This is a genomic window from Streptomyces sp. NPDC001068 (genome assembly GCF_042897315.1).
Taxonomy (GTDB): Bacteria; Actinomycetota; Actinomycetes; order Streptomycetales; family Streptomycetaceae; genus Streptomyces.
The window spans coordinates 159242-214708 of the sequence record NZ_JBIAYD010000011.1 but is presented as its reverse complement, the minus strand read 5'-3'; the positions used below and the strand labels follow the sequence as shown (position 1 = coordinate 214708).

Genomic DNA, 55467 nt, shown 5'->3' with positions numbered 1-55467 from the left:
CGAGACCGCCGTACGGGTCCGTACGGGCGAGCGCGGACCGGACGCCCTGTAGAACAGAAGCATCCGAGTACAGGCAGGAGTCGCTGGGTGACGGGTACGGACGTGCGGAACGACGCAGAGGACACGGGACCCAGCGGCTACGCGGCGGCCCGGCTGCGCCTCCTCACCGAGGAGGCGCGGTCCGGGCCGCCGCGCCGTACCGCCCTCGCGGAACTCACCGACGACTGGCTGACCGGCCTGTTCGCCGCGGCCACCGAGGGCGTCGCCGGGGGAGTCTCCCTGGTGGCCGTCGGCGGCTACGGCCGCGGTGAACTCTCCCCGCGCAGCGACCTCGACCTCCTGCTGCTGCACGACGGCGCCGACTCCGGCACCGTGGCCGCCGTCGCCGACCGCCTCTGGTACCCCGTCTGGGACCTCGGGCTGGCCCTCGACCACTCCGTGCGCACCTCCGCCGAGGCCCGCAAGACCGCGGGCGACGACCTCAAGGTCCAGCTCGGCCTGCTGGACGCCCGCCACATCGCCGGCGACCTGGGCCTGACCAGCGGCCTGCGCACCGCGATCCTCGCCGACTGGCGCAACCAGGCACCCAAACGCCTCCCCGAACTCCAGGAACTCTGCGTCGAGCGCGCCGAACGCCAGGGCGAGCTGCAGTACCTGCTGGAACCCGACCTGAAGGAGGCCCGCGGCGGCCTGCGGGACGCCACCGCGCTGCGTGCCGTCGCCGCGTCCTGGCTGGCCGACGCCCCGCGCGAGGGCCTCGCCGACGCCCGCCGGAGCCTGCTGGACGTCCGGGACGCCCTGCACCTGGCGACGGGACGCGCCACCGACCGCCTCGCGCTCCAGGAACAGGACCAGGTCGCCGCCGAACTGGACCTCCTCGACGCCGACACGCTCCTGCGCCAGGTCTACGAGTCCGCCCGGGTCATCTCGTACGCCAGTGACGTCACCTGGCGCGAAGTGGGGCGCGTGCTGCGCTCGCGCGCCGTACGGCCCCGGCTGCGGGCCATGCTGGGCGGCGGCAAGCCGGTCGCCGAACGCTCCCCGCTCGCCGAAGGGGTGGTGGAGCAGGACGGCGAGGTGGTCCTCGCCCGGGCCGCCCGCCCCGAACGCGACCCCGTGCTGCCCCTGCGCGCCGCGGCCGCCGCCGCCCAGGCCGGCCTCCCGCTCTCCCTGCACGCCGTACGGCACCTGGCCGCCACCACCCGCCCCCTGCTCACCCCCTGGCCCGCCGAGGCGCGCGAACAGCTGGTCACCCTCCTCGGCTCCGGCCGCCCCACCGTGGACGTCTGGGAGGCGCTGGAGGCGGAAGGCCTGATCAGCCGCCTGCTGCCCGACTGGGAGCGGGTGCGCTGCCGCCCCCAGCGCAACGCCGTGCACATCTGGACCGTGGACCGCCACCTCATCGAGACCGCCGTCCGCGCCTCCGAGTTCACCCGCCGCGTCCACCGCCCCGACCTGCTCCTGGTCGCCGCGCTGCTGCACGACATCGGCAAGGGCTGGCCCGGCGACCACTCGGTGGCCGGCGAGATCATCGCCAAGGACGTGGCGGCCAGGATCGGATTCGACCACGCCGACGCGGCGGTCCTGTCCACGCTCGTACGGCACCACCTGCTGCTCATCGAGACCGCCACCCGGCGCGACCTGGACGACCCGGCCACCGTCAGGCTGGTCGCCGACGCGGTCGGCGGCCAGGGCACCCTGGAACTCCTGCACGCCCTCACCGAGGCCGACGCACTGGCCACCGGCCCGGCCGCCTGGTCCTCCTGGCGCGGCTCGCTCGTCGCCGACCTGGTCAAGCGGGTCTCCGCGGTCCTCGCCGGGGACACCGCGGACGAGCCCGAGCCGGGCGCGCCCACCGCCGAGCAGGAGCGGCTGGCCATCGAGGCCTTCCGCACCCGCGGCCCGGTGCTGGCCCTGCGCGCCCAGACCGAACCGGCGGCCGGCGACGAGGAGCCGTCCGGCGCCCCCGAACCACTCGGCGTGGAACTGCTCATCGCCGTCCCCGACCAGCCGGGCGTCCTCCCGGCCGTGTCCGGCGTGCTCGCCATGCACCGCCTCACCGTCCGCACCGCCGAGCTGCGCTCCCTGCGGCTCCCGGACGACGTCGACGACGACGGCACCGTCCTGCTCCTGAACTGGCGCGTCGCCGCCGAATACGGCTCCCTGCCGCAGGCGGCCCGGCTCCGCGCCGACCTGGTCCGGGCCCTGGACGGCTCCCTGGACATCGCCGGACGCCTCGCCGAGCGGGACGCCGCCTACCCGAGGCGCCGGGGCTGGGTGGCCCCGCCGCCGCGCGTGACGGTGGCCTCGGCGGCCTCCCGGCACGCCACGGTGATCGAGGTGAGGACCCAGGACGCACCCGGACTGCTGTTCCGGATCGGGCGGGCGCTCGAGGAGGCCGCGGTGCGGGTGCGCAGCGCGCATGTCAGCACCCTCGGCTCGAATGCCGTCGACGCCTTCTACGTGACCGGCGCCGACCACGCGCCGCTGCCCGCCGCGGAGGCCGCCGCCGTGGTGCGCAAGCTGGAGGAGGCGCTGAGGGCCTGACCGGACGGTTGCGCAAGGCGGGGACCACTTCCTTGCGCGGCCGGATATCCTGGAAGACGCTCACCGCCCCCGACTCCGAGGACCGACGCCGCCGTGTTCGACACTCTCTCCGACCGCCTTTCAGCGACCTTCAAGAACCTGCGCGGCAAAGGACGTCTGAGCGAAGCGGACATCGACGCCACGGCGCGGGAGATCCGCATCGCGCTCCTCGAAGCCGACGTGGCCCTTCCGGTCGTCCGCACGTTCATCAAGAACGTCAAGGAACGGGCCCTCGGCTCCGAGGTCTCCAAGGCCCTGAACCCGGCCCAGCAGGTCCTCAAGATCGTCAACGACGAGCTGGTCACCATCCTCGGCGGCGAGACCCGGCGGCTGCGGTTCGCCAAGCAGCCGCCCACCGTGATCATGCTCGCCGGTCTCCAGGGTGCCGGTAAGACCACCCTCGCCGGAAAGCTCGGCCACTGGCTCAAGGGGCAGGGCCACTCCCCGCTCCTGGTCGCCGCCGACCTCCAGCGGCCCAACGCCGTCAACCAGCTCAGCGTCGTCGCCGAGCGCGCCGGTGTGGCCGTCTACGCGCCCGAGCCGGGCAACGGCGTCGGCGACCCGGTCAAGGTCGCCAAGGACTCCATCGAGTTCGCCAAGCAGAAGGTCCACGACATCGTGATCGTGGACACCGCCGGCCGCCTGGGCATCGACCAGGAGCTGATGCGGCAGGCCGCGGACATCCGGGACGCGGTCAGCCCCGACGAGATCCTCTTCGTCGTCGACGCGATGATCGGCCAGGACGCCGTCACCACCGCCGAGGCCTTCCGCGACGGCGTCGGCTTCGACGGCGTGGTCCTGTCCAAGCTCGACGGTGACGCCCGCGGTGGTGCCGCGCTCTCCATCCGCCAGGTCACCGGCAAGCCGATCATGTTCGCCTCGAACGGCGAGAAGCTCGACGACTTCGACGCCTTCCACCCGGACCGGATGGCTTCCCGCATCCTCGACATGGGTGACCTGCTCACCCTGATCGAGCAGGCGGAGAAGACGTTCAGCCAGGAAGAGGCCGAGAAGATGGCCTCCAAGCTGGCGTCCAAGAAGGGCCAGGACTTCACCCTGGACGACTTCCTGGCCCAGATGGAGCAGGTCAGGAAGATGGGCAGCATCAGCAAGCTGCTCGGCATGCTGCCCGGCATGGGCCAGATCAAGGACCAGATCAACAACCTGGACGAGCGGGACGTCGACCGCACCGCCGCGATCATCAAGTCGATGACCCCGGGCGAGCGCCAGGACCCCACCATCATCAACGGCTCCCGCCGCGCCCGCATCGCCAAGGGCTCCGGTGTCGAGGTCAGCGCGGTCAAGGGACTGGTCGAGCGGTTCTTCGAGGCCCGCAAGATGATGTCCCGCATGGCCCAGGGCGGCGGCATGCCCGGCATGCCGGGGATCCCGGGCATGGGCGGCGGCCCCGGCCGTACCAAGAAGCAGCCGAAGCAGGCCAAGGGCAAGCAGCGCTCCGGCAACCCGATGAAGCGCAAGCAGCAGGAGCTCGAGGAGGCCCAGCGCCGCGAGGCGGCCGCCCAGGGCGGCAACGCCTTCGGAGTGCCGCAGCAGGGCGCGCAGGACTTCGAGCTGCCGGACGAGTTCAAGAAGTTCATGGGCTGACGGCCATGAGCCGGAGTTCCTGAGCCGAAGTCCACGGGCGGAAGTCCACGCTGAGGTTCATGGGCTGATTTCACCTGTGCGCGTGCCAGGGGTTGGTCGGTGTCGTACCTTCCGCATATGACCAACCCCGCGCCGCCGCGCAAGTCGCCCGACCAGCCCTGGCGTACCGAGGGTGCTCCCGAGGAGCCGCAGCAGTCGCCGGGCGGCCGGCGGATGCGCGGCGGCTGGTGGCGGCTGATCATGACCGCCCTGGTGGTCTACCTGCTCGCCAACCTGGTGCTGTCCTACTTCGACGAGGCCGACGAGCCGACGATCTCGTACACCGAGTTCAGCAAACAGGTGAACGACGGCAACGTCGCCAAGATCTACGCCAAGGGCGACTCGATCCAGGGGCAGCTCAAGAAGGAGCGGAAGAACCCGGAGGGCGGCGGGAACTACACCAAGTTCAACACCGAGCGGCCCTCCTTCGCCGACGACGGTCTGTGGGCGAACCTGACCAAGCACGACGTCACGGTCACCGCCGAACCGGTCGTCCAGCACCGCAGCTTCCTCGCCAACCTGCTGATCTCACTCGCGCCGATCATCATCCTCGTGGCGGTGTGGGTCTTCATCGCGCGCCGGATGAGCGCGGGGCTCGGCGGTCCGGGCGGCATGCTGGGCCGCAAGGCGCCGCCCAAGCCGGTCGAACTGGAGCCCGGGCAGCAGCGGACCACCTTCGAGGACGTGGCCGGCATCGACGAGGTCGAGGGCGAGCTGAACGACGTCGTCGACTTCCTGAAGAACCCCGACGCCTACCGCAGGATGGGCGCAAAGATGCCGCGCGGTGTGCTGCTGGCGGGCCCGCCCGGCACCGGCAAGACACTGCTCGCGCGGGCCGTCGCCGGTGAGGCGGGGGTGCCGTTCTTCTCGGCCTCGGCCTCGGAGTTCATCGAGATGATCGTCGGCGTCGGCGCCTCCCGGGTCCGTGAACTGTTCGCCGAGGCCCGCAAGGTCGCCCCCTCCATCATCTTCATCGACGAGATCGACACCATCGGCCGGGCCCGCGGCGGCGGTGCCTCGGTGGGCGGCCACGACGAGCGCGAGCAGACCCTCAACCAGATCCTCACCGAGATGGACGGCTTCTCCGGCTCCGAGGGCGTCATCGTCATCGCGGCCACCAACCGCGCCGACATCCTCGACCCGGCGCTCACCCGGCCGGGCCGCTTCGACCGGGTGGTCCAGGTGTCACCTCCCGACCGCACCGGCCGCGAGGCCATCCTGCGGATCCACACCCGCGAGATCCCGCTCGCCCCGGGCGTCGACCTCGCCCAGGTCGCCCGCACCACCCCGGGCATGACCGGCGCAGAACTGGCCAACCTCGCCAACGAGGCCGCCCTGCTCGCCGTCAAGCGCCAGCAGGACAACGTGACCCAGTCCGACCTCTCGGAGGCGCTGGAGAAGGTCCAGCTGGGTGCCGAACGGCCGCTGGTGATGCCCGAGGAGGAGCGCAGGCGCACCGCCTACCACGAGAGCGGGCACGCCCTGCTCGGCATGCTCCAGCCCGGCGCCGACCCGGTCCGCAAGATCACCATCGTGCCGCGCGGCCGCGCCCTCGGCGTCACCCTGTCCACCCCGGACGCGGACAAGTACGCGTACACCGAGGAGTACCTGCGCGGCCGGATCATCGGCGCGCTCGGCGGAATGGCCGCCGAGCAGGTCGTCTACGACGTGATCACCACCGGTTCGGAGAGCGACCTGGAGCAGGTCACCAACATCGCGCGCGGGATGGTCTCCCGCTGGGGCATGAGCGAGGAGGTCGGCCGCCTCTCCGCGCTCCCGAACGACGCCCAGCAGGCCTACGGGCTCGCCGCCGCGCCCCAGACCCTCGACGCGATCGACACCGAGATGCGCCGGATCGTCGACGAGTGCTACGAGGAGGCCCGCCGCAAACTCCGCGACCACCGCGACCAGCTGGACGCGCTGGCCGCGGCCCTGCTGGAACGCGAGACACTGGAGGAGGCGGACGCATACCGCATCGCCGGCATCACCCGCCTCACCAAGAACCCCGAGGAGACCTGACCGCCTCGGTCTTGAGCGCCCCGGTTCGCGCGCCCCGGTCTTGAGCGCCCCGTAGGAGCGCTGGGGGTGCCCCCGGCCGGAGGCTGGGGGAGGAACTGCGCGACCAGCCCCCACGGCGCCGCGGACGGGTCACAGCCGATGACGGCGCACCCAGCGGAGCGAACCGGCGTCAGCGCACGCGAGCGATCAGGTACCGGAAGACGTTCGGCATCCACACCGTCCCGTCCGGACGCCGGTGCGGATGCAGCGCCTCGGTCATCTCCTTCTCGACCTGCTCCAGGTCGCTCGCCGCGATCGCCGCGTCGAACAGTCCGGTCGCCAGCAGTCCGCGTACGGCACTGTCCACGTCGGCGTACCCGAACGGGCAGGAGACCCGGCCGGATCCGTCGATCCGCAGTCCGGCCCGCTGGGCGACCTCCTCCAGGTCGTCGCGGCAGGCCGGCCGCCAGCCTCCCGCGCCGTGCAGCGGCTCCGCCAGCTTCGCGGCCACCCGCAGCACGGACGAGGTCGCGCAGCGCTCCGGCGGACCCCAGCCGACCAGCACCACCGCCGCCCCGTGCGCCGCCAGGGGCGTCGCCTCGGTGAGCAGTCCGCCGAGCCCTCCGGCGTCGCCGGCCAGGCAGCCGATCGGGTCGAACGCGGTGATCACGTCGTACGCGGCGGCCTGCGGGTCCGCCGCGTCCGCCGGGCCGCCCATGACGATCCGGGGGCCGGCGCCCCGCGCGCGTGGCCCGCGGACCGACTCGGGCAGCAGGCGCTCGCGTGCGAGGGCGAGGCGTTCGGGGGAGGAGTCGACACCGGTCACCGAGGCGCCTCTGGCCGCCGCCAGCAGCAGGGCCAGACCCGAGCCGCAGCGCAGACCGAGCAGCCGGGTGGCGGGACCCACTTCGAGTCGCTCGTGGACGGTCTCGTAGAGCGGCACCAGCATCCGCTCCTGGATCTCGGACCAGTCACGCGCGCGTGCGCCCAGGTTCACGCGGGGTGCGGAGTCCGCGTGAGACGGGTGATGCCGCACGAGCGTAGGTGTCATAGGTAAGCGCCCCAATCCGCCGAGAGTTACGCACTGACCGATTCCGTGGCCCCCGTGCCGTGCGCTCGCACTTCCCACGTATGCCAGGTAACTCCGGGCTCGCGGTGGCGTCCAGAGGGTGCGGGTCACCGCTTGTGCATGGACTATGACAGTGGCGAGATTTCACATCCCGGCAACGTGTGGCTCTACCATCGGACCTCTGGACGGCGGTTTTGGCCATGGTCGCCCGGCTCGGTGCCGCACGGTGCCCGGCCGCCGGAGCGGGGCCGGTGCGGGGTGACGGCGGGCGCCGGGTAACGTCTGGGCCGCCCCGGGCGCTGACCAGGATGACGACCTCGGCCACCAGAGCGGCCGAAAGGTCTCTTGCGCATCCGCCGGGCACGGCCGCCCCGGCCCCTACGCCGGGGATACGCGTCGGGTCGTACGTCAGGCTACGCACCGGCTTGGTATGAGCTGTGCGGCTTCTCCGCAGATCAGCGCACCCGTACTCGTCTCCACGCATCAGTGCCAACTGACGGGTACGTGCAAATTATTTGGGATGGCCCGGAATAGGAACACAGGGGCACTCCCGCTCGTTCTCATTACGTGAGCACGACACAGACACCACCTGTTCTCGCCGCGGAGCTGGCAGAGGCGTGGGCCGACATTCAGCGGTACCACCCCGAGCTGCCGGATCTCGCCGCGCCGGAGTCCCTGATCGGAGAGTCGTCGTCCGCGTGCGGTCACGAACTCTCCTTCGAACGACTGCTCCATGAGGCAGTCCACGGCATCGCCGCATCCCGTGGGGTGCGCGACACCTCCCGGGCCGGCCGCTACCACAACCGCAGATTCCTCGCGATCGCCGAGGAGCTGGGCCTGGACCACCCCGACGAGCCGCACCCCAGCAGCGGCTTCTCGCTGGTCACGCTCAACCCCGAGGCCAAGCGCCGCTACCGGCCGACCATCGAGAGGCTGCAGCGGGCCCTCAAGGCCCACACGGTGGCGACCTCCGCCGACACCTCCCGCACCTTCCGCGGTCCGGCCGCCCGTCACGGCTCGTCCGGCGGCGGAGTCCGGGTCAAGGCGGTGTGCGACTGCGGCCGCAACGTCCGCGTGGTGCCGTCGGTCCTGGCCCAGGCGCCCATCGTGTGCGGCGGCTGCGGCAAGCCGTTCCGCATCCCGGAGGTCGTGGGAGCGGCGGCGAGCTGAGCACACGGCTGCTCGTGGCAGTCGTAGCCGCCCTCGTCACCGCACCCCGCTCTCCCGCCGGCAGCGCACCCGACGCATCACACCTCCGCGCCGGGTGCGCCCGAGGCGTGCCCAGAGCCCCTCACCCCGCCGTCGGCAGGAGCGCCCTCCAGGGTGTGGCACAATGGCTAGCTGTACTCGACAGCCGCACAGGACCCCTCTCTCCTCCGGCTGACGCGTCCATCGGGCACTCGGGTACCGCAACCCCACGCGGCAGTCTCGCCGTGCCCAAACACGTCAAATCCAGGAGAATCCACTCCCGTGGCAGTCAAGATCAAGCTGAAGCGTCTGGGCAAGATCCGTTCGCCTCACTACCGCATCGTCGTCGCCGACTCCCGCACCCGCCGTGACGGCCGTGCGATCGAGGAGATCGGCAAGTACCACCCGACCTACAACCCGTCGGTCATGGAGGTCGACGCCGACCGCGTCGCCTACTGGCTCGGCGTCGGCGCCCAGCCGACCGAGCCCGTGCTCGCCATCCTGAAGAAGACCGGCGACTGGCAGAAGTTCAAGGGCGAGCCCGCCCCGGCGCCGCTGCTCGTCGCCGCTCCGAAGGCCGCGCGTCCGACGTTCGAGGCGCTCGGCGGTGACGACGAGGGCAAGGGTGAGGCGATCACCCAGAAGAAGAAGGCTGAGAAGAAGGACGAGGCCGCGGCTGAGTCCGAGTCGACCGAGGCCTGAGCAGCATGCTCGAAGAGGCGCTTGAGCACCTCGTGAAGGGCATCGTCGACAACCCCGACGATGTGCAGGTCGCCTCGCGCAACCTGCGCCGCGGGCGCGTGCTGGAGGTCCGGGTGCACCCCGACGACCTCGGCAAGGTGATCGGTCGCAACGGCCGTACCGCTCGCGCCCTGCGTACCGTCGTGGGCGCCATCGGCGGTCGCGGAGTCCGCGTCGACCTCGTCGACGTGGACCACGTCCGCTGACGCTTCATCGCAACCGGCTCGGGCCGGGGAGGGCCACTGGGCCGTCCCCGGCCCGTAGTCGTATGACAGGAGAACAGGCACAGTGCAGCTGGTAGTCGCGCGGATCGGCCGCGCCCACGGCATCAAGGGCGAGGTCACCGTCGAGGTACGTACCGACGAGCCGGAGCTCAGGCTCGCGCCCGGCGCCGTACTCGCCACCGATCCCGCCGGCGTGGGACCGCTCACCATCGGCACGGGCCGGGTGCACAGCGGCCGTCTCCTGCTGCGCTTCGAGGGCGTCGAGGACCGCACCGGCGCCGAGGCCCTGCGCAACACCCTCCTGATCGCCGAGATCGATCCGGAGGAGCTGCCCGAGGACGAGGACGAGTACTACGACCACCAGCTCATCGACCTGGACGTGGTCACCGCGGACGGCACCGAGGTCGGCCGGATCACCGAGATCTCGCACCTGCCCTCCCAGGACCTGTTCATCGTGGAGCGGCCCGACGGCAGCGAGGTGATGATCCCGTTCGTCGAGGAGATCGTCGCCGAGATCGACCTGGCGGAGCAGAAGGCGGTCATCACGCCTCCGCCCGGCCTGATCGACGACCGGGCCGAGACCGCCTCCTCGCGGGAGGAGTCGTAAAGCGATGCGCCTCGACGTGGTCACGATCTTTCCCGAGTACCTCGAACCCCTGAACGTCTCGCTCGTCGGCAAGGCACGCGCGCGCGGACAGCTCGACGTGCGTGTGCACGACCTGCGCAGCTGGACGTACGACCGGCACAACACGGTCGACGACACCCCGTACGGCGGCGGGCCCGGCATGGTCATGAAGACCGAGCCCTGGGGCGACGCCCTCGACACCGTCCTCGCCGACGGCTACGAGACCGGCGCGCACCGCCCCGTCCTGATCGTGCCCACCCCCAGCGGCCGCCCCTTCACCCAGGACCTGGCGGTCGAACTCTCCGAGCAGCCCTGGCTGATCTTCACGCCGGCCCGCTACGAGGGCATCGACCGCCGGGTGATCGACGAGTACGCCACCCGGATGCCGGTCCACGAGGTGTCCATCGGCGACTACGTGCTCGCCGGCGGCGAGGCCGCCGTCCTCGTCGTCACGGAGGCCGTGGCCAGACTGCTGCCCGGCGTCCTCGGCAACGCCGAGTCGCACCGGGACGACTCCTTCGCGCCCGGCGCCATGGCCAACCTCCTGGAAGGCCCCGTCTACACCAAGCCGCCCGAGTGGCGGGGGCGCGACATCCCGGAGGTGCTGCTCAGCGGCCACCACGGGAAGATCGCCCGCTGGCGCCGCGACGAGGCGCTGAAGCGCACGACCGCGCACCGGCCCGACCTGATCGAGCGCTGCGACCCCAAGGCGTTCGACAAGAAGGACCGCGAGATGCTCTCCATCCTGGGCTGGGCACCCGACCCGGACGGGGCGTCCCACGGCCGATTTTGGCGCCGGGCCGCCGGCGTGGAAGAATAGGCGGCTGTTGTGCCGTGAACCGTCCGGTGTGCGCCCCTGCCACAGGGGGAGACGACGCCCATCCCGACGGCCCGGCCCATCTCCGAGAACCTCTAGTTCCCGTCGATGACCTGTGGCATCGGCGAAGAAAGCAGAAGAACAATGGCTCACCTCCTCGACACCGTCGACTCCGCGTCGCTGCGCAGCGACGTCCCGGCCTTCCGCCCGGGTGACACCGTCAACGTCCACGTCCGCGTCATCGAGGGCAACCGCTCCCGTGTGCAGCAGTTCAAGGGCGTTGTGATCCGCCGCCAGGGCAGCGGTGTCCGCGAGACCTTCACGGTCCGCAAGGTCTCCTTCTCCGTCGGCGTCGAGCGCACCTTCCCGGTGCACACCCCGATCGTCGAGAAGATCGAGCTCGTCACCCGCGGTGACGTGCGTCGCGCCAAGCTGTACTACCTGCGCGACCTGCGCGGCAAGGCCGCGAAGATCAAGGAGAAGCGCGACAACTGATCGCGCGTCTCGTCGCTCGCGAGCCGTGGGCGAGCGAGCCGACAAGAAGGTGTCTTACCGGGGCCGGATAGCATCTGGCTGCGATGGACACCGAAGCACAGCCGACGGAGCGCGACCGCTCCTCCAGCCCCGAACCGGAGGCCACGGAGGACCGGTCGCGTTTCGCGTTCCTGACGCGGGTCGCCGACTGGCTGCCGGGCGGCCGGATCGCCCTGACCCTCCTCACCTGCCTGGCGTTTTTGCTCGTTCTCAACGCGTTCGTGGCGCAACCGTTCCAGATTCCCAGCGGATCCATGGAACAGGGATTGAGGATCGGGGACCGGGTTCTCGTAAATAAGTTGGCGTACCGTTTCGGTGCCGAGCCGCGCCGGGGCGATGTCGTCGTGTTCGACGGCACCGGATACTTCGGGGACGCCGACTACATCAAACGCGTTGTCGGTGTGGGAGGGGACCGTGTGGTCTGCTGCGACAAGGAAGGGAGGATCGAGGTGAACGGCCGGCCGGTCGACGAGACCGCGTTCCTCTATCCCGGGGACACCCCGTCCACCGTGCCCTTCTACGTCGAGGTCCCCAACGGCACGCTCTTCGTCCTCGGTGACCACCGCAGCGACTCCAGCGACTCCCGCGACCACCTGGGCTCACCGGGCGGCGGCATGATCCCGGTGGGGGACGTGATCGGCCGGGCCGACTGGATCGTCTGGCCGTACGCCCACTGGACCCGCCTCACCCGTCCCGCCGCCTACGCGCGCGTGCCGTCGAGCGCCCCGGCGGAGCCGGAGCCGAAGGGGGCGGGAGCGGCCCATGGGTAACCGCGGCAAACCGCGCGGCGTGCCCGAGGACGCCACCGCGAACCTCCTGCCCACCGGGCTCCGGCGCTCCTCCGCCCCGTCCTCGGGCCGGTCCCGCGCGGAGCGGCGCAAGCTGCAGCGCAAGGTCAAGCGCAAGCGCCGCCGCGGCGCGATGCGGGAGATACCGCTGCTGGTCGGCGTGGCCGTCCTGATAGCCCTGGTGCTGAAGACCTTCCTCGTCCAGGCCTTCGTGATCCCCTCCGGTTCGATGGAACAGACGATCCGCATCGGCGACCGGGTGCTCGTCGACAAGTTCACCCCCTGGTTCGGCTCCGAGCCGCACCGCGGTGACGTCGTCGTCTTCCACGACCCGGGCGGCTGGCTGGCCGACGAGCAGACCACCAAGGCGAACGACCCGATCGGCGTCAAGCAGGTCAAGGAAGGGCTCACCTTCATCGGCCTGCTGCCCTCCGCCAACGAGAAGGACCTCATCAAGCGGGTCATCGGCGTCGGCGGCGACCGTGTCAAGTGCTGCGACGCGCAGGGACGGGTCACCGTCAACGGCGTGCCGCTCACCGAGGGTGACTACCTGTATCCGGGGAACGCCCCGTCGGCCACCGAGTTCGACATCACCGTGCCGCAGGGGCGGCTGTGGGTGATGGGCGACCACCGCGGCAACTCGGCGGACTCTCGGGCGCACCAGGACACCGACTACGGCGGCACCGTCCCGGTGAGCCTGGTGGTGGGCCGGGCCAAGTGGATCGGCTGGCCGTTCGGGCACTGGGCCTCGCTCGACGAACCTAAAACCTTCGCAAGCGTTTCCAACTCCGTGTCGGGGTCGACCGCGGGTCCCCGGCTGTCGCATAGGGTTGCCTCCGACGGTCCGAACGGATACATCCAACTCCCGAGCCCTGCGGAACTCCCGCTCGTTATGGGAGTGGTGGGCCTGCGCCGGGTGTGGCGCGGGCGGCGGCACGGAGTAAGGAGTTGGCGTGGGGGATGTGGCGGTTGGCGCACGGTCGGGACACGACGGCGAGGAGCACAGCGGGCGCCCCGTGGAGAATGTCCCCCCCGTCGACGGTGGTTCCACCTCCGGCGATGACGGTGGTCCGACCGGGGGCGGCGGTCCGGCGGGCGGCCCGTACCCCGGCGGTGGCGGCGGGGACACGGACAGGGACGCGGGCGACTCGGCGGCGTCCGCACCGAAGAAGCCCCGCTCCTTCTGGAAGGAGCTGCCGATCCTGATCGGCATCGCGCTGGTGCTGGCGCTGCTGATCAAGACGTTCCTGGTGCAGGCGTTCTCGATCCCGTCGGACTCGATGCAGAACACCCTCCAGCAGGGTGACCGGGTCCTGGTCGACAAGCTCACCCCGTGGTTCGGCTCCGAGCCGGACCGTGGCGAGGTCGTGGTCTTCCACGACCCGGACGACTGGCTGGCCGGCGAGCCCACGCCCCAGCCGAACGCCGTCCAGACGTTCCTCAGCTGGATCGGCCTGATGCCCTCCGCCGAGGAGAAGGACCTCATCAAGCGGGTCATCGGCGTCGGCGGCGACACCGTCTCCTGCAAGAACAGCGGCCCGCTCATGGTCAACGGCCATGCGTTGAACGAGCCCTACGTGTACCCGGGCAACACCCCGTGCAGCGTCGACGACCAGGGCGGTCAGTTCACGGTGAAGGTGCCCAAGGGCTACATCTGGGTGATGGGCGACCACCGCCAGAACTCCCGCGACTCCCGGTACAACCAGTCCGACAGCCACCACGGCATGGTCCCGGTCAAGGACGTCGTCGGCCGTGCCATCGTCAAGGCCTGGCCGATCAACCGCTGGGGCACCCTGCCGATCCCGGACACCTTCGACCAGAGCGGCATCAACACCCAGTCGTCCGCCGCGGCCTCCCTCTCGGTGGCCCCGGAGGGCGTGGCCGTCGCGGCGGTCCTGCCGATCGCGGTGTGGCGCCGCCGGCGGGGAGAGCGGACCGGGTCGAAGTTCGGGCAGCGGCCGGCCGCCGCGGGCAAGCGCTGACCGGTCCGTGTGAAACCCTTGGGGAGCTTGTGACCAGGGGCGGAGAAGAAGGACTGCCCCCGCCCGGTACCGCCGGGTAGGGTGCGGCCTCATGAGTGGCGAGAGCACGATACGTACGGCCCCGCGCAGCGGAGGCACCGGTACCGGTACGGCGCAGGCCGGCAGCAGACTCGGAAACCGCCTGTCCGGGATCGCCGTCGCCCTGGGCCTCGTGCTCTTCCTCGGCGGGTTCGGCTGGGCCGCGGTGGTCTACCGGCCCTACACCGTGCCCACCAGCTCCATGACCCCGACCATCGACGTCGGGGACCGGGTCCTCGGCCGGCGCATCGACGGCAGCGAGGTGCGCCGGGGGGACGTCGTCGTCTTCCGCGACACCAGCTGGGTCTCCAACGCGGACGTCGTCAAGCGCGTGGTGGCGGTCGGCGGCGACACCGTCGCCTGCTGCACGGACGGCAAGCTGACCGTCAACGGCAAGCAGATCGACGAGCCCTACCTGCCGGCCGGCAGTCAGGCCGAGCTCCAGGGCTTCCCGAGCGTCACCGTGCCCAAGGGCAGGCTCTTCCTCCTCGGTGACGAGCGCCAGGGCTCCCTGGACTCCACCGCCCACCTCACGGACGCGGCGAAAGGCACGGTGGCCCGCAGCGCCGTGCACGCCCGCGTGGACTCCGTGGTGTGGCCCATGAAGGGCCTGCTCAAGCGCCCGACCGGATTCGAGACCCTGGGCGCCCTCTCCCAGCCGGGCCCGGTGCGCCCCATCGAGGTCATGATCGTCGCCGGTGCCGTGCTGGTGCTCGCGGGCGGCGCGTACGGCCCGATCGCCGGCCTGGTGGGCCGCTCCCGCGCCCGTGGCCGTACGGAGTCCGCCGGTGGCCGCTGAGGCGCTCGCGGAGGGTTCCCCGGGCGCCCCGCGCAAGGTGGCCCGGGTGGTCCTGCTCGACCCCGACGACCGCATCCTGCTCCTGCACGGCCACGAACCGGACGACCCGGCCGACGACTGGTGGTTCACGCCCGGCGGGGGACTGGAGGGCGACGAGACCCGTGAGCAGGCCGCGCTGCGGGAACTCGCCGAGGAGACCGGCATCACGGACGTCGAACTCGGTCCGCTGCTGTGGCGCCGGATGTGCTCCTTCCCGTTCGCCGGCCGGCGCTGGGAGCAGGACGAGTGGTACTACCTGGCCCGGACCACGCATATTTCCGAGGGGATGCCCGGGGCCACCGCCCTGACCGAGCTGGAGCGGCGCAGTGTCGTGGGAGCGCGTTGGTGGACGTGCCCGGAACTGACCCGGGCGCATGAGACGGTGTATCCGACCAGACTCGCCGAGCTGTTCCGTAGGCTGCTCGACGAAGGTCCCCCCGTCAGGCCCGTCACCCTCGACACGGAAATCGTCTAGGGGCGCGCGGTACTGGCGCACAATGGTGGGATCGCACGGCTGAAGGGGAACATGCCATGAGCGCCGAGGACCTCGAAAAGTACGAGACCGAGATGGAGCTGAAGCTCTACCGGGAGTACCGCGATGTCGTCGGTCTGTTCAAATACGTGATCGAGACCGAGCGGCGCTTCTACCTCACCAACGACTACGAGATGCAGGTGCACTCGGTCCAGGGTGAGGTGTTCTTCGAAGTGTCCATGGCGGACGCCTGGGTCTGGGACATGTACCGGCCGGCCCGCTTCGTGAAGCAGGTTCGTGTGTTGACGTTCAAGGACGTGAACATCGAGGAGCTGAACAAGACCGATCTGGAACTCCCGGGCGGCTGAGCCGGACCCGGAGCACGCCTGGCCTCACTCGTGCGGGTGACGGAGTTGTCCACAACCGCCGGGTAGTCCACCAAGATCCACTCCGGGGCCGGAGACGCGTGACGGTTGGCGCCGGAGGTGGTGCCGACATGAACACGAACCGGGCACGCGGAGCACTCGGCAGGTACGGCGAGAGGGTGGCCGCGCGGCGGCTGACGGACGCCGGTCTGAGGATCCTGGAGCGCAACTGGCGCTGCGGCAGGACGGGCGAGATCGACATCGTGGCACGGGACGGTGAGGTCCTGGTGGTCTGCGAGGTCAAGACCCGGCGGGCCGGACCCTTCGAACACCCCATGGCCGCAGTGACCCCCCGCAAGGCGGAGCGCCTGCGGGCCCTGGCCGAGCAGTGGATCCACGCGCATGGAGGAGCGCCGCCGGGCGGTGTCCGCATCGACCTGGTCGGCGTCCTCCTGCCGCGACGCGGGGCCCCCGTGGTCCAGCACGTCCGGGGGGTGGCGTGAGATGGGGTTCGCGCGGACGTGCTCGGTGGCGCTGGTGGGCGTCGAGGGCGTGGTGGTGGAGGTCCAGGCAGACCTGGAACCCGGCGTGGCGGCCTTCACACTCGTGGGGCTGCCGGACAAGAGCCTGACGGAGAGCAAGGACCGGGTCCGGGCGGCGGTGGTCAACTCGGGAGCCCCCTGGCCCTCGAAGAAGCTCACGGTGGGGCTGAGCCCGGCGTCGGTGCCGAAGAGCGGCAGCGGCTTCGACCTGGCGGTCGCCGCCGCCGTGCTCGGCGCGGCCGAACGGATCGACCCCCGGGTGCTCGCCGAGATCGTGATGATCGGCGAACTGGGTCTGGACGGGCGGGTGCGCCCCGTACGCGGCATCCTGCCGGCCGTACTGGCCGCCGCCGACGCCGGATACGAGCAGGTGGTCGTCCCCGAGAGCGCGGCACCCGAGGCCTCGCTGGTGCCCGGCGTGTCGGTGCTCGGCGTGCGCAGCCTGCGCCAGCTGATCGCGGTCCTCACCGACGAACCGGTGCCCGACGAGGAACCCGTGCCCGGCGAGATCCGCTCCGACCCCTTCCTCGCGGGGCTGGCCCTTCCCGGCATGGGGCTCGGCACCGGCACGACCACCGGCGACCACGCCCCCGACCTGGCCGATGTCGCCGGGCAGCCGGTGGCCAGGGCCGCGCTGGAGGTGGCGGCGGCCGGACGCCACCACGTCTTCTTCAAGGGTCCGCCGGGCGCGGGCAAGACCATGCTCGCCGAGCGGCTGCCGGGACTGCTGCCCGAACTGAGCCGGCAGCAGTCCCTGGAGGTGACCGCCGTCCACTCGGTCGCCGGGATGCTGCCACCGGGCCAGCCCCTCGTGGACAGGGCGCCCTACTGCGCTCCGCACCACTCGGCCACGATGGCCTCCCTGGTCGGCGGCGGCACCGGCCTGCCACGGCCCGGGGCGGTGTCCCTGGCCCACCACGGCGTGCTCTTCCTGGACGAGGCGGCCGAGTTCCACGCCAGCGTCCTGGACGCCCTGCGCCAGCCCCTGGAGTCCGGGCACGTCGTGGTCGCCCGGGCCGCCGGGATGCTGCGGATGCCGGCCAGGTTCCTGATGGTCCTGGCCGCCAATCCCTGCCCCTGCGGCCGGTACGGCAGCCCCGGCGACACCTGCGAGTGCCGGCCCTCCTCGATCAGGCGGTACCGGGCCCGGCTCTCCGGCCCCCTGCTGGACCGGGTGGACCTCAGGGTCACCGTCGAACCGGTCGCCCGCGAGGAACTGCTGCGGCTGCACACCGGCGCCGAGTCCTCCGCGACCGTGGCCGACCGGGTCCGCGCGGCCCGGGAGCGGGCGGCCCACCGCTACGACGGTCTGCCCTGGCACACCAACAGCGAGGTGCCCGGCCACGAACTACGCACCCGCTGGCAGGTACAGCCCGGCGCGCTCGCCAAGGCCGAGCTGGATCTCGACCGGGGTCTGCTCACCGCCCGCGGCCTGGACCGGGTGCTGCGGGTCGCCTGGACCCTGGCCGACCTGGCAGGCCACGACCGTCCCACGGTCAACGACGTCAACCTGGCCCTGGAACTGCGCACCGGCGTCCGGCGCGGCGCGGTCCTGGAGAGGACCGCGCCATGAGCGACGACGGGCCGCTCTCCCGGATCCTGCTCACCAGGGTCATCGAACCCGGCGACGAGACCGGCGGGCGGTGGCTTCGGGAGTACGGGGTCCGGGAGGTGGTCCGGCGGCTGCGGGCGGACGGGGCGACGGCGCTGCCCGGAGTGGGCGAGAAACGCTGGGCGGGCCTGCGCGCCAGAGCCGGGCACGCCGACCCGGAGCGGGACCTCGGGGCGGCGGCGCGGGCCGGCGTGCGTTTCGTCGCCCCGGGGGACGCCGAATGGCCCACCCAGCTCGACGACCTCGGGGACGGCCGTCCGCTCGGGCTGTGGGTGCGAGGGCGGCCCAGTCTGCGGCTGTGGGCGCTGCGGGCCGTCGCCGTGGTCGGCGCGCGGGCCTGCACCGAGTACGGCGCGCACATGGCGGCCACCCTCGCCGCGGGGCTCGCCGAACGCGGCTGGGTGGTGGTGTCCGGCGGCGCCTACGGCGTGGACGGCGCCGCCCACCGCGGTGCCCTCGGCGCCGGCGGTGCCACGGTCGCGGTGCTGGCCTGCGGGGTCGACCGGCCCTACCCGCGCGGCCACACGGAGTTGATCGGCCGGATCGCGGAACAAGGCCTGGTGGTGGGCGAGTTGCCGCCGGGCGAGCATCCGACGCAACGCAGGTTCGTACTCCGCAACCGGGTCATCGCCGCGCTGACCAGGGGGACCGTCGTCGTGGAGGCCGCCCACCGCAGTGGCTCGCTGGTCACCGCGCGAGCGGCACAGCGGCTCGGCCGGTTCACCATGGGCGTGCCCGGACCCGCCACCAGCGGCCTCTCGGCCGGGGTGCACGAGTTGCTGAGAGGGGAGGCCACCGTAGTCACCGACGCCGCGGAAGTCGTCGAACTCGTGGGCGACATGGGTGAGCTGGCACCGCTCAGACGCGGTCCCGTCCTCCCGCGTGACCTGCTGGAACCGGGTGCCCGGCGGGTCCTCGCCGCACTGCCGGGGGATCGGCCGGCATCACCCGAAGAGGTGGCACGGGGCGCTCAGACGTCCGAGGACGAAGCCGTCGCGAGGCTGTACGAACTCCGAGCACTCGGGTACGTCGAACGACACGGCGACGGCTGGAAGTTGACACGCCAGGCGATGATCTCGGTCCGCGCGGGTCGGAGTCCGCGCTGACCGAGCGTGTTCGGCCGTCCGGGGGAACACCCGACGCCCTTGGGAATTCCCGGAGTTGACACCTCCAGGCGGTCACGCAGAGCGATACGCCGAGCCGTGCGGGACGCGCCGTGCAGGGGGTTCGCGCAGGGGTGGCGCCTCAGGGTTCGCACACCGCGACTCCTCAGTCACGCTACGCTCACGAAAGCCCTGGCGCAGATCGCGCCAACCGGCACCGAACCGACACCCCGCCCATCCGCGTCCTTCACCCTCCGCTCACCCTCTTCGCGACACATCACGGCACTTCCTGGCACTTCACGGCAGAACGGCACAAGGCGACGAATGCCCCAGCACACCTCCGGGTCCGACCGGGCGGCGATCCCCCCAGCCGCCCGCGACGGTGGCAGCGTGCGGCCGCCCGCTCCCTCGACACTCGACGAGCTGTGGCGGTCGTACAAGGCGACGGGGGACGACCGGCTGCGGGAACAGCTGATCCTGCACTACTCGCCGCTGGTGAAGTACGTGGCGGGACGGGTGAGCGTCGGTCTGCCGCCCAATGTGGAACAGGCCGACTTCGTCTCCTCCGGGGTGTTCGGGCTGATCGACGCGATCGACAAGTTCGACGTCGACCGGGAGATCAAGTTCGAGACGTACGCGATCACCCGGATCCGGGGCGCGATGATCGACGAGCTGCGCGCGCTGGACTGGATCCCCCGCTCGGTACGGCAGAAGGCGCGCAACGTCGAGCGGGCGTACGCGACGCTGGAGGCCCGGTTGCGCAGGACGCCCTCGGAGGGCGAGGTGGCCGCCGAGCTGGGCATCGAGGTGGACGAACTCCACGCCGTCTTCAGCCAGTTGTCGCTGGCCAACGTGGTGGCGCTGGAGGAGCTGCTGCACGTCGGGGGTGAGGGCGGCGACGGTCTGAGCGTCATGGACACGCTGGAGGACACCGCCGCGGACAACCCGGTGGAGGTGGCCGAGGACCGCGAGCTGCGACGCTTTCTGGCGCGGGCCATCAACACGCTGCCGGAGCGCGAGAAGACCGTGGTGACCCTCTACTACTACGAGGGACTCACGCTCGCCGAGATCGGCAACGTGCTCGGGGTCACCGAGAGCCGGGTCAGCCAGATCCACACGAAGTCGGTGCTGCAGCTGCGGGCGAAACTGGCGAGTTTCGGCCGCTGAACGTGTCCTCTCGGTGTTCTCTCGCCATGTCTCCGCTCTGAACTGCTGTTTCCCGGGCGTGGCCGCCGGGAGTGACCCGTGTCCCCGTCGTGCTGACTCCCGTCCGGCGCGGTGCGTCCGTAGAGTGGTTGACGTGCCAAGGATTCGAGCGGCCTCCGTGGCCGAGCACCGGTCGATGCAGCGAGCCGCCCTGCTGGACGCGGCGCGGTCCCTCCTCTCCGAGGGCGGGACGGAGGCGCTGACGTTCCCCGCGCTCGCCGAGCGCACGGGCCTGGCCCGCTCGTCCGTGTACGAGTACTTCCGTTCCCGGGCCGCGGTGGTCGAGGAGCTGTGCGAGGTCGACTTCCCGGTGTGGGCGGCCGAGGTCGAGGCGGCCATGGAACGCGCGGTCTCGGGCGAGGACAAGGTCGAGGCCTATGTGCGGCAGCAGCTGGCGCTGGTCGGGGACCGGCGGCACCGGGCCGTGGTCGCGATCTCGGCGAGCGAGCTGGACGCGGGGGCACGGGAGAAGATCCGGGCCGCGCACGGCGGACTGGTCGCGATGATCGTGGAGGCGCTGGCGGAGCTGGGGCACGAGCAGCCCCGGCTGGCGGCGATGCTGGTACAGGGGGTCGTGGACGCGGCGGTACGGCGCATCGAGCTGGGCGCGGCGGAGGACCCGACGGTCATCACGAACGCGGCCGTGGCCATGGCGCTGCGGGGCGTACAGGGCTGAGGCGAGGGCCGCCCGCGCCCCGACCCCGACCCCGACCCGCGCCCCCGATCCGGGCCGCCCCCCCCGCACCCGTCAGCCCTCAGGGAACGGCACCCCCAGTACCGGCAGAAGTCTGGCCGGACCCCCGTTCAGCAGCCACGGGGGCAAGAGCAGGAGCGGGTTCACGTAGACGTCCCCGTCGAGCAGTCCCCAGTGCACGCACGCCCCCGCGCCGCAGTGCGACCCCGACCGCTCCACCGTTCCCACCACCTGGCCCGCCGCCACCTCCTGCCCCTTCCGCACCCGCGCCGTCACCGGTTCGTAGGTCGTGCGCAGGTCCGTCCCGGCCAGTCGCACCGCGACCACGCCCCGCCCCGCCACCCGCCCCGCGAAGGAGACCCGGCCCGCCGCCACCGCCCGGACCTCGGCATCGGGCGGGGCGCCGAGATCCACCCCGCGGTGCCCGGGGCCGTACACCGTGGCCGGCGGCTCCCAGCCCCGCAGGACCGGCGGCCGTACCCCCACCGGCCAGGCGCGGCCGATCACCGGGACCGTCGCCGGCGGGGGCCCGGGCGGGGGAGGCTCCGCCCGGGCCAGGGCGCCCGTCCCGGTCCAGGTCCAGGTCCAGTTTCCGGCCACCATGAGAAGCAGCGGCAGCCACCGCATCGTTCGTCGCATCGCGCACATGACCGAACCATCCCGCAAAGCGCCGATCATGGCCGGTACCTGTGGATTACTCACGGGTTGTGGACAGCGGCGTCACCCGGTGCCCTGCGGGTCCCGTACACTTCCCTTGGCGATCCGGGTCACCGGGTCGACTTCGCACGCCCCGACATCAGGTCAGTAACACGATCTGAGTCAGCGCTTCTCGGTCCTTCGTGGCACAGCGCAAACGGGCGTCAGGCGCGGGAACCGTCCGGTACCCGCGGCACAACCGAGAAATTCAAGGAGATACGGCCATGGCCGTCGTCACGATGCGGGAGCTGCTGGAGAGCGGCGTCCACTTCGGTCACCAGACCCGTCGCTGGAACCCGAAGATGAAGCGCTTCATCTTCACCGAGCGCAACGGCATCTACATCATCGACCTGCTCCAGTCGCTGTCGTACATCGACCGCGCCTACGAGTTCGTCAAGGAGACCGTCGCCCACGGCGGCACGGTCATGTTCGTCGGCACGAAGAAGCAGGCGCAGGAGGCCATCGCGGAGCAGGCCACCCGCGTCGGCATGCCCTACGTCAACCAGCGCTGGCTGGGCGGCATGCTCACCAACTTCTCGACCGTCTACAAGCGTCTGCAGCGCCTCAAGGAGCTCGAGCAGATCGACTTCGAGGACGTCGCCGCGTCCGGTCTGACCAAGAAGGAGCTTCTCGTGCTGTCGCGCGAGAAGGCCAAGCTGGAGAAGACCCTCGGTGGTATCCGCGAGATGTCCAAGGTGCCCAGCGCCGTCTGGATCGTGGACACCAAGAAGGAGCACATCGCGGTCGGTGAGGCCCGGAAGCTCAACATCCCGGTCGTCGCCATCCTCGACACCAACTGTGACCCCGACGAGGTCGACTACAAGATCCCGGGCAACGACGACGCGATCCGCTCCGTCACCCTGCTCACCCGCGTGATCGCCGACGCCGTCGCCGAGGGCCTCATCTCCCGCTCCGGTGTCGCCACCGAGGGCAAGGGCGACAAGGCCGCCGGCGAGCCGCTCGCGGCCTGGGAGCGCGACCTGCTCGAGGGCGAGAAGAAGGCCGACGAGCCCGAGGTCCAGACCTCCGCCGAGACCGAGAAGGTCGCCGACGCCGAGCAGGCCGAGGCTCCGGTCGCCGCCGAGGCCGCTGTCGAGGCCCCCTCGGCCGAGGCGCCGGCTGTCGAGGCCCCCGCCGCGGACGCCGAGCAGGCCTGACCCGTCAGCGTTGACGGCGGGGGCGGCGACATCCCGTACGCCCCCGCCGTTCATCCATAGATTCGCGTTCCACATCTCCGTGTGGTTCGTGGATCGGGCAGATCTCCCGACTTCGAGAAAGACTTAACGACTCATGGCGAACTACACCGCCGCTGACGTCAAGAAGCTCCGCGAGCTCACCGGCGCCGGCATGATGGACTGCAAGAAGGCCCTGGACGAGGCCGAGGGCGACGTCGACAAGGCTGTCGAGGCGCTCCGGATCAAGGGCCAGAAGGGCGTCGCCAAGCGCGAGGGCCGGTCCGCCGAGAACGGCGCCGTCGTCTCGATCATCGCCGACGACAACTCCTCCGGCGTCCTCGTCGAGCTGAAGTGCGAGACGGACTTCGTCGCCAAGGGCGAGAAGTTCCAGGCCGCCGCCAACGCCATCGCCGAGCACGTCACCAAGTCCTCCTACGCGGACCTGGACGCCCTGCTCGCCTCCGAGATCGAGCCCGGCAAGACCGTCCAGGCGTTCGTGGACGAGGCCAACGCCAACCTGGGCGAGAAGATCGTCCTGGAGCGCTTCGCGCAGTACGCCGACGGTTTCGTGCTCGCGTACATGCACCGCACGATGCCCGACCTGCCCCCGCAGATCGGTGTCCTCGTCGAGCTGGACAAGCCGAACGCCGAGGTCGCCAAGGGCATCGCCCAGCACATCGCCGCCTTCGCGCCGAAGTACCTCTCCAAGGAGGAGGTGCCGGCCGAGGTCGTCGAGTCCGAGCGCCGCATCGCCGAGGAGACCACCCGCGCCGAGGGCAAGCCCGAGGCCGCCCTGCCGAAGATCGTCGAGGGTCGCCTCAACGGCTTCTTCAAGGACGCGACGCTGCTCGGCCAGCCGTACGCGCTGGACAACAAGAAGTCGGTCCAGAAGGTCCTGGACGAGGCCGGTGTCACCCTGAAGCGCTTCACGCGCATCAAGGTCGGCATCTGAGTCCGTACCGCGATCGACGCGCGACCCGCGGGGAAATCCCGATAGGGTCGGTCGACAGCAGTCGTCCGGTACCCGGCCAGACCCAGGGTCGTGCCGGACGGCAGCAGATCTGACGAGGAGGCCATTGCCGAGCATGGGCAGCGAAAAGCGACCCCACCGGCAATGGTCTTCTTCGTATGTGCACCACGTGAAAGAGGCGGGATCTCCATGACCACCAAGGCTCAGAAGAGCGACGACGGCAAGGTACGCGGCCGGTTTCTGCTGAAGCTGTCCGGAGAGGCGTTCGCCGGTGGCGGCGGCCTGGGCGTGGACCCCGACGTGGTGCACAAGATCGCCCGTGAGATCGCGGCCGTCGTCCGTGACGGCGCGGAGATCGCCGTCGTCATCGGCGGCGGCAACTTCTTCCGTGGCGCCGAACTCCAGCAGCGCGGCATGGACCGGGCCCGCTCGGACTACATGGGCATGCTCGGCACCGTGATGAACTGCCTGGCCCTCCAGGACTTCCTGGAGAAGGAGGGCATCGACAGCCGGGTGCAGACCGCGATCACCATGGGCCAGGTCGCGGAGCCGTACATCCCGCTGCGCGCCGTGCGCCACCTGGAGAAGGGCCGCGTGGTCATCTTCGGCGCCGGTATGGGCATGCCGTACTTCTCCACCGACACCACCGCCGCCCAGCGTGCCCTGGAGATCGACGCCGAGGCGCTGCTCATGGGCAAGAACGGCGTGGACGGGGTCTACGACTCCGACCCGAAGAAGAACCCGGACGCCGTCAAGTTCGACTCCCTCGGCTACGGCGAGGTCATCACCCGTGATCTCAAGGTCGCCGACGCCACGGCGATCACGCTCTGCCGCGACAACAAGCTGCCGATCCTGGTGTTCGAGCTGCTTGTGGAGGGCAATATCGCGCGGGCCGTCAAGGGTGAGAAGATCGGCACGCTGGTGGGTGACCAGGGCGGCCGGGCCTGACCGGCACCGCCTGACGCACCCTGACCGGGGGATGGACAATGTCCTGCCGGTCGGGAACCGTGCAGGAAACAAGACGCGACGCAGCCGGCCGCCGCCCGCACAGGAACAGCAGCCGGGCCTTACTCAAGACACGCAGGAGCAAGTGGTGATCGAAGAGACCCTCCTCGAGGCCGAGGAGAAGATGGAGAAGGCCGTCGTGGTCGCCAAGGAGGACTTCGCCGCGATCCGCACCGGGCGTGCGCACCCGGCGATGTTCAACAAGATCGTGGCCGACTACTACGGCGCGCCGACGCCGATCAACCAGCTGGCCTCGTTCTCCGTGCCGGAACCGCGCATGGCGGTCGTGACCCCGTTCGACAAGAGCGCGCTGCGCAACATCGAGCAGGCGATCCGCGACTCGGACCTGGGCGTCAACCCGAGCAACGACGGCAACATCATCCGGGTGGTGTTCCCGGAGCTCACCGAGGAGCGCCGCCGCGACTACATCAAGGTCGCCAAGGGCAAGGCGGAGGACTCCCGGGTCTCCATCCGTTCCGTCCGCCGCAAGGCCAAGGACGCCATCGACAAGCTGATCAAGGACGGCGAGGTCGGCGAGGACGAGGGCCGGCGCGCCGAGAAGGAGCTCGACGACACCACCGCGAAGTACGTCGCGCAGGTGGACGAGCTCCTCAAGCACAAGGAAGCGGAGCTTCTCGAAGTCTGATGAACGACTCATCCTGGGGAGCGCCGCCGCACGCCGGTCCGCAGGCCGCGCAGGCCGGATCACCGGCCGGGTACTGGGGGCCGACGGATCAGGGCACCGGTCAGGGATACGACCGGGGCCCTGCCGAGGGGCAGGGGTACGACCGGGGTCCGGTTCCGGGCCAGGGGTACACCGACGGTTCCGGCCGCGGTCAGGGGTACCACCAGGCTCCCGGCCACGGGTACCCGCAGGCTCCGGGGCAGGCGTACGGCCATGGCCACGACCACGGTCATGGCCATGGGCATGTCCGGGGAGCCGCCCCGGCGGGTCCCGCGTACGATGCGCATGACGCGCAGCAGACTCGCCCCATGCCCATCGTGCCCGACGACGTACCCGCGTACGGCGGTGACCAGGACGACGACCGGGGGGCCGCTCGGCTGAGCGGTCCCCTGTTCCGAGACGAGACGTTCCAGGACGGTACGTCCCGCGACGGGACGTACCGCAACGACACCCCGTCGGCGCAGCCCCTGCCCTCTGCGGCGGCGCCGCAGAATCCGGAGCCCATGCCCGACGCCCCGCAGCCGGCGCCCGCGCCGCAGAAGAAGAGCGCGGGCCGGGACCTGGGCGCGGCGATAGGGGTCGGCGTCGGACTCGGCGTCGTGATCGTGGCGTCCCTGTTCGTCGTCAAGGCCGTCTTCGTCGGCGTGGTCGCGGTCGCGGTCGTGGTGGGCCTGTGGGAGCTGACCAGCCGGCTCCAGGAGCGCAAGGGCATCAAGGCGCCGCTCGTCCCGCTGGCGCTCGGCGGCGCCGCGATGGTGGTCGCCGGCTACGCCCGCGGTGCCGAGGGCGCCTGGGTGGCCCTCGCGCTCACCGGACTCGCGGTCCTGGTCTGGCGGATGACGGAACCGCCGGAGGGCTACCTCAAGGACGTCACGGCGGGTCTCTTCGCGGCGTTCTACGTCCCGTTCCTGGCGACCTTCGTCTCGATGATGCTCACCGCCGACGACGGCCCCCGCCGGGTGATCACCTTCCTGCTCCTGACGGTGGTCAGCGACACCGGCGCCTACGCGGTCGGCTGGCGGTTCGGCACCCACAAGCTCGCCCCGCGCATCAGCCCCGGCAAGACCCGTGAGGGCCTGGTCGGCGCGGTGCTGTTCGCCATGACCGCCGGCGCGCTGTGCATGCAGTTCCTGATCGACGACGGCACCTGGTGGCAGGGCCTGCTGCTGGGCCTCGCGGTCGCGGCCAGCGCCACCCTCGGCGACCTCGGCGAGTCCATGATCAAGCGGGACCTGGGCATCAAGGACATGGGCACCTTGCTCCCCGGCCACGGCGGCATCATGGACCGGCTGGACTCCCTGCTGCCGACGGCTCCGGTGGTGTGGCTGCTGATGGTGCTCTTCGTCGGCAGCGGCTGACACGACTCCGTCGCCGTCCGAGCCCCCGTCCATCCCAGGACGGGGGCTCAATTGCCGTGCCGACCCGGACGGCGGGTCGGAAAGCCCTTGGACGGGGCCCCGGAAAGTACCCCCGGACGGCGCAGCAGGAATCGCACCGTCACCCGATGGGACGCAGACTCCCAGTGAGGACGCTGTGTGTCCTCCGACGCGCAGGGAGTGTGCCCATGCCCCTCGACCCGGCTCCGGCCGGCACCCCGAACCCGCCCCCGCCGCCTCCGGTGCGGCCCTGGCCCGTCGTCGACCTGCCGGCCCTCGATCCCGACCCGTTCCTCGACGAGGTGCTCCGCGACGAGCCGGTCACCCGGATCAGACTCCCTTACGGCGAGGGCCACGCCTGGCTCGTCACCCGGTACGAGGACTGCCGCTTCGTCACCTCCGACCCCCGCTTCTCCAGGGAACGCGTCGTCGGCCGCGACATCACCAGCATGCGTCCGGAGCCGGTGGCCTCGCAGATGGCCGCGCTGCAGTACATCGACCCGCCCCGGCACAACCGGCTGCGCCGGGTCGTCGCCCGTGCGTTCACCGGACGGGCCATGCAGCGGCTGCGGCCGCTGGCCGAGCGGCGGGCCGCCGAACTGCTGGACGCGATGGCGGCCGCCGGGCCGCCGGCCGATCTCATGGAGCACCTGCACGGGCCCTTCCCGATCGCCGTGATCCGTGACTTCCTGGGCGTCGAGGAGAAGGACTGGCACCGGTGGGCGGCGACCGGTGAGGCCCTGCTGTCGGCCGGACCCGACTCCGAGGAGCGCGCAAGGGAGGCCGCCCGGGTCACCCGGGCGCGGATCACCGAGTTGCTGCGGCACCGCCGCGAGGAGCCCCGCGAGGATCTCGCCGGTGTGCTGGCCCTGGCCACCGAGTCCGGCGAGATCACCGGCGACGAGGCGATCTCGCTGGCCACCGCCATCCAGGTCAGCGGCGGTCACGCCGTCCGCAACAACAGCGGTTCGATGATGTACGCGCTGCTCACCCGGCCCCGGCAGCTGGAGCGGCTGCGCCGTGAGCCGGAGCTGCTCCCCAGGGCGGTGGACGAACTCTTCCGCTACGTCCCGCACCGCAACGGCGTCGGCATCCCGCGGGTCGCCGTCGAGGACGTCGAGGTCGGCGGCCGGCTGATCCGGGCCGGCGAGGTGGTCTACAACGCGTATGTCGCCGCCAACCGGGACCCCGCGGTCTTCCCCGACCCCGACGAGCTGGACTTCGACCGCGCCGACGGCCCCCACCTGGCCTTCGGGCACGGTCCCCACCACTGCATGGCCGCCATCATGGCCCGCCTGGAGGCCGAGATCATGATCGGCTCGGTCCTCACCCGTTTCCCCGCCATCCGGCTCGCCGTGCCCGCCGAGGAGGTCGAGTTCCAGCGCCACGGCCTGATCCGCGGGCCGCGCACCCTGCCGGTGGAGTGGTGACCGGATCAGCGCGTCACGGCCGTCAGGCCGACGATCACCAACCCGACTCCCACGGCCCCGAACTGCGTCCTCATCCAGCCGGGGCTCCTCCAGGGCGTACCCCAGCGCGTCCTGTACCGCGGCGAGAAGTACGCGTCCGCCCAGTCCCACACCCGGACGTCAACGCCGCGGAAGCCACCGGCCACCAGAAGGAGGCCGGTGCCCGCGACCAGCGCGAGCAGCCCACCCAGAAGCACGTCTTTCCTCCCCGTCTTGACCGGCGTCACCGTCGCGGACCTATCGCAGGGTCAGGACGCAGAGCGCATGGCCCTCGTCGGGATCCCCTACATAGGTCCAGAGTTTCAGTGCCCTGCCGTCCCGCAGAACCTCGTAGGTGGAGGTCACCCGACCGGCTCCGAAGGACACCGTGACGCTGCTCTGTCCCTTCAACTCGTCGGTGTCCCAGGTGCCCGACCCTGACCGGGGTTCGTTCTCCGGGCCGTAGGCGGAGATGTCGTAGTCACCGCAGACGTCGCCGGCAGTGAACGAGCCGTCCGCCCTCAGCTCCAGGGTGCCGCCCGCGCCGTCGTCCCACACGGTCGATGTCCGCGACCGGGGCAGCTCGGCCGGCTCGCCGTGCGGGACCGGCGGGACGGCGAGCCAGCCACATGCGCCGAGGGCGAACGCGACGGGAACGAGGACCAGGACCGCCCGACAGGAACGCACCTCACGCCACCCCAACCGATCGACGGGACACACGAACGACCGGGGTCCGACCCGTCGTCGAGCACTGCCCGTCATCCTGGCAGCATTATTGAACGCGTTCAACTCTGTTGTGCGGCCGAGCGGCTGTCCGTACGACGGCCCTTGACCGGGGCGTCGGTCCTCAGGCGGGACGCCCGGCCATGACGACCAGACCCGGACCGCTGAACTCGTCCGCGGGGAGCCGAAGTTCGGCGACGGGGCGCAGTCCGGCCCGCTCTATCAGCTCCACGAACCGTTCCGGCCGCCATTTGTGCGTCGTCCAGCGGACGGCCACGCCTCCGTAGGCCTCCGTGCGCAGGGCGTCCTCGTCGCCGACATGGGTTCCGGTGATGAAGTGGCCGCCGGGCTTCAGGGCCCGCGCGAACATGGCGAGGACCTGGGGAAGGACGTCGCGCGGGAGGTTGAACAGCGACCACCATCCGAGCACCCCGCCGAGAGAGGCCTCCTCGAGGCCGAGTTCGGTGGCGGAGGCGACGCTGAAGCGGCAGTGCGGATACAGGCGGCGGGCGTTCTCGATCATGCGGGGCGAGAGATCGACTCCGGACACGTCGAGTCCGCGTTCCGCGAGGTAACCGGTCACCGTCCCGGGCCCGCAGCCGACGTCGAGGACGGGACCGAGGTCGCCCACGGTGTCGGCGAAGGCGTCGATCGACGCCTTGAGCCAGGGGTGGCGGCGGATGTCGCCCATGCCCGTCGTCGCCACCATCTCGGCGTAGTTGTCGGCCACCCGGTCATAGGACTCACGGACCGCGTCGAGATCGGCCGGCCGGTCAATTTGGTGTGCACGCATCAGCCAAAGATAGGAGGACGAGCCCGCCGTCCGCGACCGTCTAACCCTCCCCGTGAGGATCCGTTCCGCGATCTTCCCTCTGCCGTCGGGATGGGCGCCCGGGTGGGTCGTGCTCAAGGGGAGCAGGTGCCCAACAGGGCTTCGGACAGGGTCAGTTGCACGTGATGCCCTGGTAAAGGGGACTGCTGTCGGCGGTGTGTCGGGTGCATGATGCTCGTATGACCTCCTGGCTGAGCGCACGGAGCACATGGGTGCTCGTACTGCTCCTGTGGGCGAGCACACTGGCAGTCGCTCTGCCCGGAATCGCGCTCGTCCGGGCCGTCCTCGAACACCCCCCTCTGAGGCCCTTCACCGCCGACCTCCCCATGACGATCGGCGGTACCTTCTGCTGCGCCGCCGCCGGAGCCGGGGGGATGCGTCGTAGACATCGGCAGCAGGAACGATGAGACCGGCGAGCGGCCGGCCACCGGCCGATGGACAGGGGGCCGGCTTCAGGCCACTGGGCCGTGGTCTGGGCCGTCAGGCTCACGCGGGCCGTTGAGCACCCGGTCCACGGTCTTTTTCGTACGCTCCTGACTCGACGGCATCAGGTGCGCGTACACCCGCGGCGTCAGTCCCGGGTCGGAGTGCCCCAGGTACCCGCTCACGGCCTTGATGCCTTGGCCGGCGTCGAGGAGCACCGAGGCGTAGAGGTGCCTCAGCGCGTGCGTCCCGCTCGTGAGGGAGGTCACACGGGGCGCGGGACCGTCGAGAGCCTACCTGGGCGTGGCAGACGGAAGGCTGAATCGTAAAGTTGGCGGCGCAGATCACCGCTGACCGGCCTTGGAGCAGTGCATGTCCTCGTTGGACGAGTTGCAGGCCCTACTGGGGGCTCCTCCTGCCCGCCGGCAATCGAACCCGACCGACTGGGACGAAGTCGAGCGGCACATGGGCTCCGCGCTGCCCAGCGACTTCAAAGGGTTCCTGGACGTCTACGGGAGCGGGGTCATCTCTGGCGAGCTCGTCGTGTTCCACCCCTCCGGATCGAGCCCGCTCCTCGAACGCATGCGCAAGACGCACCAGAGGTTCACCGGACGCCGGGACAGGGCCCTGAGCCGCGGCGACTCCGAGCACATGCCGTACCCCTTTCACCCCGCATCTGGTGGGCTGATCTCCTGGGGATACGACTACGGCGGCGACGAGCACTTCTTCCTGCCCCGCGACCCGGACCCGGACCGGTGGAAGATCGTCACGATGGTCCATGAAGAGGGCTGCGAGACCTTCGACGGCCCGTTCTCGGACTTCGCTCTCGCCTTCGTACGGCGATTGCTCGAAGTGGACCGGTACCACGGCATCGAACCGGAAGCCCTGGAGTTCCTGGAACCGCAGGACCTCGAAGAACTGGTCGCCAACGGTGAGATCGGGCCCGTTCAGCCGACCTTCGAGCCGTTCTGACACGACGCTGCGCAACTCTGTCCAGGGCCGTGAAGCGGCCGGAACGACTGTGGCTGACCGATCCACGGAGAGCTACGGATCAGAAGGTCGTCCGAAGGTCCGAATGGCAAGAGACCTGGAAAAGGTGCAGGTCAGAGCGCCTCTCTTGGCGGGGTGATCGGCTTCCCGGACTTACGTGTGCTCCAGGCCGAGGTGATCCGCTCATGAGCTGCTTCGATCGTGGAGGCTTCGCCGGCCGGGCCGTCTGCGGGTCGTCCGAGGGGGATCTGCGACGGCAGATGACGCCCGCCGGCGACAGGTGCCCAAACCGTGACCCGCAGGTCACCCAAGTGGATCTGCGACACTGGTACCACCATGCCCAAGCCCGGAGAACTCACCTTTGTCGCGCCGCGCGGAGCCCAGAAGCCGCCGCGGCATCTTGCCGACCTCACGCCTGCCGAGCGCAAGGACGCGGTGGCCGAGATCGGTGAGAAGCCGTTCCGTGCCAAGCAGCTCTCGCAGCACTACTTCGCGCGGTACGCGCACGACCCCGAGCAGTGGACGGACATCCCGGCCGGCTCCCGGGACCGGCTGCGGGACGCGCTGTTCCCGGACCTGATGACCGTCGTCCGGCATCTGTCGACCGACGAGGGGACGACGCGCAAGACGCTGTGGCGGCTGTTCGACGGCACGCTCGTGGAGTCCGTGCTGATGCGCTACCCGGACCGGGTGACCATGTGCATCAGCTCACAGGCCGGCTGCGGGATGAACTGCCCGTTCTGCGCCACCGGCCAGGCGGGCCTGGACCGGAACCTGTCCAGCGCGGAGATCGTCCACCAGATCGTGGACGGGATGCGTGCGCTCCGGGACGGGGAGGTGCCCGGCGGTCCGGCACGGCTCTCCAACATCGTCTTCATGGGCATGGGCGAGCCCCTCGCCAACTACAAGCGGGTCGTCACGGCCATCCGCGCGCTCACCGACCCGGCCCCGGACGGTCTGGGCCTGTCCCAGCGCGGGATCACCGTCTCGACGGTCGGCCTGGTGCCGGCCATCCACCGGTTCGCCGACGAGGGCCTCAAGTGCCGGCTGGCGATCTCCCTGCACGCCCCCGACGACGAGCTGCGCGACACCCTCGTCCCCGTGAACACCCGCTGGAAGGTGCGCGAGGTCCTCGACGCCGGGTTCGAGTACGTGGAGAAGAGCGGGCGGCGGCTCAGCATCGAGTACGCGCTCATCCGCGACATCAACGACCAGGCGTGGCGAGGGGACCGGCTGGGCCGGCTGCTCAAGGGCAAGCCCGTGCACGTCAACCTCATCCCGCTCAACCCGACCCCGGGCTCGAAGTGGACCGCCTCCCGGCCCGAGGACGAGAAGGCGTTCGTCGAGGCGATCGCCGCGCACGGCGTGCCCGTCACCGTCCGGGACACCCGTGGGCAGGAGATCGACGGGGCGTGCGGTCAGCTGGCGGCGACCGAGCGGTAGGATCTGGGCACATCTTCATATTCCGACAGGGGAGCGCCACAGCGCTGAGAGTGCGGCGATCGGGCCGCAGACCCTCTGAACCTCGCCCAGGTCATTCTGGGTAGGAAGTTCGGTCATCACTCAAGCTGTTGTGCCCTGCCCGGGTGGTTCCACCGGGTGGGGCCGCGTCTCTTCCTGGTCCACTCCAGGAGGAAAACACCAGTGCACACCAAGATCTTCTTGGCCGCGGCCGTCGGGCTCGGCCTCGTCACGCTGTCCGCGTGCGGGTCGTCCACGGGCGACCAGGCCGACTCGAAGACCGTCACCCTCGTCAGCCACGACTCGTGGGCCGTCTCCAAGGGCGTGCTCCAGGACTTCGAGAAGCGGTCCGGCTACAAGGTGCGCGTCCTCAAGGACGGCGACGCCGGCCAGGCCGTCAACAAGGCGATCCTCACCAAGGACAACCCCCAGGGCGACGTCTTCTTCGGCGTCGACAACACCCTGCTGTCCCGGGCCCTCGACAACGGGCTCTTCCAGCCGTACGAGGCCAAGGGGCTGGACCGGGTCGGCACCGACTACCAGCTCGACCGCGCCAAGCACCGGGTCACGCCGATCGACTACGGCGACATCTGCGTCAACTACGACAAGGCCTACTTCAGCGAGCACCGGCTGACCCCGCCCGCCTCCTTCGCCGACCTCGTCAAGCCGCAGTACAAGAACCTCCTCGTCACCGAGAACGCGGCCACCTCCTCGCCGGGCCTGGGCTTCCTGCTCGGCAGCGCCGCCCAGTACGGGGACGGCGGCTGGCAGGGGTACTGGAAGCAGCTCAAGGCCAACGGCGTGAAGGTCGTCGACGGCTGGGAGCAGGCCTACAACGAGGAGTTCTCCGGCTCGGCCGGCGGGAAGAAGGCCAAGGGCGACCGGCCGCTCGTCGTGTCGTACGCCTCCTCCCCGCCCGTCGAGGTCATCTACGGCGACCCGAAGCCGAGCACCGCGCCCACCGGCGTCGCGGCCGGCACCTGCTTCCGGCAGATCGAGTTCGCGGGGCTGCTGAGCAACGCGGGGAACACCAAGGGCGGCAAGGCGCTCATCGACTTCCTGGTCTCCAAGGAGTTCCAGGAGGACATGCCGTTGAACATGTTCGTGTACCCGGTGGTCGAGGGGGCGGCCGTGCCCGCCGAGTTCACGAAGTACGGGCCCGCCGCCCAGGACCCCGAGACCATGGCGCCCGAGAAGATCGCCGCCGACCGTGACCAGTGGGTCAAGACGTGGACCTCACTCGTACTCAAGTAGCGGGCAGGCGCCGGCGGGCGGCGGGCGGGCGCAGGGGCGCGGCGCGGGTCGGTCTGATGGCCGTACCCGTCGCGTTCTTCGCCGTCTTCTTCGCGTGGCCGGTCGCGGCGATCGTCACCCGTGGGCTGAGGGCCGACGGGGTGTGGCGGTTCGGACGGATCGCCGACGTCGTCGGCCGGTCCGACATCCGGCACGTCCTGTGGTTCACCACCTGGCAGGCGCTCGCCTCCACCGGCCTCACCCTGCTCGTCGCGCTGCCGGCCGCCTACGTCTTCGCCCGCCTGGACTTCCCGGGCAAGCAGGTGCTGCGGGCCGTGGTGACGGTGCCGTTCGTACTGCCGACGGTGGTGGTCGGTACGGCGTTCCTGGCGCTGGTCGGCCGCGGCGGACTGCTGGACGGGCTGTGGGGCGTCCGGCTGGACACCACCGTGTGGGCGATCCTGATCGCGCACGTCTTCTTCAACTACGCGGTCGTCGTACGGACCGTGGGCGGGCTGTGGGGCCAGCTGGACCCGCGGCAGGAGGAGGCCGCGCGGATGCTGGGCGTCTCGTCGTTCGGCGCCTGGCGCAGGGTCACGCTGCCCGCGCTGGCGCCCGCCGTGGCCGCCGCCGCGCTGATGGTCTTCCTGTTCACCTTCACCTCCTTCGGTGTGGTGCAGATCCTCGGCGGTCCCACCTTCTCCACCCTCGAGGTGGAGATCTACCGGCAGACCTCCGAGATCTTCGACCTGGCCACGGCCGCCGTCCTGACGATCGTGCAGTTCCTGGCCGTCGGGGCGATCCTCGCCGTGCACGCGTGGACGGTACGGCGGCGGGAGACCGCGCTGCGGCTGGTGGACCCGTCCGTGACGGCGCGCCGCCCGCGCGGCGCCGGGCAGTGGGCGCTGCTCGGCGCGGTCCTCACCACCGTCGCCGTCCTCCTCGTGCTGCCGCTGGCGGTGCTGGTGCGGCGGTCGCTGGACGGGGGGTTCGGCTACTACCGGGCGCTGGGTGACGCCGACGGGGGCACCTTCCTGGTCGCGCCCGTCCATTCGGTGGTCGCCTCGCTCGAGTACGCCGTCGTCGCCACCGCGGTCGCCGTGCTGATCGGTGGGCTCGCCGCCGCCGCGCTGGCCCGGCGGGACGCGGGGCGGCTGGTACGGGGCTTCGACGCGCTGCTGATGCTGCCGCTCGGGGTGTCCGCGGTGACGGTGGGCTTCGGCTTCCTGATCGCCCTCGACAAGCCGCCGCTGGACCTGCGCCAGTCCTGGATCCTGGTGCCGCTCGCACAGGCGCTGGTCGGGGTGCCGTTCGTCGTACGCACCATGCTGCCCGTACTGCGTGCCGTCGACGACCGGCTGCGGGAGGCGGCGGCGGTGCTGGGGGCCTCGCCGTGGCGGGTGTGGCGTGAGGTCGACCTGCCGATGGTGCGGCGGGCGCTGCTGGTCGCGGCGGGCTTCGCCTTCGCGGTGTCGCTGGGGGAGTTCGGGGCCACGGTGTTCATCGCCCGGCCGGACAACCCGACGCTTCCGGTGGCCGTGGCGCGGCTGCTGTCCCGTCCCGGTGACCTCAACTACGGCCAGGCGATGGCCCTTTCCACGATTCTGATGGTGGTGTGCGCGGTGGCCCTGCTGGTGCTGGAGCGACTGCGGACCGACCGGACGGGGGAGTTCTGATGCCGCTTCTCGAACTGGAGCAGGCCACCGTGCGGTTCGGTGGACGGCCCGTCGTCGACGCCGTGGACCTGAAGGTCGCCGAGCACGAGGTGGTGTGCGTGCTCGGACCGAGCGGCAGCGGCAAGTCGACACTGCTGCGGGTGGTGGCGGGTCTGCAACACCTGGATTCGGGGCGGGTGTCGCTCGACGGGCTGGACCAGGCGCGGGTGCCGGCGCATCGGCGCGGGGTCGGGCTGATGTTCCAGGACCATCAGTTGTTCCCGCAGCGGGACGTGGGCCGGAACGTGGCCTTCGGGCTCCGGATGAGCGGTGCGGGCAGGGACCAACAGGCGGAGCGGGTCGGTGAGTTGCTGGAGCTGGTCGGGCTGCCGGGAGCCGCCGGGCGGGCGGTGGCCGGGCTCTCGGGCGGTGAGCAGCAGCGGGTGGCGCTCGCCCGGGCGCTGGCGCCCCGGCCCCGGCTGCTGATGCTCGACGAACCGCTGGGGCAGCTGGACCGCTCGCTGCGGGAACGCCTGGTGGTCGAACTGCGGGAGCTGTTCGGCCGGTTGGGTACGACCGTGCTCGCGGTCACCCATGACCAGGGTGAGGCCTTCGCGCTGGCCGACCGGGTGGTGGTGATGCGGGACGGCCGGATCGCCCAGTCCGGCACGCCCCTTGACGTCTGGCAGCGGCCGGCCGACGAGTTCGTGGCGCGCTTCCTCGGCTTCGACAACGTGGTCCCGGCGACCGTCACCGGGACGGTCGCGGTGACGCCGTGGGGAAAGGTGCCGGTGCCCGGCGGCGCGCCTCAGGGGCCGCGCACGGTCCTGGTGCGGCCCGCCGGTGTGCGCCTGGTGGCCGTCGGCGCGGGACTGTCCTGCGCGGTGACCGCGCGCACCTTCCAGGGCACCCATGTCACCGTCCACCTCCAGCCCGAGGACGGCCCGCGCCTGGCGGCGGCCTGCGCGCTGCGGGAGGCGCCGGCGGCCGGGGACACGGTGGGCGTCGAGTTCGACGCCGCGGAGACCGTCGTACTGGGCTGAGGGGCCCCCGGAGCACGGTCGAGGCCCGTCCCCCGGGGATACGGGGACGGGCCTCGACGGTGTACGTGTACGACGGTGGGTGCGTCAGCTTCCGCTGTTCGCCCCACGACGGCGCATGCCGAACCACACGGCGCCGCCGCCGACCACGACCAGCGCGCCGGCGAGGCCCGCGATCAGGCCGGTGTTGGAGTTGGCACCGGTCTCGGCGAGGTTGGAGTCACCGACCGCCGGGGACGGGGCGTTGTCCGACGAGCCCGCGGGAGCGGTGCTGCTGCTCTCCGAGGCCGAGGGGGCCGGGGAGTCGGACTCGGCCGGGGTGGACGCGGACTCCGACGGCGACGGCGTGGCCGAGTCCGACGGGGACGGGCTGCTGCTCTCCTCGGACTTGCACGCCGTCGACGGGGTCGTCAGGTTGGGCGTGATGTCCTTGTCGATGTGGATGTTGCCACTGTCGACCTTGACGTGGACGCGGTATTCCGCGTTCGGCTTCCAGTCCTCGGAGAAGGTGACCGTGGTGCCCTCGCGGGAGCCCTTGACGGTCTGCTCGGCGCCGACCTGCTTGGCGTCGCCGCCGTTGCTCTCCAGGAACACGGAGATGGTGGCGGACGTACCGGAGGCGTCGATGTCCTTGACGTTGATGACACCGTTGGTGCCGTCGCAGGTGGCCTCGGCGGAGAAATCGTTGATGTTGCACGCGAGGGCGGAACCGGAGACGCCCAGCGTCAGCGCGGCCGACGCGGCGGCGACACCCAGGATGCGCACGGAACGACGTGCACTGCGGCGGGATATGGACACGTTTGTCCTTACTGAGTGCATAACTGCGGGGGGCTTGAAGGGGAGTTGACGCAACGTGAGGTGAGGCATCAGCAACCCCGGGAGACTCACAGGTCTATAAGTGCGCCATAAGGAGTGTCAATGCATATGCGGTCTACAGCCGTTGACTTTACCTTCTTATTAGATGCTGAGACGTTTCAGCGTCGCGGCGGCCTGCTCGATCCGGTCAACCAGGGCGATACGGGACGCCATCGGCCGGTCCTGGGCAAGCGAGGTCAGGAGCTGCCAAGCCGGCAGCCGCGCGCTCCAGTGCGCCTCGTTCACGAGCACCATCGGGGTCGGCTCGCCCCGTGACCCGTAGTAGTTGGGTGTCGCGTTGTCGAAGATCTCCTGAACTGTTCCGGCCGCGCCCGGCAGGAACACCACACCGGCGTTCGAACGGGCCAGCAGGCCGTCCTCGCGGGTGGCGTTGGCGAAGTACTTGGCGATGTGCGCGGCGAAGGCGTTCGGCGGCTCGTGGCCGTAGAACCAGGTGGGGATGCCCACCGAGGCGCCGCCGTCCGGCCAGCGTTCGCGGACCTCGAAGGCGGCCCGCGCCCAGTCGGTGACCGACGGCCGGAACGAGGGCGCCTTCGCCAGGATCCGCAGCGCCTCGTCCAGCATCCCGTTGTCGAAGGGCGCCGCGTACGCGCCGAGGTTCGCCGCCTCCATGGCACCCGGACCGCCCCCGGTCGCCACCGTCAGGCCGGCCCTCGCCAGCTCCCGGCCGAGCCGGGCGGCACCGGCGTACTCCGCCGTGCCCCGTGCCATCGCGTGCCCGCCCATCACGCCCACCACGCGGGCGCCGGTGAGGAGTTCGTCGAGGGCGTCGGAGACCGCGTCGTCGTGGATCGAGCGGAGCATCGAGGCGAATATGTCGCCGTCCGCCCGGGTCTCCTGGAACCAGGCGTAGGAACGGGCGTCCGGGGTCGCCTCGTAGCCCTCGCCGAGCGCGTCGAACAGTTCGTCCGGCGTGTAGAGGAAGGCGCGGTACGGGTCGAAGGGCAGGTCGGGGACGGGCGGGAACACCAGGGCGCCCGAGGCTCCCACCCGGGCGGCGGCGTCGGCCGTCATCGGGCAGCCGAGGAAGACCGCGCCGGCGGTGTCGGTGGTGAGCAGGGCGTCCGTACGGTCCGTCAGGTCGACGGCCTGGACGCGGTACTGGGCGAGTGTTCCGTGCGCGGCGACGACCTCGTCGAACTCGGCGAGGGACTCGATCTCGCGGTCGCGGGCGGCACGGTGGGGCTGCGGCTGGGCGGGTGTCGGATGCACCCGCCCACCCTAGGCGTCAGCCCTGCACGGCCGCCGGGTCCATCCACACGACCTCCCAGGAGTGGCCGTCGAGGTCCTCGAAGGACCGGCCGTACATGAATCCCTGGTCCTGGACGTCGTCGTTGGCCGTGCCGCCGGCCGCGACCGCCTTCTCCACCAGCTCGTCCACCTTCTCGCGGCTCTCCGCGCTCAGGCAGATCAGCACCTCGCTGGTCTTCGTCGAGTCGGCGATCTCCTTCTTCGTGAAGTCGGCGTAGCGCTGCTTGCTCAGGAGCATCGCGATGATGGTGTCGCTGATCACGACGCAGGAGCAGTCGTCGTTGCTGAACTGCGGGTTGATCGAGTAGCCGAGTTCCGTGAAGAACTTCCGCGACGCGGCGACGTCGGCGGTGGCCAGGTTCACGAAGATCATCTGCTGGTACATGGGGTTCCCTCCCTCGGGTGTCGTGCCGTTCGCGGGGATAGACCGAAGGGGGACGCGAATGTCATCGGTGCGTTCGAAAGCGCGGCGGCGACGCCCCCGCGCCCCCCCCGGGCGGCTCAGCGGGCGAGGGGCAGCGCGGCGAGCTCGGCCACCAGCAGCGTGAGGGGGGCGAAGAGGGCCAGCAGGGCGCCGGCGCGCAGGGCCGCCGCGCTGCGCAGCACGGTGGCCGGGGCGCCGAGGCGGAGCAGGGCCTCGGTGGTGTCCGAACGCGACTGGCGGGCCTCCACCGCCGCGGTCAGGACGGTGGCGAGCGAGCAGCCGGCGACCACGAGACCGCCGAGGGTGGTCAGTGGACCGAAGGCGAGGCCGTCGCCGTCGGCGTCGGCGTGGAGCATGCGGGCCGCGAAGGCCGCGGACACCACCGCGCAGAGGACACCGAGCGGGCGCCCGATGCGGGTGGCCTCCGCCATCAGGGCGCGGCCGGCCAGCAGGCGCAGGGCCCCGGGGCGGGCGAGTTGCAGGAGACGGCCGCACAGGTGCGTGAGGCCCGGCGCGGCCAGCACCAGACCGACCGCCGTGAGCGCCCATCCGGCGAGGACCCCGACGGGGCCCACGGCCAGGCCGCCGGGGAGGACGGTACGGGCGGTGGCCTCCATGGTGCTGACGTAGGACTCCGCGGCGAGGCCCGCGGCGAGCACGGCGACGCCCCAGGGCAGGCCGGCGGGCGTCCTGGCGTGTTCCACCCGCCCGGTGACGCCCGCCGGCGGCACGGCCTCGCCCACCGGCGCCTGCGCGGCGCCGTCCTGCGCTGTGCCGACCTGGGCGGTGCCGTCCTGGGCCGTGCCGTCCTGTGCGGTGCCGTTCCGATGGGTGCCGTCGTGAAGGGTGCCGTCGTCGGGGGTGCCGTTCCCGGGGGTGCCCTTGCGGTCAAGTGCGTCCGCCCCTGCCGGCCCGGTGTCGGGGGCGGCGGCGGGCGGCGGCGCGGTCCGGGGCGCGGACGGGAGCAGACGCGTGCCGAATCGGCCGTAGGCCCCGAAGGTCTCCCGCTTCGCCCTGGTGTCCGGAGCCCCGAAACGGCGCTGGACCCGCGCCCGGCCCGCCGGGTCCGGCAGGTCCCTCGGACGCAGCGTCACGGCCACCGCGGTGGACGCGACGACCGGGAGCACGGCCAGCAGGGTCAGGGCCGCCGGGACGGGCAGGGACCTGTCCACCGCCAGGAAGTCCTTCGCCGTGCCGTCGAAGGCCAGGCCGGGGAGGTCGCCGCGCAGGTGCAGGAAGGCCAGCAGGGCCAGCAGCGAGCCCAGGGTGCAGGCCAGCGCGGTGTTCAGGGCGGCGACGAACATCAGGCGGCCCGGACCCAGGCCCAGGGCGGACAGCCCCGGGCGCGGCCGGGTGCCGGGATCGGTGCGGGCCACCGCGAGCGCGAGGTACACCGTCGCGACGAGCGGGATCACGCACCACGACAGGCGCAGCAGCGCGGCCGTCGAGTGGGTCGGGTGGACCATCGCGTAGCCGAGGGCGGACAGCAGCAGGAAGCCCGTGCCGCCGGCCGCCGCGGCCACCAGCAGGCGGCGCAGGTGGACGGCCGGACGGGCGGCGCGGGTCAGGCGGAGAGCGAGCACTCGGCCCGGCCCTCCGCCTCGGGGACCGGCGGCAGGTGGACGGTGTTCACCCGGCGCCCGTCCAGGAGCGGGACCGTACGGTCGGCGAGGGCCGCCGTGTCCGCGTCGTGCGTGGCGACGACGACGGTGATGCCGTGCGAGCGCGCCGCCGTGGTGAGGGTGCGCAGCACGTGGGCGCGGTCGGCGCGGTGCAGCGGTGCCGTCGGCTCGTCCGCGAAGAGGATCGTGGGGGCGGGCGCGAGGGCGCGGGCGATGCAGACGCGCTGGCGTTCGGCCTGCTGGAGCTGTGCGGGGTGGCTGCGGGCCCGGTCGCCGACGTCGAGGCGCTCCAGCCACTCCAGGGCGGCCACCTTGGCGCGGCGGCGGCCGGTGCCGCGCAGCATCAGGGGCAGCGCGGTGTTCTCCCAGACGTTCAGCTCGGGGACCAGCGCCGGGGCCGGGTCGATCCAGCCGAACCGGTCGCGGCGCAGCCGCTCCCGGGTGAGCGGGCCCATCCGGTGCACTGCCGTGCTGTTGAACCAGACCTCGCCGTGCTGCGCCGGGACCAGACCGGACAGGCAGCGCAGCAGCGTGGTCTTGCCGCTCCCGCGCGGCCCGGTGACGGCGAGGATCTCGCCCTCCCGCACGCCCAGCGAGACCCCGGTGACACCGGGCGAGCCGTCCTGGTGGCGGAAGTGCAGGGAGCGTGCCCACAGCACGTCGTTGTCCGGCGGGGCCTCCATGGCGTACACCTCGGTTCTGATCCGTTTTCCCGTGTCCGATCCCCCGTCCGGGGGAACGAAGGCTGGGCCGATCGGTCACGTGCACGCTAGGCAGGTCGGGGGCCGGGCCCGGACAGCACACGGCCCCGGGCCGCCGTTCTCACTCGAACGGACGGCACCGGGGCCGTGATCAGGCAGCTGATCGGATGATCAGAGCTTCGTCCACGCCTCCGTCAGCGTGGCGCGCAGGATCTGCTCGATCTCGTCGAAGGTCTCCTGGTTGGAGATCAGCGGCGGGGCGAGCTGGACGACCGGGTCGCCGCGGTCGTCGGCACGGCAGTACAGGCCGTTCTCGAACAGGGCCTTGGAGAGGAAGCCGTACAGGACGCGCTCGGTCTCCTCGTCGTTGAAGGACTCCTTGGTGTTCTTGTCCTTCACCAGCTCGATGCCGTAGAAGAAGCCGTTGCCGCGGACGTCGCCGACGATCGGCAGGTCGTGCAGCTTCTGCAGGGTGGACAGGAACGCACCCTCGTTGTCGAGCACGTGCTGGTTGAGGTTCTCGCGCTCGAACAGGTCGAGGTTGGCGAGACCCACCGCCGCGGAGACCGGGTGGCCGCCGAAGGTGTAGCCGTGCAGGAAGGTGTTGTCGCCCTTGTAGAACGGCTCGGCGACCTTGTCGGAGACGATGCAGGCACCGATCGGCGAGTAGCCCGAGGTCATGCCCTTGGCGCAGGTGATCATGTCCGGGACGTAGCCGAACTTGTCGCAGGCGAACATCGTGCCCAGGCGGCCGAAGGCGCAGATGACCTCGTCGGAGACGAGCAGCACGTCGTACTTGTCGCAGATCTCGCGGACCCGCTGGAAGTACCCGGGCGGCGGCGGGAAGCAGCCGCCGGCGTTCTGCACGGGCTCCAGGAAGACCGCGGCGACGGTGTCCGCGCCCTCGAAGAGGATCTCCTGCTCGATCTGGTCGGCGGCCCAGCGGCCGAAGGCCTCCGGGTCGTCGCCGAAGAGCGGGGCGCGGTAGATGTTGGTGTTCGGCACCTTGTGCGCGCCGGGCACCAGCGGCTCGAACGGCGCCTTCAGGCCCGGCAGACCGGTGATGGACAGGGCGCCCTGCGGGGTGCCGTGGTAGGCGACCGCGCGGGAGATGACCTTGTACTTGGTCGGCTTGCCCTGCAGCTTGAAGTACTGCTTGGCGAGCTTCCAGGCGGTCTCGACGGCCTCGCCGCCGCCCGTGGTGAAGAAGACCTTGTTCAGGTCGCCGGGGGCGTAGTCGGCGAGGCGCTCGGCCAGCTCGACGGCCTTCGGGTGGGCGTACGACCACACCGGGAAGAAGGCCAGCTCCTGGGCCTGCTTGAAGGCGGTCTCGGCGAGTTCCGTGCGGCCGTGACCGGCCTGGACCACGAACAGGCCCGCGAGACCGTCCAGGTAGCGCTTTCCCTTGTCGTCGTAGATGTAGGTGCCCTCACCCCGGACGATGGTCGGGACGGGCGAGTTCTCGTACGAGGACATGCGGGTGAAGTGCATCCACAGGTGGTCGTACGCGGTGCGGCTGAGGTCCTTCTGGGTCACGGTTATCGGGTTCCCCACATGTAGGTCTGCTTCTTCAGCTTCAGGTAGACGAAGCTCTCGGTGGAGCGCACGCCGGGCAGCGCCCGGATGCGTTTGTTGATGACGTCCAGCAGGTGGTCGTCGTCCTCGCAGACGATCTCCGCGAGGATGTCGAACGAGCCCGCGGTCATCACCACGTACTCGACTTCCGACATGGCCGTCAGCGCTTCCGCTATCGACTCGACATCGCCCTCGACGTTGACGCCGACCATCGCCTGCCGGCGGAAGCCCACGGTGAGCGGGTCCGTCACGGCGACGATCTGCATCACGCCCTGGTCCAGCAGCTTCTGGACGCGCTGGCGCACGGCCGCCTCCGACAGGCCGACGGCCTTGCCGATCGCCGCGTACGGCCGGCGGCCGTCCTCCTGGAGCTGCTGGATGATGGCGAGGGAAACGGCGTCCAACTGCGGGGTGCCGTTCCTGGACTCGCGGGAGGAGTCCCTCTGGTCTGCGCTTCGACTGGCCACGACCTCACTGTGCACGACGTCTCGACGGTTCCGCAAGGCCGTAGCGATGAAATTCGTTGTTTGAGGTACCCGGTTTTGCGGATTTCGCAGAAGTGGCGCCGGTGGGGGTGTTGAAAACGTGGGATCTCGGATTACTGTGGGTGTCTCAGTGAATGGACACCGAACTTGGAGGGCCGGCAGTGAGCACCGAGCTGCGTCGTCTGCGCAACTACATCGACGGTGAGTTCCGGGACGCCGCCGACGGACGGACCACCGAGGTGGTCAACCCCGCGACCGGCGAGGCGTACGCGACGGCGCCGCTCTCCGGGGCGGCCGACGTCGACGCGGCCATGGCGGCCGCCGCCGCGGCCTTCCCGGCCTGGCGGGACAGCACGCCCGCCGAGCGCCAGAAGTACCTCCTGAAGATCGCCGACGCGTTCGAGGAGCGCGCCGAGGAGCTCATCGCGGCCGAGGTGGAGAACACGGGCAAGCCCGTCGGGCTCACCCGCTCCGAGGAGATCCCGCCGATGGTCGACCAGATCCGCTTCTTCGCGGGCGCGGCCCGGATGCTGGAGGGCCGCTCGGCCGGCGAGTACATGGAGGGCCTGACCTCCATCGTCCGCCGCGAGCCGATCGGCGTCTGCGCGCAGGTCGCGCCGTGGAACTACCCGATGATGATGGCCGTGTGGAAGTTCGCCCCGGCGCTCGCCGCGGGCAACACGGTCGTGCTCAAGCCGTCCGACACGACCCCCGCGTCGACCGTCCTGATGGCCGAGATCCTCGGCGGCATCCTCCCCAAGGGCGTCTTCAACGTCGTCACCGGCGACCGCGACACCGGCCGCCTGATGGTCGAGCACCCGACCCCGGCGATGGCCTCCATCACCGGCTCCGTGCGGGCCGGCATGCAGGTCGCCGAGTCCGCCTCCAAGGACCTCAAGCGGGTCCACCTGGAGCTGGGCGGCAAGGCCCCCGTCGTCGTCTTCGAGGACACCGACATCGCCAAGGCCGTCGAGGACATCTCCGTCGCGGGCTTCTTCAACGCCGGCCAGGACTGCACGGCCGCCACCCGCGTCCTCGTCCAGGAGTCCATCCACGACGAGTTCGTCGCCGCGCTCGCCAAGGCCGCGGCCGAGACGAAGACCGGGCAGCCGGACGACGAGGACGTGCTCTTCGGCCCCCTCAACAACCCCAACCAGCTCAAGCAGGTCTCCGGCTTCATCGAGCGGCTGCCCGCCCACGCCAAGGTCGAGGCCGGCGGCCAGCGGGTCGGAGCCAAGGGCTACTTCTACGCCCCGACCGTCGTCTCCGGCCTCAAGCAGGACGACGAGATCATCCAGAACGAGGTGTTCGGACCCGTCATCACCGTCCAGTCCTTCACCGACGAGGACCAGGCCACCGAGTGGGCCAACGGCGTCGAGTACGCGCTGGCCTCCTCGGTGTGGACCAAGGACCACGGGCGCGCGATGCGGATGTCCAAGAAGCTGGACTTCGGCTGCGTGTGGATCAACACGCACATCCCGCTGGTCGCGGAGATGCCGCACGGCGGGTTCAAGAAGTCCGGGTACGGCAAGGACCTGTCGGGTTACGGGTTCGAGGACTACACGCGGATCAAGCACGTGATGACCTCCCTCGACGGCTGATCCCGGCTGCGGGCGCGTGGGGGCTGGTCGCTCAGTTCCCCGCGCCCCTTCCGGGGCGCTTCAGCTGCCCTCTGCGGAGAAGCGACGCCGCGTCGACCCAGGTCATCGACAAGGTGTCCGGTCCACGTCAGGGGGCTCGACGGACCGTCGATTGCCCGGCCGAGGGCGCGCGAGCCATGCTTCAGATGTGCCCCAGACCTCTCCTCAGACGCCCCCGATGTCCCGTCGTTCCCTGCTGCGCGCGCTCGGCGGCACCGCCGCGCTGGGCGCCCTCGCGGGATGCGGGGTGCCCGCCGCCTACGTCAGGGCCGACGACCGGGCCGTGACCGACCGGTCCGCCCTGGACCACAGACTGGTCTTCGCCAACTGGCCGCTGTACATCGACGTCGACGACGACAACCCGAACAAGCGGCCCACCCTCGACGACTTCGAGAAGCAGTCCGGGATCTCCGTCGACTACATCGAGGAGATCAACGACAACGACGAGTTCTTCGGCAAGATCAGCCCCGCGCTGATGAACCACCAGTCCACCGGCCGGGACCTGATCGTCATCAGCGACTGGATGTGCGCCCGGTTCGTCCGGCTGGGCTGGGTCCAGAAGATGGACCGCGCCCACCAGCCGAACGTGGCGAAGTACCTGGACCCGCTGCTGCGCTCGCCGGCCTTCGACCCGGGCCGCCTGTACACGGTGCCGTGGCAGTCGGGCATCACCGGCATCGCCTACGACCACCGGAAGCTGGGCCGCGAGATCCGGCACGTCAAGGACCTGTGGGCGAGCGACCTCAGGGGCCGGGTGACCCTCCTGTCCGGACTCGACGAGGCGTTCGCGCTGCTGATGCAGGGCAACGGCGTGGACATCACCAGGTGGACGGCCGACGACTTCCACGACGTCTGCGACGAGGTCGAGAAGCAGGTGGCCCGCGGCCAGATCCGCCGCTTCACCGGCAACGACTACACCAAGGACCTGGTCAGCGGTGACGTCCTCGCCTGCCAGGCGTACTCCGGCGACGTCATCCAACTCCAGGCCGACAACCCCGACATACGCTTCGTCGTCCCCGAGGAGGGCGCGGAGCTGTGGTCGGACTCCCTGATGATCCCGGACCGGGCCGCCCACAAGACCAACGCCGAACGCCTCGTAGACCACTACTACGAGCCCGAGGTCGCCGCCCGGCTCGCCGCCTGGGTCAACTACGTCTGCCCCGTCCCGGCGGCCCGTGACGTCCTCGCCGCGTCCAAGGACGAGGACACCGCCGCCCTCGCCGAGAACCCCCTGATCTTCCCGAACACGGCGATGCGCGCACGCCTCGCCATCGCCCGCGACATCACGTCGGAGGAACGCGTCGACTTCGCGAAGCGGTGGAACAAGATCGTGGGGTTGTAGGGAGCGGCCGTGCGACCGGCCGTGCGTTCTCGGTCCACAGGCCGTGACCTGCGGATTCTTCGGACATGCGGGGCTCATGCGCCGGTTCTAGAGTGGTGGCTTCCGGGGAGGGCGAGCAGGTGCCGGATCCGGCCGCGCCCTCCGTTCCATGCCGGCGCGGCTCCGGCCGCGGCCCACACCTCAGGTGACACGCATGAGTGACGCGAGGAAAGTCCTGTCCGACCTGGTCCTCTCCGCCTCCACGGAACACGCACCGCTCGACGCGCCCTGGGACGCGATCGACATCGGCGACTGGCTGCTGAACCTTCCGGACGAGGAGTACCAGCGGTGCGCCCCGCCCGACCACAAGGCGGCCGGGTACACCACGACCGTCGACGGCCGGCCGATGTCGATCAACGTGGAGATGATCGGCACCGGTTTGGTGGTCCAGCACTACGTCGCCGAGATCACCGAGAAGCACCACTGCCACCTGGTGTCCCTCTCCGACGTGCTCACACCGCACGGCTGCACGACGGTCCAGGTGATCTGGGACCTGTCGGTCAGGGACGACGGCGACGGCACCCTCACCTACACCAACCAGGTCACCAGCCACCCCACCCAGGAGTTCATGGACTTCAACGAGGGGAACGGCGGCACCTTCGAGGAGGCGGCGGCCGCACGGCAGGCCGCCTCAGGCGATCACAACCGGCGGGAGACACCGCTGTTCGCCGCCGGCATCGCGCGTCACGCCCTGGCCCGCGCCGGCGGCGCCTGACACCGCCGCCGCGCACACGGGGCCGTCATCGGTCCGTCGGCCGCGCCGCGACGGGAATGTCCGCCGGGTAGGACTGGCCGAAGTCGGCCGAGCGGCTCACCGGGTCCCAGGCGGCGGCCTCCTCCAACTGGGCGCGGGAGTAGTCCTGCGCCATGTCGACGGCGTTGACGCCGAGGAGCAGGTGCGTGGGCGGGTTCGGTGCCTTGACGACCCGGACCAGGATCTCGCCGGCCCGCGCGGGATCGCCCGCGGCGGCGACGGTGCCGCCGAGCAGGCGGACCATCTCCCCGACCGTGGGCTCGTACTCCGGGGTCACCTCGGGGATCCGCATCGAGGAGCCGGCCCAGTCGGTGGCGAAGCCGCTGGGCTCCACGACCACGCAGCGGATGCCGAGGGGCGCGGTCTCGGCCGCGAGGACCCGGGTGAAACCGTCCACGGCGAACTTGGCGGCCTGGTAGGAGCCGAGGCCGGGGGTGCCGCCGACGCGGCCGCCGATGGAGGAGAACTGCACGATGGTGCCGCCGCCCTGGGCCCTGAGGATCGGGAGCGCGGCGGTGGAGACGTTGTAGACGCCCCAGAAGTTCGTCTCGAACTGGCGGCGGAAGTCGTCCTCCGGGGTCGTCTCCACGGCGGCGAGGTTGGCGTATCCGGCGTTGTTGACCACCACGTCGACCCGGCCGAAGCGGTCGGCGGCGGCCCGGAGTCCGGCCTCGGCGGCGCGCCGGTCGGTGACGTCGAGCGCCACGGTCAGGACGCGGTCGCCGTACTTCTCGACGAGAGCGTCCAGTTGCTCGGGCCTGCGGGCGGTGGCCACGACGTTGTCGCCGGCCTCCAGGGCGGCGGTCGCGAGGTCGCGGCCGAAGCCGCGGGAGGAGCCGGTGATGAACCAGGTGTGTGTACGCATGCCGACAGCACAACATGGTTTCGTTATTAGTGCAACCGTGTTGTGTTACACGTTGCCATGATGCGGCGCTCCCTCCGGCCCGGCCGTCGTGTCCAGGGCGTGGTCGATGAAGCGCCGCGCGGCGGGCGGCAGGGTGCGGGCGGCCAGTCGGGCCACGCCGATGTCCCGGGCGGCCCGCACGTCGGTGAGCCCGAGGTAGCGGACGGGGAGCTCCGGGCCGGTCCGAGGATCCGCGGTGACCTCGGGGGCGGCCGGGATGAGGGAGACGCCGAGGCCGGACGCGACCAGGCCGCGCAGCGTCTCCACCTCCTCGCCCTCGAACCCGACCAGGGGGCTGAAGCCGGCCTGGTGGCACAGGGTCTCGGTGACACTGCGCAGCCCGTAGCCCGGCTTGAGCACGATGAACTGCTCCGCGGCCACCTCGGCGAGCCGTACCCGCCGCCGCTGTGCGAGCCGGTGGCGGGCGGGGACGGCCAGCCAGAGGGGTTCGACCAGCAGCCGGCGCCAGGTGATCAGCGGGTGGCCGGGGTCCTTGCCGGTGATGATCAGATCCGCGGTGGAGTCCAGGAGGTGCTGGGTGAGACCGTTCTCGTCGGCCTGGTGCAGTTCGAACCGGACGGTGGCGTAGCGCTGCCGGAATCCGGTGACCAGCCTCGGCACGAGCCAGGTGCCGAGGGTGTGCAGGAAGGCCAGCGACACCACGCCGGTGTCGGGGTCGACCACCTCGGCGACGGCCCGCCGGCCCCGGTCCCAGCTGTCCAGCACGGAGTCGACGTACTCCTTGAACACCCGCCCGGCCGGGGTGGGCCGCAGGACCCGGCCGACCCGCTGGAGGAGCTCCGCGCCGACCTCGCTCTCCAGCCGGTCCAGGGCCCGGGAGAGCGCGGGCTGGGTGATGTGCGCGGCGGCCGCGGCCTCGGTGACGGTCGCGCCCTCGGCCACGGCCTGGAAGGAGCGCAGTACCTGGAGATCCATGGCCCCCATTCTCCCGCCGCATCGGACGGCGGGGACGGATGCCGTGCGGACATGGGCGGGGGAGCCCAGGGCGGGCGCGGCGGTCCGGGGCGGCTCAGACGGCCTTGATCGGCGGGTACACCGGCTGCCATATCGCGGCCCGCACCCGGTCCTCGACGGAGTCGTCCACACTCTCGCGCGCCACTCCGTCGGCGTCGGCCGCACGGGCCACCGAGACCGCCACGGCGACCGAGGTCTCGCGCAGCTGGTCGGTGAGGGGCAGGATCGGTGAGCCGGGGCTGGTGGCGTCGGTCCGGCCGGCGACGGCGTGCGCGGCGGCGGCCAGCATGCCGTCGGTGATCCGGGTGGCCCGGGCGACGATGGCGCCGAGTCCGAGGCCGGGGAAGATCAGCGCGTTGTTGGCCTGTCCGATCTCGTACCGCACCCCGTCGTGTTCGACCGGCCGGAACGGGCTGCCGGTGGCGATCAGGGCGCGGCCCCCGGTCCAGGCCAGCAGGTCGGCGGGGACCGCCTCGGCCAGGTCCGTCGGGTTGGACATCGGCAGGATGATCGGGCGGCGGGCGTGGGCTGCCATGGTGCGGACGATGTCCTCGGTGAAGGAGCCGCCCTGGCCGGAGGTGCCGATCAGGACGGTCGGCCGGGCCCGCCCGACGACCTCGGCCAGCGCGATGCCCCCGACCTTCTCGTCCCGGCGCCACCCGGCGACCTCGGCGGCGGGACGGGCGTAGCGGACCTGGAAGTCGCGCAACCCGTCCTGGTCATCGGTGAGCAGGCCGTAGCGGTCCACGGCGAAGACGCGGGCGGTGGCCTCCTCGACGGTCAGCCCGTCCGCGACCATCGCGTCGCGCAGCTGGTCGGCGATGCCGATGCCGGCGGTGCCCGCGCCGAAGATCACCGCCCGGTGGTCGCGCAGCGCGATCCCGCTGGCCTCCACCCCGGAGAGCACGGCGGCGAGGTTGACGGCGCCGGTGCCCTGCACGTCGTCGTTGAAGGTGAACTGGTGCGGGCGGTAACGCTCGAGGATCCGGCGGGCGTTGGCGGCGCCGAAGTCCTCCCAGTGCAGCAGCGCGTCCGGGAAGAGCCGGCGGGCGGTGATGACGTAGGCGTCGATGAACGCGTCGTACGTCTCCCGGTCCACCCGCGGGTGCCGGTTGCCCAGGTAGAGCGGGTTCCGCAGGAGCTCCTCGCGGTTGGTGCCGACGTCCAGCATGACCGCCAGGGTGCGGTTCGGGTCGATACCCGCGGCGGCGGTGTAGACGGCGAGCTTGCCCACCGAGATGTCGATGCCGCCCACGCCCCAGTCGCCGATGCCGAGGATCGCCTCACCGTCCGTGGCGACGATCAGGTCGACGTCGTGCGGGCCCAGGCCGATGGCCGTCAGCGCGCCCTCGATGTCCTCCGGCGCGTCCACCGACAGGTACACACCGGCCGGGCGCCGGTACTCGTTGCTGTAGCGCTGGATCGCCCGGCCGACGGTCGGGGTGTAGACGATGGGCAGCATCTCGTCGAGGTGGTCACCGAGCAGCCGGTAGAAGAGCACCTGGTTGCGGTCGTGCAGCGCGGTGAGATTGACGTTCTTGGCCAGGTCGGTCGGCTGGGCCGCGTACTGCTGGTAGGCGCGCTCGGCCTGCTGCTCAAGGGTGAGTACGGCCGACGGCACCAGGCCCACCAGGCCCAGCGACCGGCGTTCCTCCGGGGTGAAGGCGGTGCCCCGGTTGAGGCGGGGCTGGGAGAGCACGGCACGGCCGCGGGCGGTCGTCTCCACGTGCCCCTCGACGGCGTTCCACTGGGTTCCCATGATCGGCTCCTTGTCCGCTTTCCGCGTCGCTTCCAGAGTGCTGCCAGAGCGCGTCCGGGGCGCCTCGGGGCGCCTCGCGCCCCCGGGCACGCGCTCTCAGGAAGCCTCGCAGTCGACCATGCATGCGTCCAATGCCTGGGAAAGGGGCCAGTCATGCCTCTGGTGCATGCGGCAGTGGGTGCGGTGGGTGCGTGCGGCATCGGGTCCGGTGCGCGCGGCAGCGGGTGCGTTGCGCGCGGGAGTGGTCCGGTGCGTTCGGGTGCGTGTACGGGTGTGGGTGGTGCGCGCCGGTCGGTGGCGCCCTTCACCTCCGGCGGGCCGCCGCCGTGCGGGGGCGGCGGTACGACGTGAGGGGCGCGGTCACGCCGCCGGCCGGATCAGCCCCGACTCGTAGGCGAAGGTCACCGCCTGCACGCGGGCGCGGGCGCCGATCTTCGCCAGGACGTTGCTGACGTGGGTCTTCACGGTGGTCGGGGCGATGGAGAGCCACTGGGCGATCTCCGCGTTGGACCAGCCGGAGGCCACCGCGACCAGGACATCGCGTTCGCGTTCGGTGAGGACACCGAGCCCGGCCGCGCGGGGGAGGGGGCGGCTGGTGCGCCGCTCGCGGACGGCGTCGATGAGCGCGCGGGTCAGACCGGGCGTGATGACGGCCTCGCCGGCGGCCACCACCTTGATGGCGGCGGTCAGTTCGGCCGGGTCGGCGTCGTCGAGCAGGAATCCGCCGGCGCCCGCGCGCAGGGCTGCCCAGGCCTCCGCCTCCTGCTCGGCGGGTGTCAGCACCAGGACCCGGGGAGCGCGGGCCTCCTCGGCGGCGGGCAGCACCGGGGTGCGTGCCGTCCGGGGAGCGGGGTGGGTGAGGCGCCGGATCGTGTCGGTGCCGGCCGCCCCGGACAGCCGGCCGTCCATCAGGACGACGTCGGGGCGGAGTTCGGCGCTCGCACGGAGGGCCTCGTCCCCGTCCGTCGCCTCCCCGACGACGGTCAGCCCGGGCTCGGCGGCGAGCAGCATGCGCAGGGCGAGGCGTTGGAGGGATTGGTCGTTGACGACGAGTACGGAGACCGTGCCTGTCTTCTCCATGCGAGGTCCGTTCCGTGAACGAAACTGTTTCGTTCACATGTTACGCCTGGATCCGCCGGCCCGGGAGAGGGGGGTCCGCTCCCTCGACCCCACCCCCTCCCCGCGTCCGGCCCTCCCCGCCGGCCCGCTACTCAGCCGTTCCGGGACTGAGCCGTTCCGTCGCTCAGGTGCTCAGGTGCTCAGGTGCTCAGGTGCCGATGGCGCGGCGGCGGAGCGCGTCGAGCAGGTCCACCCGGTTCGTGGTGATGGAGTCGACGCCCATGTCCAGCAGGCGGCGCATCGAGCGGCGGGTGTCCGGGGTCCAGCAGGAGACCAGGCAGCCACTGCGGTGGACCTGCTCGGTCAGCGCGTGGTCGAGCAGGGCGAAGCGGTAGTTGAGGTAACGGGGGCGGATCACGTCGAGGAGTGCCGGGCGCGCGGGCGCCAGCGTGGTGCGGGTCAGGGCGATCTCCGCCGCGGAGTCCGCCGCCCGCACCGCCAGCATCGCCGCCGCGTCTCCCGTGTAGTAGACGCGGTCCGCCGCACCGCACTCCCGGGCCACGGCGACGATCCGCGCCACCGCCCGCTCACCGGGACCGCCGGGCAGGTCGATCATCACCCGGCTGTCCGCCGTCGCGGCCAGAGCCTCGGCGAGCGTCGGCACACCGCCGTCCGTGAGACCGCGCACCTCCTCCGCGGAGAGCGCGGACAGCGGCCGGTCGACGCCCCAGAGGCGCTTCAGGGTCTCGTCGTGCAGGAGGACGGGGACGCCGTCACGGGTCAGCCGTACGTCGATCTCCACCGCGTCCGCGCCCTGTTGGAGCGCGGAACGCAGGGAGGCCGACGTGTTCTCGCGGAAGCGGTAGGGGTCGCCGCGGTGGGCCACGGCGGTCACGGTCTGCATGGGCCCATGGTGTCAGGGCCCCGCAGGGGTTCTTCAGGGGGCGAGCCACGCCTTCGTGTACGCGTCGATCTCGGCCGAGATCCTCGCCTTGCCCGCCACGTCCAGGAAGGACGCCTCCACCGCGTTCCTGGCGAGGTCGGCTACGCCGCGCTCGTCGAGGCCGAGCAGCCGGGCCGCGACCGCGTACTCGTTGTTCAGGTCGGTGCCGAACATCGGCGGGTCGTCGGAGTTGACGGTGACCACGACACCCGCGTCCACGAAGGCCCTGATCGGGTGCTCCTCGAGCGTGCGGACCGCGCGGGTGGCGATGTTGGAGGTCGGGCACACCTCCAGGGCGATGCGGTGCTCGGCGAGGTGGGCGAGGAGCTTCGGGTCCTGCGCGGAACTGGTGCCGTGACCGATGCGCTCGGCGTGCAGGTCGGTCAGCGCGTCCCAGACCGTCTGGGGACCGGTGGTCTCACCGGCGTGCGGTACGGAGTGCAGGCCGGCCGCGACGGCCCGGTCGAAGTACGGCTTGAACTGCGGCCGGGGCACGCCGATCTCGGGGCCGCCGAGACCGAAGGAGACCAGGCCCTCCGGACGGAACCGGTCGTCGGTCGCGAGCCGCACCGTCTCCTCGGCGGCCTCCAGACCCGCCTCGCCGGGGATGTCGAAGCACCACCGCAGCACCGTCCCGAACTCGGACTCCGCCGCCTTGCGCGCGTCCTCGATCGCCTCCATGAATGCCCTGGCGTCGATACCGCGCCGGGTGGAGGAGAAGGGGGTGATGGTCAGCTCGGCGTAGCGCACCTGCTGACGGGTCAGCTCGCGGGCCACCTCGTAGGTGAGCAGCCGGACGTCCTCGGGCGTGCGGATCAGGTCGACGACCGAGAGGTAGACGTCGATGAAGTGGGCGAAGTCCGTGAACGTGAAGTAGTCGGCCAGGGCCTCGGGATCGCTGGGCACCCTGGAGTCGGGGTGCCGGGCGGCCAGTTCGGACACGATCCGGGGGGAGGCGGAGCCGACGTGGTGGACGTGCAGTTCCGCCTTGGGCAGCCCGGCGATGAAGGCGTGCACATCGCGGGGGGCGGGTGTGGTGCGGCTGTCGGTCAAGGGTTCCTCCCCGGAACGGCGCGGGGCCGCCTTCGGCGGTGGTACGCCCGTGAGCTGGGCCCCTGCGCGGTGATCGGCTGATCGGTGATCCGGGCCCATCGTAGGCCGGACCGGCGTTCGAAGTGGACGGGCCTTAGCATGACGGCGGCACGCGGGCAGGAGAGGGGACATCGAGAGATGACTGACGAGGCGCCGGAAGCTCCGAAGATCCGGCTGGACAAGCCGGCCGAGGCGGGGGAGGGGGCGGACACGTCCGCACCGCCGTCGATCCACGACCAGCGGACGGTCGCGGCGATGCCGGGGGCGTCCGGCGAGGTGCCTCCCCAGGGGCAGCCGAACCCCTTCGCGGCGCCGTCCGACGCGGTGCCGTCCGCGGCGGTGCCGTCTGCCGCGCCGGGTGCCGCGGCTCCGGCCGCACAGGCCGACCCGTTCGCGGCGCCGGGCGGGTACGCGTCACCCAGCCCGTACGCGCACCCGGCGCCGGCGGCGCCGCCGTACGCGCAGGGTGCGGCCGTGCCGCCGCCGCCGATGGCTCCGGGCGGTCCCGGCCAGGTCCCCTACGGCTATCCTGGCGCGCCCGCTCCCGGTCCGGGGCCGGCGTACGGCTATCCCGGACAGCCGCTGCCCTCGTATCCGGGCGGGCCCGTGGGGTACGGGGGCTGGCCCGGCATGCAGCCGATGCCCAACAACGGGCTGGGCACGGCGAGTCTCGTCACGGGGATCATCAGCGTGGTCGGGTTCTGTGCGTGGCCGGTCGCGCTGGTTCTGGGGGTGCTGGGCATCGTCTTCGGCGTGATCGGGCGGGCGCGGGTCAGGCGCGGGGAGGCCACGAACGCAGGGCAGGCGCTGGCCGGGATCATCTGCGGGTCGGCGGGGCTGGTGCTGGCGGTGGGATTCATCGTGCTGATCGTGGTGGCCAGCACGCGGTAGGAGGGGCCGGCGGGGGTGGTCGGGTGCGGGTGGGCGGGGCTTGTCGCGCAGTTCCCCGCGCCCCTTGGCCGGTGCGGTCGCGTCGGTCGGTGGGCGCGGGTGGGCCGGGCTGGTCGCGCGGCTTTCCGTGCCTCTTGGCCGGGGACGGGAGGCGGCGCTGTTCCCCTTGCTCTTTGGCCGGGGCACGCGCAGTTCCCCGCGCCCCTCGGCCGGAGCTGCCGCTTGGCCGGGGCACGCGCAGTTCCCCGCGCCCCTCGGCCGGAGCTGCCGCTTGGCCGGGGCACGCGCAGTTCCCCGCGCCCCTCGGCCGGAGCTGC

At 71.4% G+C, this 55467-nt stretch carries 55 protein-coding genes, 2 pseudogenes and 1 riboswitch (1 of these 58 running past the window's edge); of the genes and pseudogenes, 37 read left to right on the top strand and 20 right to left on the bottom strand.

All coding sequences use genetic code 11. The annotated features are described in order from the left end of the window. From ACFY3I_RS30025 to ftsH, 4 genes are all read left to right on the top strand, one after another. On the top strand, positions 1 to 52 hold the end of the coding sequence (locus ACFY3I_RS30025; protein WP_329414046.1) for a P-II family nitrogen regulator. It extends 287 nt beyond the left edge of the window; 52 of the gene's 339 nt are visible here — the last part of the coding sequence; its start codon lies off the left edge, out of view; its stop codon occupies positions 50 to 52. Positions 53 to 87: 35 nt separating this feature from the next. Further along, positions 88 to 2547 carry a [protein-PII] uridylyltransferase gene (locus ACFY3I_RS30020; protein ID WP_390864225.1) on the top strand — a complete coding sequence of 820 codons (2460 nt, stop codon included), beginning with the start codon at positions 88 to 90 and terminating at the stop codon, positions 2545 to 2547. Between the two features lie 93 nt (positions 2548 to 2640). Next, on the top strand, positions 2641 to 4191 hold the full coding sequence (gene ffh / locus ACFY3I_RS30015) for a signal recognition particle protein (RefSeq protein WP_365289381.1): 1551 nt from the start codon (positions 2641 to 2643) through the stop codon (positions 4189 to 4191). Positions 4192 to 4308: 117 nt separating this feature from the next. Next, positions 4309 to 6249, top strand: a complete 1941-nt coding sequence (ftsH, locus tag ACFY3I_RS30010) for an ATP-dependent zinc metalloprotease FtsH (protein WP_390864223.1) — start codon at positions 4309 to 4311, stop codon at positions 6247 to 6249. Between the two features lie 169 nt (positions 6250 to 6418). On the opposite strand, the gene ACFY3I_RS30005 is transcribed toward ftsH, so the two are convergent. Then, a complete protein-coding gene (locus ACFY3I_RS30005) occupies positions 6419 to 7279 on the bottom strand; it encodes an SAM-dependent methyltransferase (RefSeq protein ID WP_390864221.1) in 861 nt (286 codons plus the stop codon). A gap of 585 nt (positions 7280 to 7864) precedes the next feature. On the opposite strand from ACFY3I_RS30005, the gene ACFY3I_RS30000 reads away from it, so the two are divergent. From ACFY3I_RS30000 to ACFY3I_RS29920, 17 genes are all read left to right on the top strand, one after another. Then, on the top strand, positions 7865 to 8467 hold the full coding sequence (locus tag ACFY3I_RS30000; RefSeq protein ID WP_358921381.1) for a hypothetical protein: 603 nt from the start codon (positions 7865 to 7867) through the stop codon (positions 8465 to 8467). Between the two features lie 300 nt (positions 8468 to 8767). Then, positions 8768 to 9187, top strand: a complete 420-nt coding sequence (rpsP, locus tag ACFY3I_RS29995; protein WP_360484878.1) for a 30S ribosomal protein S16 — start codon at positions 8768 to 8770, stop codon at positions 9185 to 9187. A 5-nt stretch (positions 9188 to 9192) separates the two neighbouring features. Then, a complete protein-coding gene (locus ACFY3I_RS29990; protein WP_003973401.1) occupies positions 9193 to 9432 on the top strand; it encodes an RNA-binding protein in 240 nt (79 codons plus the stop codon). 82 nt (positions 9433 to 9514) lie between these two features. Further along, positions 9515 to 10057: a ribosome maturation factor RimM gene (gene rimM, locus ACFY3I_RS29985; protein WP_365289378.1), complete on the top strand. Its 543-nt coding sequence runs from the start codon at positions 9515 to 9517 to the stop codon at positions 10055 to 10057. Between the two features lie 4 nt (positions 10058 to 10061). Then, complete coding sequence (gene trmD / locus ACFY3I_RS29980; RefSeq protein WP_390864219.1) at positions 10062 to 10895, top strand: tRNA (guanosine(37)-N1)-methyltransferase TrmD; 834 nt, start codon at positions 10062 to 10064, stop codon at positions 10893 to 10895. A gap of 141 nt (positions 10896 to 11036) precedes the next feature. After that, positions 11037 to 11387, top strand: coding sequence for a 50S ribosomal protein L19 (rplS, locus tag ACFY3I_RS29975; protein WP_362718966.1), 351 nt, complete (start codon positions 11037 to 11039; stop codon positions 11385 to 11387). An 83-nt stretch (positions 11388 to 11470) separates the two neighbouring features. Then, positions 11471 to 12196: a signal peptidase I gene (gene lepB, locus ACFY3I_RS29970; protein ID WP_390864217.1), complete on the top strand. Its 726-nt coding sequence runs from the start codon at positions 11471 to 11473 to the stop codon at positions 12194 to 12196. Next, positions 12189 to 13277, top strand: a complete 1089-nt coding sequence (lepB, locus tag ACFY3I_RS29965) for a signal peptidase I (protein ID WP_365289375.1) — start codon at positions 12189 to 12191, stop codon at positions 13275 to 13277. The genes lepB (ACFY3I_RS29970) and lepB (ACFY3I_RS29965) overlap by 8 nt, the downstream gene beginning before the upstream one ends. Next, positions 13168 to 14196, top strand: a complete 1029-nt coding sequence (gene lepB / locus ACFY3I_RS29960) for a signal peptidase I (RefSeq protein ID WP_390864215.1) — start codon at positions 13168 to 13170, stop codon at positions 14194 to 14196. The genes lepB (ACFY3I_RS29965) and lepB (ACFY3I_RS29960) overlap by 110 nt, the downstream gene beginning before the upstream one ends. Positions 14197 to 14287: 91 nt before the next feature. Then, entirely contained in the window at positions 14288 to 15073 is a 786-nt protein-coding gene (gene lepB / locus ACFY3I_RS29955; RefSeq protein WP_390864214.1) for a signal peptidase I, read from the top strand. Beyond that, positions 15063 to 15587 (top strand): NUDIX hydrolase, encoded by a 525-nt coding sequence (locus tag ACFY3I_RS29950; RefSeq protein ID WP_390864213.1) that lies wholly within the window; start codon positions 15063 to 15065, stop codon positions 15585 to 15587. Before lepB (ACFY3I_RS29955) ends, ACFY3I_RS29950 begins: the two co-directional genes overlap by 11 nt. A gap of 56 nt (positions 15588 to 15643) precedes the next feature. Beyond that, a complete protein-coding gene (locus ACFY3I_RS29945) occupies positions 15644 to 15952 on the top strand; it encodes a DUF2469 domain-containing protein (protein WP_008745401.1) in 309 nt (102 codons plus the stop codon). Between the two features lie 128 nt (positions 15953 to 16080). Continuing rightward, positions 16081 to 16452 carry a YraN family protein gene (locus ACFY3I_RS29940; RefSeq protein WP_390864211.1) on the top strand — a complete coding sequence of 124 codons (372 nt, stop codon included), beginning with the start codon at positions 16081 to 16083 and terminating at the stop codon, positions 16450 to 16452. Position 16453: 1 nt separating this feature from the next. Next, entirely contained in the window at positions 16454 to 18064 is a 1611-nt protein-coding gene (locus tag ACFY3I_RS29935; protein ID WP_390864209.1) for a YifB family Mg chelatase-like AAA ATPase, read from the top strand. Further along, the gene (gene dprA, locus ACFY3I_RS29930; protein ID WP_390864207.1) at positions 18061 to 19209 is read left to right on the top strand and encodes a DNA-processing protein DprA; all 1149 of its coding nucleotides are present in this window, start codon (positions 18061 to 18063) and stop codon (positions 19207 to 19209) included. Before ACFY3I_RS29935 ends, dprA begins: the two co-directional genes overlap by 4 nt. Before the next feature lie 321 nt (positions 19210 to 19530). Then, complete coding sequence (gene whiG / locus ACFY3I_RS29925) at positions 19531 to 20373, top strand: RNA polymerase sigma factor WhiG (RefSeq protein ID WP_365289368.1); 843 nt, start codon at positions 19531 to 19533, stop codon at positions 20371 to 20373. Between the two features lie 157 nt (positions 20374 to 20530). Continuing rightward, the gene (locus ACFY3I_RS29920; RefSeq protein WP_365289461.1) at positions 20531 to 21088 is read left to right on the top strand and encodes a helix-turn-helix domain-containing protein; all 558 of its coding nucleotides are present in this window, start codon (positions 20531 to 20533) and stop codon (positions 21086 to 21088) included. A 72-nt stretch (positions 21089 to 21160) separates the two neighbouring features. Here the strand turns inward: ACFY3I_RS29920 and ACFY3I_RS29915 are convergent, their stop codons facing one another. Next, positions 21161 to 21709: a murein hydrolase activator EnvC family protein gene (locus ACFY3I_RS29915; protein WP_390864398.1), complete on the bottom strand. Its 549-nt coding sequence runs from the start codon at positions 21707 to 21709 to the stop codon at positions 21161 to 21163. A 317-nt stretch (positions 21710 to 22026) separates the two neighbouring features. Between ACFY3I_RS29915 and rpsB the strand changes: the two genes are divergently transcribed. The 4 genes from rpsB (at position 22027) to frr (ending at position 25598) form a co-directional block, all read left to right on the top strand. Next, positions 22027 to 22959, top strand: coding sequence for a 30S ribosomal protein S2 (gene rpsB, locus ACFY3I_RS29910; RefSeq protein ID WP_390864205.1), 933 nt, complete (start codon positions 22027 to 22029; stop codon positions 22957 to 22959). A gap of 133 nt (positions 22960 to 23092) precedes the next feature. Next, entirely contained in the window at positions 23093 to 23929 is an 837-nt protein-coding gene (tsf, locus tag ACFY3I_RS29905; protein ID WP_365289365.1) for a translation elongation factor Ts, read from the top strand. Positions 23930 to 24136: 207 nt separating this feature from the next. Continuing rightward, the gene (gene pyrH, locus ACFY3I_RS29900; protein ID WP_365289364.1) at positions 24137 to 24895 is read left to right on the top strand and encodes a UMP kinase; all 759 of its coding nucleotides are present in this window, start codon (positions 24137 to 24139) and stop codon (positions 24893 to 24895) included. Between the two features lie 145 nt (positions 24896 to 25040). Then, complete coding sequence (frr, locus tag ACFY3I_RS29895; RefSeq protein WP_361949582.1) at positions 25041 to 25598, top strand: ribosome recycling factor; 558 nt, start codon at positions 25041 to 25043, stop codon at positions 25596 to 25598. Between the two features lie 59 nt (positions 25599 to 25657). On the opposite strand, the gene ACFY3I_RS29890 is transcribed toward frr, so the two are convergent. Next, complete coding sequence (locus ACFY3I_RS29890; RefSeq protein WP_365289466.1) at positions 25658 to 25924, bottom strand: hypothetical protein; 267 nt, start codon at positions 25922 to 25924, stop codon at positions 25658 to 25660. 21 nt (positions 25925 to 25945) lie between these two features. On the opposite strand from ACFY3I_RS29890, the gene ACFY3I_RS29885 reads away from it, so the two are divergent. Further along, a complete protein-coding gene (locus ACFY3I_RS29885; RefSeq protein ID WP_390864202.1) occupies positions 25946 to 26995 on the top strand; it encodes a phosphatidate cytidylyltransferase in 1050 nt (349 codons plus the stop codon). Positions 26996 to 27201: 206 nt separating this feature from the next. After that, complete coding sequence (locus ACFY3I_RS29880; RefSeq protein ID WP_390864200.1) at positions 27202 to 28443, top strand: cytochrome P450; 1242 nt, start codon at positions 27202 to 27204, stop codon at positions 28441 to 28443. Positions 28444 to 28448: 5 nt separating this feature from the next. Here the strand turns inward: ACFY3I_RS29880 and ACFY3I_RS29875 are convergent, their stop codons facing one another. The 3 genes from ACFY3I_RS29875 to ACFY3I_RS29865 all read right to left on the bottom strand — a co-directional run bounded on the left by ACFY3I_RS29875 (position 28449) and on the right by ACFY3I_RS29865 (position 29977). Beyond that, positions 28449 to 28679 carry a hypothetical protein gene (locus ACFY3I_RS29875; protein ID WP_390864198.1) on the bottom strand — a complete coding sequence of 77 codons (231 nt, stop codon included), beginning with the start codon at positions 28677 to 28679 and terminating at the stop codon, positions 28449 to 28451. Positions 28680 to 28719: 40 nt separating this feature from the next. Continuing rightward, positions 28720 to 29148, bottom strand: coding sequence for a hypothetical protein (locus ACFY3I_RS29870; protein ID WP_390864196.1), 429 nt, complete (start codon positions 29146 to 29148; stop codon positions 28720 to 28722). A 160-nt stretch (positions 29149 to 29308) separates the two neighbouring features. Continuing rightward, on the bottom strand, positions 29309 to 29977 hold the full coding sequence (locus ACFY3I_RS29865) for a class I SAM-dependent methyltransferase (RefSeq protein WP_390864194.1): 669 nt from the start codon (positions 29975 to 29977) through the stop codon (positions 29309 to 29311). Positions 29978 to 30195: 218 nt separating this feature from the next. Here ACFY3I_RS29865 and ACFY3I_RS29860 point away from each other — a divergent pair, with 218 nt between their 5' ends. After that, the gene (locus ACFY3I_RS29860; protein ID WP_390864192.1) at positions 30196 to 30423 is read left to right on the top strand and encodes a hypothetical protein; all 228 of its coding nucleotides are present in this window, start codon (positions 30196 to 30198) and stop codon (positions 30421 to 30423) included. Between the two features lie 45 nt (positions 30424 to 30468). On the opposite strand, the pseudogene ACFY3I_RS29855 reads toward ACFY3I_RS29860, so the two are convergent. Continuing rightward, positions 30469 to 30690 (bottom strand): annotated as a pseudogene (locus ACFY3I_RS29855) (tyrosine-type recombinase/integrase); the annotation flags it as partial. A 121-nt stretch (positions 30691 to 30811) separates the two neighbouring features. Here ACFY3I_RS29855 and ACFY3I_RS29850 point away from each other — a divergent pair. The 5 genes from ACFY3I_RS29850 to ACFY3I_RS29830 all read left to right on the top strand — a co-directional run bounded on the left by ACFY3I_RS29850 (position 30812) and on the right by ACFY3I_RS29830 (position 36821). After that, the gene (locus ACFY3I_RS29850; protein WP_390864190.1) at positions 30812 to 31411 is read left to right on the top strand and encodes a hypothetical protein; all 600 of its coding nucleotides are present in this window, start codon (positions 30812 to 30814) and stop codon (positions 31409 to 31411) included. Positions 31412 to 31765: 354 nt separating this feature from the next. Next, the gene (gene rlmN / locus ACFY3I_RS29845; protein WP_390864188.1) at positions 31766 to 32872 is read left to right on the top strand and encodes a 23S rRNA (adenine(2503)-C(2))-methyltransferase RlmN; all 1107 of its coding nucleotides are present in this window, start codon (positions 31766 to 31768) and stop codon (positions 32870 to 32872) included. A gap of 17 nt (positions 32873 to 32889) precedes the next feature. Continuing rightward, positions 32890 to 32997: riboswitch (TPP riboswitch) on the top strand. A gap of 76 nt (positions 32998 to 33073) precedes the next feature. Further along, positions 33074 to 34144 (top strand): thiamine ABC transporter substrate binding subunit, encoded by a 1071-nt coding sequence (locus tag ACFY3I_RS29840; protein WP_390864186.1) that lies wholly within the window; start codon positions 33074 to 33076, stop codon positions 34142 to 34144. A 56-nt stretch (positions 34145 to 34200) separates the two neighbouring features. Continuing rightward, positions 34201 to 35799, top strand: a complete 1599-nt coding sequence (locus tag ACFY3I_RS29835) for an ABC transporter permease (RefSeq protein ID WP_390864184.1) — start codon at positions 34201 to 34203, stop codon at positions 35797 to 35799. Then, complete coding sequence (locus tag ACFY3I_RS29830; RefSeq protein WP_390864182.1) at positions 35799 to 36821, top strand: ABC transporter ATP-binding protein; 1023 nt, start codon at positions 35799 to 35801, stop codon at positions 36819 to 36821. Before ACFY3I_RS29835 ends, ACFY3I_RS29830 begins: the two co-directional genes overlap by 1 nt. Before the next feature lie 84 nt (positions 36822 to 36905). On the opposite strand, the gene ACFY3I_RS29825 is transcribed toward ACFY3I_RS29830, so the two are convergent. The 7 genes from ACFY3I_RS29825 to ACFY3I_RS29795 all read right to left on the bottom strand — a co-directional run bounded on the left by ACFY3I_RS29825 (position 36906) and on the right by ACFY3I_RS29795 (position 43749). Beyond that, on the bottom strand, positions 36906 to 37637 hold the full coding sequence (locus tag ACFY3I_RS29825) for an LAETG motif-containing sortase-dependent surface protein (RefSeq protein WP_390864181.1): 732 nt from the start codon (positions 37635 to 37637) through the stop codon (positions 36906 to 36908). 138 nt (positions 37638 to 37775) lie between these two features. Beyond that, positions 37776 to 38906 (bottom strand): LOG family protein, encoded by a 1131-nt coding sequence (locus ACFY3I_RS29820; protein ID WP_390864179.1) that lies wholly within the window; start codon positions 38904 to 38906, stop codon positions 37776 to 37778. 16 nt (positions 38907 to 38922) lie between these two features. Next, entirely contained in the window at positions 38923 to 39330 is a 408-nt protein-coding gene (locus ACFY3I_RS29815) for a VOC family protein (RefSeq protein ID WP_365289351.1), read from the bottom strand. Between the two features lie 116 nt (positions 39331 to 39446). After that, the gene (locus ACFY3I_RS29810) at positions 39447 to 40952 is read right to left on the bottom strand and encodes a hypothetical protein (protein ID WP_390864177.1); all 1506 of its coding nucleotides are present in this window, start codon (positions 40950 to 40952) and stop codon (positions 39447 to 39449) included. Further along, positions 40934 to 41674 carry an ATP-binding cassette domain-containing protein gene (locus ACFY3I_RS29805; RefSeq protein ID WP_365289350.1) on the bottom strand — a complete coding sequence of 247 codons (741 nt, stop codon included), beginning with the start codon at positions 41672 to 41674 and terminating at the stop codon, positions 40934 to 40936. Before ACFY3I_RS29805 ends, ACFY3I_RS29810 begins: the two co-directional genes overlap by 19 nt. 189 nt (positions 41675 to 41863) lie before the next feature. Beyond that, positions 41864 to 43246, bottom strand: coding sequence for an aspartate aminotransferase family protein (locus tag ACFY3I_RS29800; protein ID WP_365289349.1), 1383 nt, complete (start codon positions 43244 to 43246; stop codon positions 41864 to 41866). Then, positions 43231 to 43749 carry an Lrp/AsnC family transcriptional regulator gene (locus tag ACFY3I_RS29795; protein ID WP_351323573.1) on the bottom strand — a complete coding sequence of 173 codons (519 nt, stop codon included), beginning with the start codon at positions 43747 to 43749 and terminating at the stop codon, positions 43231 to 43233. The genes ACFY3I_RS29800 and ACFY3I_RS29795 overlap by 16 nt, the downstream gene beginning before the upstream one ends. Before the next feature lie 164 nt (positions 43750 to 43913). Between ACFY3I_RS29795 and ACFY3I_RS29790 the strand changes: the two genes are divergently transcribed. The 3 genes from ACFY3I_RS29790 to ACFY3I_RS29780 all read left to right on the top strand — a co-directional run bounded on the left by ACFY3I_RS29790 (position 43914) and on the right by ACFY3I_RS29780 (position 47488). Further along, positions 43914 to 45353 (top strand): gamma-aminobutyraldehyde dehydrogenase, encoded by a 1440-nt coding sequence (locus tag ACFY3I_RS29790; RefSeq protein WP_390864175.1) that lies wholly within the window; start codon positions 43914 to 43916, stop codon positions 45351 to 45353. A gap of 217 nt (positions 45354 to 45570) precedes the next feature. Continuing rightward, positions 45571 to 46734, top strand: a complete 1164-nt coding sequence (locus ACFY3I_RS29785; RefSeq protein ID WP_390864174.1) for a PotD/PotF family extracellular solute-binding protein — start codon at positions 45571 to 45573, stop codon at positions 46732 to 46734. Between the two features lie 193 nt (positions 46735 to 46927). Further along, the gene (locus ACFY3I_RS29780) at positions 46928 to 47488 is read left to right on the top strand and encodes a hypothetical protein (protein WP_390864172.1); all 561 of its coding nucleotides are present in this window, start codon (positions 46928 to 46930) and stop codon (positions 47486 to 47488) included. Between the two features lie 25 nt (positions 47489 to 47513). Here the strand turns inward: ACFY3I_RS29780 and ACFY3I_RS29775 are convergent, their stop codons facing one another. The 6 genes and pseudogenes from ACFY3I_RS29775 to ACFY3I_RS29750 form a co-directional block, all read right to left on the bottom strand. Beyond that, complete coding sequence (locus tag ACFY3I_RS29775; RefSeq protein ID WP_390864170.1) at positions 47514 to 48392, bottom strand: SDR family NAD(P)-dependent oxidoreductase; 879 nt, start codon at positions 48390 to 48392, stop codon at positions 47514 to 47516. Between the two features lie 45 nt (positions 48393 to 48437). Next, entirely contained in the window at positions 48438 to 49367 is a 930-nt protein-coding gene (locus ACFY3I_RS29770; protein ID WP_390864168.1) for a LysR family transcriptional regulator, read from the bottom strand. Positions 49368 to 49461: 94 nt separating this feature from the next. Further along, the gene (locus tag ACFY3I_RS29765; protein ID WP_390864167.1) at positions 49462 to 51165 is read right to left on the bottom strand and encodes an NAD-dependent malic enzyme; all 1704 of its coding nucleotides are present in this window, start codon (positions 51163 to 51165) and stop codon (positions 49462 to 49464) included. Positions 51166 to 51525: 360 nt separating this feature from the next. Next, positions 51526 to 52245, bottom strand: coding sequence for a LuxR C-terminal-related transcriptional regulator (locus ACFY3I_RS29760; RefSeq protein ID WP_390864165.1), 720 nt, complete (start codon positions 52243 to 52245; stop codon positions 51526 to 51528). A gap of 187 nt (positions 52246 to 52432) precedes the next feature. Next, complete coding sequence (locus ACFY3I_RS29755; RefSeq protein WP_390864164.1) at positions 52433 to 53128, bottom strand: glycerophosphodiester phosphodiesterase; 696 nt, start codon at positions 53126 to 53128, stop codon at positions 52433 to 52435. 33 nt (positions 53129 to 53161) lie between these two features. Beyond that, a pseudogene (locus tag ACFY3I_RS29750) lies at positions 53162 to 54329 on the bottom strand (adenosine deaminase); the annotation flags it as partial. A 68-nt stretch (positions 54330 to 54397) separates the two neighbouring features. Here ACFY3I_RS29750 and ACFY3I_RS29745 point away from each other — a divergent pair. Further along, positions 54398 to 55150, top strand: coding sequence for a DUF4190 domain-containing protein (locus ACFY3I_RS29745; RefSeq protein ID WP_390864163.1), 753 nt, complete (start codon positions 54398 to 54400; stop codon positions 55148 to 55150). Positions 55151 to 55467 lie beyond the last annotated feature (317 nt).

Excerpts from the sequence above, each read along its gene's own strand:
- rlmN (WP_390864188.1), top strand. The coding sequence starts at position 31,766 with ATGCCCAAGCCCGGAGAACTCACCTTTGTCGCGCCGCGCGGAGCCCAG.
- ACFY3I_RS29850 (WP_390864190.1), top strand. The coding sequence starts at position 30,812 with ATGTCCTCGTTGGACGAGTTGCAGGCCCTACTGGGGGCTCCTCCTGCC.
- pyrH (WP_365289364.1), top strand. The coding sequence starts at position 24,137 with ATGACCACCAAGGCTCAGAAGAGCGACGACGGCAAGGTACGCGGCCGG.
- ACFY3I_RS29860 (WP_390864192.1), top strand. The coding sequence starts at position 30,196 with ATGACCTCCTGGCTGAGCGCACGGAGCACATGGGTGCTCGTACTGCTC.
- ACFY3I_RS30005 (WP_390864221.1), bottom strand. The coding sequence starts at position 7,279 with ATGACACCTACGCTCGTGCGGCATCACCCGTCTCACGCGGACTCCGCA.
- ACFY3I_RS29940 (WP_390864211.1), top strand. The coding sequence starts at position 16,081 with ATGAACACGAACCGGGCACGCGGAGCACTCGGCAGGTACGGCGAGAGG.
- ACFY3I_RS29770 (WP_390864168.1), bottom strand. The coding sequence starts at position 49,367 with ATGGATCTCCAGGTACTGCGCTCCTTCCAGGCCGTGGCCGAGGGCGCG.
- ACFY3I_RS29815 (WP_365289351.1), bottom strand. The coding sequence starts at position 39,330 with ATGTACCAGCAGATGATCTTCGTGAACCTGGCCACCGCCGACGTCGCC.
- ACFY3I_RS29865 (WP_390864194.1), bottom strand. The coding sequence starts at position 29,977 with ATGCGTGCACACCAAATTGACCGGCCGGCCGATCTCGACGCGGTCCGT.
- whiG (WP_365289368.1), top strand. The coding sequence starts at position 19,531 with ATGCCCCAGCACACCTCCGGGTCCGACCGGGCGGCGATCCCCCCAGCC.
- ACFY3I_RS29880 (WP_390864200.1), top strand. The coding sequence starts at position 27,202 with ATGCCCCTCGACCCGGCTCCGGCCGGCACCCCGAACCCGCCCCCGCCG.
- trmD (WP_390864219.1), top strand. The coding sequence starts at position 10,062 with ATGCGCCTCGACGTGGTCACGATCTTTCCCGAGTACCTCGAACCCCTG.
- ACFY3I_RS29945 (WP_008745401.1), top strand. The coding sequence starts at position 15,644 with ATGAGCGCCGAGGACCTCGAAAAGTACGAGACCGAGATGGAGCTGAAG.
- lepB (WP_390864214.1), top strand. The coding sequence starts at position 14,288 with ATGAGTGGCGAGAGCACGATACGTACGGCCCCGCGCAGCGGAGGCACC.
- ACFY3I_RS29835 (WP_390864184.1), top strand. The coding sequence starts at position 34,201 with ATGGCCGTACCCGTCGCGTTCTTCGCCGTCTTCTTCGCGTGGCCGGTC.
- ACFY3I_RS29830 (WP_390864182.1), top strand. The coding sequence starts at position 35,799 with ATGCCGCTTCTCGAACTGGAGCAGGCCACCGTGCGGTTCGGTGGACGG.
- ACFY3I_RS29990 (WP_003973401.1), top strand. The coding sequence starts at position 9,193 with ATGCTCGAAGAGGCGCTTGAGCACCTCGTGAAGGGCATCGTCGACAAC.
- ACFY3I_RS29890 (WP_365289466.1), bottom strand. The coding sequence starts at position 25,924 with ATGCGCATCGTACGCGGGACCCGCCGGGGCGGCTCCCCGGACATGCCC.
- lepB (WP_365289375.1), top strand. The coding sequence starts at position 12,189 with ATGGGTAACCGCGGCAAACCGCGCGGCGTGCCCGAGGACGCCACCGCG.
- ACFY3I_RS29915 (WP_390864398.1), bottom strand. The coding sequence starts at position 21,709 with ATGGTGGCCGGAAACTGGACCTGGACCTGGACCGGGACGGGCGCCCTG.
- tsf (WP_365289365.1), top strand. The coding sequence starts at position 23,093 with ATGGCGAACTACACCGCCGCTGACGTCAAGAAGCTCCGCGAGCTCACC.
- ACFY3I_RS29775 (WP_390864170.1), bottom strand. The coding sequence starts at position 48,392 with ATGCGTACACACACCTGGTTCATCACCGGCTCCTCCCGCGGCTTCGGC.
- ACFY3I_RS29765 (WP_390864167.1), bottom strand. The coding sequence starts at position 51,165 with ATGGGAACCCAGTGGAACGCCGTCGAGGGGCACGTGGAGACGACCGCC.
- rpsB (WP_390864205.1), top strand. The coding sequence starts at position 22,027 with ATGGCCGTCGTCACGATGCGGGAGCTGCTGGAGAGCGGCGTCCACTTC.
- ACFY3I_RS29885 (WP_390864202.1), top strand. The coding sequence starts at position 25,946 with ATGCCCATCGTGCCCGACGACGTACCCGCGTACGGCGGTGACCAGGAC.
- ACFY3I_RS29825 (WP_390864181.1), bottom strand. The coding sequence starts at position 37,637 with ATGCACTCAGTAAGGACAAACGTGTCCATATCCCGCCGCAGTGCACGT.
- ACFY3I_RS29760 (WP_390864165.1), bottom strand. The coding sequence starts at position 52,245 with ATGGAGAAGACAGGCACGGTCTCCGTACTCGTCGTCAACGACCAATCC.
- dprA (WP_390864207.1), top strand. The coding sequence starts at position 18,061 with ATGAGCGACGACGGGCCGCTCTCCCGGATCCTGCTCACCAGGGTCATC.
- ACFY3I_RS29745 (WP_390864163.1), top strand. The coding sequence starts at position 54,398 with ATGACTGACGAGGCGCCGGAAGCTCCGAAGATCCGGCTGGACAAGCCG.
- ACFY3I_RS29755 (WP_390864164.1), bottom strand. The coding sequence starts at position 53,128 with ATGCAGACCGTGACCGCCGTGGCCCACCGCGGCGACCCCTACCGCTTC.
- ACFY3I_RS29935 (WP_390864209.1), top strand. The coding sequence starts at position 16,454 with ATGGGGTTCGCGCGGACGTGCTCGGTGGCGCTGGTGGGCGTCGAGGGC.
- ftsH (WP_390864223.1), top strand. The coding sequence starts at position 4,309 with ATGACCAACCCCGCGCCGCCGCGCAAGTCGCCCGACCAGCCCTGGCGT.
- ACFY3I_RS29785 (WP_390864174.1), top strand. The coding sequence starts at position 45,571 with ATGTCCCGTCGTTCCCTGCTGCGCGCGCTCGGCGGCACCGCCGCGCTG.
- ACFY3I_RS29805 (WP_365289350.1), bottom strand. The coding sequence starts at position 41,674 with ATGGAGGCCCCGCCGGACAACGACGTGCTGTGGGCACGCTCCCTGCAC.
- ACFY3I_RS29780 (WP_390864172.1), top strand. The coding sequence starts at position 46,928 with ATGAGTGACGCGAGGAAAGTCCTGTCCGACCTGGTCCTCTCCGCCTCC.
- rplS (WP_362718966.1), top strand. The coding sequence starts at position 11,037 with ATGGCTCACCTCCTCGACACCGTCGACTCCGCGTCGCTGCGCAGCGAC.
- lepB (WP_390864217.1), top strand. The coding sequence starts at position 11,471 with ATGGACACCGAAGCACAGCCGACGGAGCGCGACCGCTCCTCCAGCCCC.